Consider the following 42,072-nt stretch of genomic DNA (forward strand, 5'->3'; position numbering starts at 1 on the left):
GCAGGAACAGGGAGAGGTCGTACTTGGCGGCGCCGCTGTGCGAGGGCACGGGCGTGGTCTCGACGCCGGGCAGGGCGAGGGTCGTGGTGGGCCCGCTGTGGAAGGCGTACATCAGCTGGAACAGCGGTGACCGGCCCCCGGAGGCGTGCGCGAGGTCCTCCACGACGAGGTCGAACGGCGTGTCGCGGTGGGCGAGGTCGGCCTTCAGGTCGCGCCGGGTGCGGGCCAGGGCCTCGTCGAAGGTGGGGGTGCCGCTGAGGTCGACGCGATGGGCGATGACGTTCAGCAGCGGACCGACCACCGCGCCGAGGGCGGGCCGGTTACGGGTGGCCACGGGCATGCCGACGACGAGGTCGTCCTGCCCGGTGTAGCGCTGGACCACCGCGCCGTACGCCGTCAGGAGGGTCGCGGGCAGGGTGGCGACGCGGCTGCGGGCGAGGGCGGCGAGGGCGGCGACCAGCTCGGCGGGGATGACGAAGTGGTGGATGCCGCCCGCGATGGCGTCGGCGGGGCTGGCCCCCGCCGTCGCTTCGGTGGGCAGGCTGAGCACGGGCAGGTCGGTGCCGAGGCGTTCTCGCCAGTGGGCGAGGCCCGCGCCGGCGCCGGGGTCGGTGCGCTGCCAGGCCGCGTAGTCGCCGAAGTCGACGTCGGCGGTGGGGAGCGGACCGGCCGTCCCGGCGTACCGCGCCGCGAGTTCCTCCAGGAAGAGGCCGAACGCCCAGGCGTCCACCACGATGTGGTGGGCGACGAAGAACAGCAGGTACCGCTCCTCCCCCAGCCGGAACAGGCAGGTGCGCATGAGCGGCGGCCGGGTCAGGTCGAGGGGCTCGGCGGCCGCGCGGGCGACGAGTTCGAGCAGGCGCGCCTCCCGCCGTTCCTCGGGCAGATCGGTGAGGTCGACGCGTTCGACGGTGGGGCGGACCAGGTCCGCGAACCGCTGGTACGGCTCTCCCGCGTCGTCCGTGGCGATCACGCACCGCATGACCTCGTGCCGGGTGGCCATCTCCGCGAGGGCGCGTTCCAGGGCGTCGGCGTCCACGGGTCCGGTGAGCCGGAAGGCCGCGGTCTCGTTGTGCAGGGCGCTGCCGGGGACGAGCTGTTCGGCACGCCAGATGGCGCGCTGGGCGTAGGACAGCGGGGCGCGGTCCCGGTGCGGACGCGGCGGGAAGGGCGCGGTCATCGGCTGCTCCCGGCGCTCACGGCGGCGGCGAGGCCGGCGACGGTGGGGTTCTCGGCGAAGACGCGCAGGGGGAGGTCCGTGCCGTAGCGCGAGCGGAGCCGGTCCAGGAGCCGGGCGATGGCCAGCGAGTCGCCGCCGAGCAGGGTGAAGCTGTCCTGCCGTCCCACGGCGGGCAGGTGCAGCAACTCGCACCACAGCGAGGCGATCTCGGCCTCGACGCCGTCCCGGGGGCGGTCGTCGGCCTCGACCGTCCGCGCCGCCGAGGGCACGGGAAGGGCGCGCCGGTCGGCCTTGCCGTTGAGGGTGCGCGGAATGGCGGCGAGACGGACGAACACGGCGGGCCGGCTGCCCGGCAGGAGCCCGGCGTCGGTGTGGGCGCGCAACTCCTCGTCGGTGAGTGCGTCCTCGGCGACGACGTAGGCGCACAGCACGGGGTCGGCGTCGCCCTCCGCCACCGCGGCGGCGCAGACGTCGCGCACCCCGGGGTGGCGGCGCAACACGTCCTCCACCTCGCCGAGTTCGACGCGCACGCCGTTGACCTTGACCTGCTGGTCACGGCGGCCCAGCACCTCCAACGCGCCGTCCTCGCGCAGCCGTCCGAGGTCACCGGTGCGGTAGGCGTGGGGCTCGGCGAATCCGCCGGTGCGGCCGTCCAGGTAGCCGCCGAGCGGGAAGGGGGTGCGGATCTCGATCTCGCCGATGGTGCCGGTGACGGGGCGGCCGGCGGCGAGGACGCGTATCTCCACGCCCGGCAGGGGCAGTCCGGCCGGGACGGTGCCGGCGTCGGCGTCCTCGGCGCGCAGCCGCCGGAAGACCTTGGTCATGGTGGTCTCGGAGGGACCGTAGAGGTTCACCAGGTCCTTGCGGTCGCCGAACAGGCCGCGCCACCAGGCGATGTCGGCGGGTCGTACGGCCTCCCCGGCGAGCAGCACGGTGCGCAGCGCGGGCAGCGAGCCCGCGGTGAGACCGGCGGCGCGCAGGGTGCGGAAGACGGTGGGGACGCAGTGCAGGATCTCGATCCGCTCGGCCTCCAGCCAGGCGGCGAGTCCGGCCGCGACGGGCGGGGTGCCGGGCGCGGCGGCGTGCACGCTGCCGCCGGCGCGCAGCGGGAGGAGGGTGTCGCGCAGGAAGGCGTCGAACCCGGGCGAGGTGAGCAGCGAGACACGGGTGCCGTCGGTGACGGCGAACTCGGCGCTCTCCCAGTCGAGGAAGTGCTCGACGGCCGCGAGGCTGCCCCTGATGCCCTTGGGGCGGCCGGTGGTTCCGGAGGTGAAGTACACGTATCCGGCGTCCGGGACGTCGAGGTCGCGCCAGTCGTCGGCGTGCCAGGAGCCGTGCTCGGCCTGCCCGGCGTCGATGGGCCGTACGGCGTGCCCGGCGAGCGCCGCGCGGCCGGTCGCGTCCGCGACGACGGCCGTGGGAGCCAGGTCTTCGAGGAGTGCGGTCCAGCGCGCGGCGGGCTGGCGGGTGTCGACGGGGGCGAAGGTGCGGCCCACGGCGGCGCAGGCGAGGAGGGCGGCGACGACGGGGACGGGGTCGGCGCAGGCGATCAGCACGGGTCCCTCGCCGTCGGCCAGGCGCTCCCTCAACCCGGCGGCGTGCCGGGCGAGTTCACGCCTGGTCCAGGGGCGCTCCGGGGTGGCGATCGCGAGGGCGCCCGGGTCATTCTCGACGTGGTCGGCCCACCGGCGCAGGATCGTGGTGTGGCTCACAGCTCTCCGTTCTTGATCCGCCCGGCCACCACGGCCAGGGGGTCGATGGCCGGGAACTCGGCGGACAGTCCCGCGGCTTCGACGGCCCGGGTGACGAGGTGCAGCTCGGTGCAGGCGGCGACGAACCGCCGTACGCCGTAGCGGGGCAGGACGGTGCGCAGGAAGTCGAGGGTGCCCAGCGGGTCGCCGCCGGTCTTGAGGCGGTAGACCTCGCGGTGCAGGGCCTCCTGGTCGTCCGGGCGCAGGGCGACGAGATGGCGGGCGGCGGTCGGGCGGCCGGCGGTGAGGATGCCGGCCTGGGCGGTGCCCTTGGTGCACAGCAGCAGGTGCGGGCGGCCGTCGCGGGCGAGTTCCTCGTGGACGACGTCGACCAGGGAGACGCAGCGGCTCAGCAGGGCGGGCGGGAGGTCGCCGAGGACCCGGTGGGCGGTGACGCACGCGACGACGACCCGCTCGGCGCCGGCGGTGACCAGTCCCTCGACGGCCTTCTCGACGGCCCGGTACAGGGCCTCCAGGCGGCCCGCGCCGATGGCCTCGGTGCGGTCGACCACGGCGGGATCTGACCACAACAGCACGCGCGGCGCCTGCTGTTCGGGGCGGTCGTCCGCCGGGAGGTAGACACTGCGCAGCAGTTCGGTGGAGGCGAGGGGGCCCATGCCGCCGACGACGCCGACCAGGGGCAGGGCGGGAGGGATGTCGCGGGCGCGGTCCGAGGGTGCGGGCGCGGGGTGGTCCGGTGGTGCGGAGAGGCGGGTCATCCGAGACACGGCAGGCCGAACTCCTCTACGAAGAGCGCGAAGGTGGCGATGACCATCAGGTAGTCGGTGTCGAGGTGCGCGTGCACCTGGTCGCCGCCGGCCCGCTGGTGGCGCACGAGCGCGGAGACCGTGTCCGGGTCGAAGTAGCCCTGCTTCCGCACGACTTCGGGAGAGAGGAGTTCCGCGAACCAGTCGGCGCCGGTGGCCAGCAGATGACTGCTGGTCTGGCCGCGGAAGCCGAACTTGGGCCGGGCGAGCACCTCGCCGGGGACCAGCGGCGCGGCGAGTCTGCGCAGGACGGCCTTCTCGGTGCCGCCGGCCACCATCAGGTCGGGGTGGAGGCGCAGGGCCTGGTCGACCACCGGGCGGGCGAGGAAGGGGAAGCGCGGCTCGACGGCGTTCGCGAGGGCCATGCGGTCGCCGTGGTCGCCGAGGAGGTGGTCGGCCAGCCGCAGATGGAAGTCGAGGTACGACCGCTGGTGCAGGGGGTGGCGGCCGCGCAGCCGGTCGGCGTCCACCAGCCGCTGCCCGGTGACGGTGAACTCCTCGAAGGAGGGCGCCAGTTGGGGGGAGTACAGGTCGCGGCGCAGTTCCTGCGCGGTGATCTGGTCCTGCTCGTAGGCGATGTCGACGCCCCACATGCGCTCGCGTATCTCGTGCTCCAGCAGGGCGTCGAGTCCGTCGAGGCGGCTGCCGCCGAGGCCCGCGGCGTCGTAGCGGTATCCGGGGTAGCCGCCGAAGAGTTCGTCGGCGCCCTCGCCGGTGAGGACGGCGACGGTGCCGTCGGCGCGGACCGCCTCGGACAGCTTGAGCGAGCAGACGTTGTACGACTCGCGGACGGGTGTCTCGGCGTGCCGGACCATCTGCCGGAGCCGGTCGGCGAGGTCGTGGCCGTGCACCGGCACCTCGTGGTGGCGGGTGCCGAGCTTGGCGGCGACCAGCCGTTGGTGGCGGCTCTCGTCGAAGTCGTGGCCGGGGAAGACGACGGAGTAGCTGGGCCAGGCGTGTCCCGGGCGGGCGCCGGCGGCGAGGGCGGCGAGGAGGCTGGAGTCCAGCCCGCCGCTGAGGTAGAGGCCGACCGGGACGTCGGCCATGAGCCGGTCGCGCACCGCGCCGTCGAGGAGCGTGGCCATGTGGTCGGCGGCGCGGTCGAGTTCGGCGTCGGGAGCGGCCGGCGCGGGGTCCAGGTCGGCGGCGGCCGGGTAGTCGAGGTCCCAGTAGCGCTCCACCCGCACCCCGTCGGCGTCGGCCAGCAGCCGCTCGCCCGCGCGCAGGGCGTGGATGCCCTCGAACATGGTGCGGGGGCTGACGAGTCCGGGCAGGGTGAGGACCTGGTCGAGGCCCCGCAGGTCGACTCGGGGACTGACCGCGGGGTGCCGCAGGATCGCCTTGATCTCGGAGGCGAAGAGCAGCAGTCCGTCCACGACGGTGTAGAACAAGGGCACGATGCCGGCGTGGTCGCGGGACAGCACCAGCCGGCGCGCGGCCGTGTCGTACAGGGCGAAGGCGAACTGGCCGTCGAGCCGGTCGGTGAGGCCGACGCCGTGGCGACGGTAGAGGTGGACGAGCACCTCGGTGTCGCACTCGGTGCGGAACCGGTGGCCCGCGCCGCCGAGTTCGGCGCGCAGCCGGCGATGGTTGTAGATCTCGCCGTTGCAGACGGAGACCAGGCCGCCGTCCTCGGACAGATGCGGCTGGTTTCCATGCTCCAGATCGTTGAGCGCGAGTCTGCGGAAACCCAGTGCGATTCCCTCGCCGGTGTAGTGGCCGACATCGTCGGGACCCCGGTGGATCAACTCGGATGTCATTTCACGAATAACATCTGTTTCGCAATGGCGCGCCCTGCCGAGGGAGAACATTCCCGCAATTCCACACACGTTGGAAAATCCCCGTTTCACGTTTGCACGGCATTGCCGGATGCGAGTGTCACCCTAGCCGAGAAGTTTTTCCAGATCAATGAAAAGTTTTCGGACGGCACTACCGCACAACGTTATTGACGACCCGTCGTACTGGCCTGACGGGCGAAAACCCAAATAGGCTCGCGGTGCGGGCCGCGGTACGGCACGCAACTCCACGACAGCGGAAGGGCACAACGCAGTGACACACAACCGATGGACTCCCTGGGACTCGGCCCCCGCGACCGACGACGGCACGGCTCCGGTCCGGGTCTACTGTCTGCCGCACGCCGGCGGCTCGGCGGGTGCCTATCTGGCCTGGGCGCGCTCCCGGCAGGCGCCGGGACTGCACTTCGTGCCGGTGGAACTGCCCGGCCGCGGCACCCGGATGGGAGAGCCGCTGCTGACCTCCATGCGGGACGTGGTCGACGGAGTGCTGTCGGTGCTCGAAACCCGGCCGGCCGACGAGCCGTTCGTCCTCTTCGGGCACAGCATGGGCGCCCAGATCGCGTACGAGACCGCACGCCGCCTGGTGGCCGAGGAGCGGCCGCTGCCGCGGGCCCTGGTGGTCTCCGGATGCCGGCCGCCCGGCTCCCCGGCCGCGCTGCCCCTGCACGACCGCGACGACGAGCAGCTGGTCAAGGACATGGGAGAACTCGGCGGCACCCCGGCCGAGATACTGCGGCACCGCGAGCTGCTGGAGATGCTGCTGCCGGTGCTGCGGGCCGATCTCACCCTGCTCGACGCGTACATGCGCGATGTCCGGCCGACGGTGCTGCCGTGCCCCACGGTCGCGCTCGGCGGGACCGAGGATCTGCTGTCCGGGGCCGAGTGGATCGGCGGCTGGCGCGCGGTGACCGCGGGCGGCTTCCGGCAGCGGATCCTGCCCGGCGACCACTTCTTCCTGCACAGCAGGGTGGACGAGGTGATGGCGGAGATCTCCACCGCCGTGACGGACCACGCCGGCACGGCGGGCCGGGCCGACGCGGTGGGCCGGGCCGACGCGGTGGGCCGGGCCGACGCGGTGGGCTGAGCCGGTGCCCCGCCGCCCGGAGGCCGCGGCGGCCTCCGGGCGGCGGGTACCCGCGGGGCTCACCGCTCCTCCAGCCGGGCGAGTTCGGCGGCCAGGACGCGGCCGATGAAGTCGATGTGGCCGGGCTCGGCCAGCTCCAGGTGCCGGGCCGCCATCGGATGCTCGGTGACCTCGCCGGTCAGGTACGGCGCCCACAGCTCGGCGCTGCTCGCCCCGCCCAGCTCGGCCGCCCGCCTGGCCTCGGCGGTCGCGGTGAAGGCGAGCAGGCCGCCGTCGTAGAGGCGGGGCGTCCAGCGGATCATCAGCTCGCCGTGGTAGCGGCAGGTATCGACCATCGCGGCGAGCCCGGCCGGGTCCTGGGGGGCGGAGGCCCCCATCGCCGGGGCGAGCAGCCGCAGCAGCTCCGCGGGCTCGGGCACCCGGCTGCCGTCCCGCACCGCGGCGATGTCCGCCGCCGGCACGCCCACGCCGTCGAGCAGGCTGAGCACCACGTCCTTCTCGCTCACCGGGTCGTCGGGCGCGCGCCGGTCGTGCTCCTGGGGCGGCACGCTGTCCATCAGCGCCAGCAGCTCGACCCGCTCGCCCGCCTCGCGGAGCTGGACGGCCATCTCGTGCACGAGGACGCCGCCGAAGGACCAGCCGAGGAGCCGGTAGGGGCCCTCGGGCTGGATCCGCCGTATCCGCGCGAGGTACTCGGTGGCGAGCCCGCCGAGTGTCGCGGGGCGGGGGCCGTTGCCGGCCGGGCCCGCGCCCTGGAGGGCGTACACCGGCTGCTCGGGGCCGAGGCCGCGCAGCAGGCCGATGTAGCCGAAGCCGTCGCCGACGACGGGGTGCACGCAGAACAGCGGCCTGCGGCTGCCCTGCGCGCGCAGCGGCAGCACCGGCTCCCAGGTCCGGTCGTCCGCGAACCGGTGGTCCAGCCCCGGGTCCCCGGCGATCCGCTCGGCGAGCCCGGCGGCCGTCGGGTGGTCGAAGAGGGTGCGCACGGCGAGCTGCACGCCGGTCTCGGCGCGGATCCGCTCGACCAGCCGGACCATCATCAGCGAGTGCCCGCCCAGCAGGAAGAAGTCGTCGTCCGGGCCGGCCCCGGGGACCTCCAGGATCTCGGCGACGAGGGCCGTCAGCACCCGTTCCAGCGGGGTGGCGGGCTCCCGTGCGGTCCGCTCCTCGGCGTCCGGGACGGCCGCGGGCTCGGGCAGGGCGGCGCGGTCCAGCTTGCCGTTGGGCGTGACCGGCAGCTCGTCGAGGGTGACGTAGCCGGTCGGCACCATGTGCTCGGGCAGCCGGGCGCGCAGGTGTTCGCGCAGTTCCCCGGCCGTGGGCTCCGGGCCCTGCCCCACGGGCACCACGTAGGCGACGATACGGGGCGCGCCGTGCCGGTCCTCGCGGACCAGGACCACCCCGGCGGCGACCGCCGGGTGGTCGCTCAACGCCGCCTCGATCTCGCCGAGTTCGATACGGAAGCCGCGGACCTTCACCTGGCCGTCGACGCGGCCCAGGTACTCCACCGCCCCGTCGGCGCGCCAGCGGGCGATGTCGCCGGTGCGGTACATGCGGGACCCGGGCGGCCCGTAGGGGTTGGCGACGAACCGCTCGGCGGTCAGCGCCGGGCGGCCCAGGTAGCCGTCGGCCAGCTGGGCGCCGTCGAGGTACAGCTCGCCCGCGACCCCGGGAGGGGCCAACTGGAGTTCGGCGTCGAGGATGTGCACCCGGGTGTTCCACACGGGCCGTCCGATCGGCACCGGGCGGCCGTCGTCGTCCTCCGGCCGGCAGGTCCAGGCGGTCACCTCGATCGCGGCCTCGGTGGGGCCGTACTGGTCCACGAGCCGGATCCCGGGCAGCACCTGGTGGAAGCGGCGGGCGGTCGCCGTGCTCAGCGCCTCACCGCCGACGATGACCAGGCGCAGCGAGTCGCACCGGCCGGCGTCGGGATGCTGGAGGAACGCGTCCAGCATGGACGGCACGAACTGCGCCACCGTGACCCGCTCCTCGCGGATCAGCTCGCACAGGTATCCGGGGTCCCGGTGGCCCTCGGGCCGGGCCACGACGAGGGTGGCGCCGGTGCTGAGCGGCCAGAAGATCTCCCACACGGAGACGTCGAAGCTGGACGGCGTCTTGTGGAGGACCCGGTCCTCGGCCGTGAGCAGGTACTGGTCCTGGCCCCACCGCAGCCGGTTGGTCACGGCGCCGTGCGGCACGACGACGCCCTTGGGGCGGCCGGTGGAACCGGAGGTGTAGATGACGTAGGCCGGGTCGGTCGGGGCGGGGACGGCGGTCGCGGCCCGCTCCACCGGCACCGGGGCACCCGCCGCACCCCGCTCCACCGGCACCGGGGCACCCGCCGCACCCTGCTCCACCGGCACCGGAGCACTCACCGCACCCCGCTCCACCGGCACCGGAGCCTCCGCCCCGTCCCGCTCCCGCGCGCCCTCCCCCACTCCCGGGAAGACCAGCGCCACCCCCTCCGGCACGCTGAGCCGCTCCGCCTCCGCGGGCGTGGCGACGACCGCCGTCGGCCGCGCGTCCCTGAGCATGAACGCCAGCCGGTCGGCCGGGTAGTCCGGATCGAGCGGCACGTACGCGGCCCCGGTCCGGTGCACCGCGCACAGCGCGACGATCAGTTCGACGGAGCGGGGTACGGCGACAGCGACGGTGTCGCCCCGTCCCACGCCGTGCGCCGCGAGCCGTCCGGCGAGGCCGTCGACGAGCGCGTCGAGCCCGCCGAACGTCACCTCCTCGCCCTCGAAGACGACCGCGGTCGCCTCGGGGGTCCGGGCGATCTGCTCGGCCACGGCGGCGGCCAGCGTGCTGGGCTCCAGCTCGTGCCGCGTGTCGTTCCACTTGTCGAGGATGAGGCGCCGCTCGTCGTCGGAGAGCAGGGCGACCCGGCCGATGCGCCGGTCGGGGTCGGCGGCCACGGCGGTGAGCAGCCGGGTGAGCCGGTCGGCGAGCGCGGCCGCGCCCGCCTGGTCGAACAGGTCGGTGCGGTACTCGACGGTGCCGGTCAGCGGCCCCTCGCCGCCGTCCTCGGCGCGCTCGGCCGCCAGGGTCACGGTGAGGTCGAACTTGGCGGGGGCCAGCTGGACGGTGATCCGCTCGGCGGTGACACCCGGGATGTCGAGGCGGACTCCGTCGCCCTGGTCCACCACGAGGGCGACCTGGAACAGCGGGTGCCGGCCCGGCTGCCGCTCGGGGTTGACCAGGTCGACCAGTTGCTCGAAGGGCAGGTCCTGGTGGGCGTAGTCGGCCACGTCCCGCTCCCGCACCCGCTCCAGCAGCTCCCGGAACGTGGGGTCTCCCCCGGTGTCGGTGCGCAGCACCAGCGTGTTGACGAAGAAGCCGACCAGGTCCTCCAGGTGGGCGTCGGTGCGGCCCGCCACCGGGGTGCCGAGCGGGATGTCCGTACCGGCGCCGAGGCGCGTCAGCAGGGCGGCGAGCGCGGCCTGGACGGCCATGAAGAGGCTCGCGCCGCCGGCCCGCGCGAGGTCCGCGAGGGCCTTGTGGGTCGCGGCGTCGATCCGGACGGGCACGGTGCCGCCCTCGTGGCCGGTCTCGGAGGTGCGGCGGCGGTCGACGGGGAGCGGCACCTCGTCCGGCATCCCCGCCAGGGCCGTACGCCAGTACTCCCACTGCCCGGCGGCGAGCGTGCCCGGGGTGCGGACGTCGCCCAGCAGCCGGTGCTGCCACAGGGTGTAGTCGGCGTACTGGACGGGCAGCGGCGACCAGTCGGGGGCGCGCCCCTCGGCGCGGGCCCGGTAGGCGCCGGCGAGGTCGGTGGCGAGCGGCTGGAGGGACCAGCCGTCGCAGGCGATGTGGTGCACGGTCAGCAGCAGGACGTGGCGGCCGGGTCCGAGCAGGTACAGCCGGGCCCGCAGCGGCGGCCGGTTCGCGAGGTCGAACGGCACGGACGCGGCGGCCCGCAGCTCGGCCGCGAGCCCCTCACCCTCGGCTCGGGCGGGGTCGAGCGGGGCGATGTCCAGCAGCGACGGCAGTTCCGCCGGGTCCAGGACCCGCTGGTGGGGTACGCCGTCGCGGTCGGGGAACACCGTGCGCAGCGCCTCGTGGCGGACCACGACGTCGTGCAGCGCGGCTCCGAGCGCCCCGATGTCCAGGGGCCCGTCGAGCCGTAGCGGCAGCGGGATGTGGTAGGCCGGGCTCTCGGTCTCCAGGCGCTGGAGGAACCACAGCCGGCGCTGGGCGTGCGACAGGGGTGTCTCGGCGGGGCGTTCGGCCGGGACGAGCGCCGGCCGCCGATGTGTGCCGCCGAGCAGGCGGGCCAGCCGGGCGGGGGTGCGGCCCTCGAAGACGGCGCGGATGGGGAGTTCGGCGCCGGTGACCGCGCGGACCCGGCTGACCAGGCGCATGGCGAGCAGCGAGTGCCCGCCCAGCCGGAAGAAGTCGTCGTCGGGGCCGACCGCGTCGGCGCGCAGCACCTCGGCGAACAGCGCGCACAAGGTGGCCTCCCGCTCGTCGGCGGGCGGGCGGCCGCCGCCGTCGGTGACGCGCAGGTCGGGTTCCGGCAGGGCGCGCCGGTCCAGCTTGCCGCTGCTGGTGAGCGGCAGCCGGTCGAGGTGGGCGAAGGCCGCGGGCAGCATGTACGCCGGGAGGTGCTCGGCGAGGTGGTCGTGCAGTTCGGCGGCGTCGGGCGGCCGGGTGCCGGCGGCGGGGACGACGTAGGCGGCGAGGTGGAGGTCGCCGGTCTCCTGGCCGCGTACGGCGACGGCGGCCTGGGCGACGCCGGGGTGCCGGGCGAGCACGGCCTCGATCTCGCCGGGTTCGATGCGGAAACCGCGGATCTTGACCTGGTCGTCGGCGCGGCCGAGGTACTCGACCCGGCCGTCGCGCAGCAGCCGGGCCAGATCGCCGGTGCGGTACATGCGGCTGCCGGGCGGCCCGTAGGGGTCGGCGACGAACCGTTCGGCGGTCAGCGCGGGGCTGCCGACGTAGCCGCGGGCGAGCTGGGGTCCGGAGAGGTACAGCTCGCCGGGCACGCCGAGGGGTGCCGGGCGGAGGCGCTCGTCCAGGACGGCGGCGCGGACGTTGTCCAGGGGGCGTCCGATGACCGGGACGGGGCTGTCGCGCAGTTCGCAGGCGAGCGCGTCGACGGTGAACTCGGTGGGCCCGTAGTAGTTGTGCACGTCGGTGCCCTCGACCGCGGCGAGCCTGGTCCACAGCTCGGGTCCGACACCCTCGCCGCCGAGCATGAGGACGCGCGGCCGGTGGTGGCCCGCGTCGAGGAGGCCGGCGGCCAGCAGGGCCTGGGCGTAGGTCGGGGTGAGGTCGAGGAAGTCGAGGCGTTCGCGCCGCACCTCGGCGACGAGGGCCTCGGGGTCGAGGCGCACCTCGTCGGGGAGCAGGTGCAGGCAGTGCCCTTCGAGCAGCCAGAAGAACGGTTCCCAGGCGGTGTCGAAGGTGATCGAGGCGACCAGGCCGAGCCGGAGGCGGGGGGCGCCGTCGGGCGCGTACCGACGCGCCATGCGGATCCGGTGGTGGTGGGCGAGGTGGCTCAGTGCCCCGTGACTCACGGCGACGCCCTTGGGGGTGCCCGTCGAGCCGGAGGTGTGGATGACGTACGCCGTGTCCTCGGGGCCGACCGGGGCCGCGCGGTCCGCGTCGGTGAGGACGGTGTCCGGGCGGGCGGCGACGCGCTCGCGCGTGCCGGGGTCGTCCAGCACCAGGGCGGGCGTGCCCGCGGGCAGCCGGGGCTCGGTGTCCGCGGTGGTGACGGCGCAGACGGGGCGCAGCGTCGAGGCGACGGCGGCCAGCCGTTCGGCGGGGGTGTCCGGCGTGAGCGGGACGAAGGCGGCGCCCGACTTCAGGACGGCGAGCAGCGCCACGACGAGGTCGGCGGTGCGGTCGAGCAGCACGAGGACCGGCGCCTCGGGAGCCGCGCCCCGCTCGACCAGCTCGCGGGCGAGCCGGTTGGCGCGGGCGTCGAGTTCGCCGAAGGTGAGCCGGGTGTCCCCGGCGACGAGCGCGGGCGTGCCGGGGTCGGCCGCGGCACGCTCCTCGAAGGACTGGTGGTAGGCGAGCGCGGGGACGTCGACCGCCGGGCCCTGCCACAGTCCGGTGAGCGTGCGGTGGTCGTGGTCGGTGACGAGGTCGATGTCGCCGAGGCGTTGGTCGGGGTCCTTGACGACCCGCTCCAGGAGCAGGACGAGCCGCCGGGTGAGGTCCTCGGCGCCCGCCCGCTCGAACAGGTCGCTGCTGTACTCGACGAAGCAGGTCAGCCCGGCCGGGGCGCCCTGGGGGTCCTTGCGCTCCATGACGTTGAACGACAGGTCGAACTTGGCGCCGCCGGGGTCGGCCTCGACCACCTCGCACTCGACGCCGGGCAGCCGGAGGGCGGCCTCGGGCAGGTTCTGGAAGGCCAGCATGACCTGGAACAGCGGATGCCAGGCGAGCGAGCGCGGCGGGTTCAGGGCGGTGATCAGCCGCTCGATCGGCATGTCCTGGTGGGTGAAGCCCTGGAGATCGGTATGGCGCACCCGCTTGAGCAGTTCGCGGAAGGTGGGGTCGCCGGAGGTGTCGACGCGCAGCACCAGCGGGTTGACGAAGTAGCCCACCACGTCGTCGTACCGGGAGTCGGCGCGCCCGGCGGTCGGGCTGGCGAGCGGGATGTCGTCGCCGGCGCCGGAGCGGCTGAGCACGGTGGCGAGCGCCGCCTGGACGACCATGAAGAGGCTGACCCGGCAGGTGCGTGCGAGGGCCAGCAGGTCGCGGTGCAGGTCCGCCGGGATCTCCCAGGGGAAGTAGTCGCCCTCGTGGGACACGGCGGCCGGGCGCGGCCGGTCGGTGGGCAGCGGCAGGCAGTCCGGTATTCCGTCGAGCGCCTCTTTCCAGTAGGCCAGTTGGGCGCTGATGCCGCTGTCGGGGTCGTCCAGGCTGCCGAGGGAGCGGTGCTGGGCGACCGCGTACTCGGCGAAGTCGGCCGTCAGGGGCGGCCAGTCGGGTGCCTCGCCGGCGAGGCGGGCGACGTACGCGGTGCTCAGATCGCGGGCCAGGGGGGCCATCGACCAGCCGTCGCCGGCGATGTGGTGCTGCACCAGCAGGACCAGGTGGTCCTGCGGTCCGAGCGCGAACACCCGCAGCCGCAACGGGATTTCGGTGGCCAGGTCGAAGCACTCGCGGCAGGCCGCGGCGATCAGGCCCGGGAGGGCGGCCTCGTCGGCGGGCTCCACCGTCAGGGGCGTCGCGACGTCGGCGGCGTCCAGGATGCGCTGGTAGGGGGTGCCGTCCCGGTCGGGGAACACGGTCCGCAGGGCGGCGTGCCGGCCGATGACGTCGGCGAGCGCGGCGCGCAGCGCCTCGATGCCGAGCGGGCCCCGCAGACGGAGCGCCACCGGCATGTTGTAGGAGGCGTCGCCCTGCTGGAGCCGGTCGTTGAACCACAGCGCGAGCTGCGCGTAGGACAGCGGGATCTCGCCCGCGACGGTGCCTTCTCCCTGCACTAGGGTGTTCCCTCCCCTGGTCACGGCGGCCGGAGAGGTCCTGCCGCGGCCCGCCGTTGTGGTGGATGCACTGCGTGGTGATGCGCGGTCGGGCCGGGCCCCGACGGTGGGTCAGCGAGCCGTCCAGTGGTACGTCACGTCGGGCTCGTTCTCCTCGTTGCGGCTGCCGTCGTTGAACTCCCCGGCGGTGAAGCCGTGCCGCTCGTAGAAGGCGCGGGCGTCGGTGTTGCGCTGGAAGCAGTGCAGCGAGAGTTCCTCGGGTGACGCTTGTTTCACGGTCTGGAGCAGAGCCGTGCCGATGCCGCGGCGCCGCACGTCGGGATGCAGGTACAGGTGGTCGAGGACGGTCTTGTCGAGGGCGGCGAAGCCCACGATCCGCGCGTCCTCGCCCTGTTCGGCCACCCAGACGGTGCTGGAGGGCAGGACGACGTGCTCGAAGAAGCCGAGGGTCTCCTCGTCGCTGTAGAGCCGGGGCAGGTAGGGCAGGGCCGCGGCCCGGGAGGCGAGGAAGACGGCGGTGATCGCCGCCGCGTCGGCCGCGACCGCCGTGCGCAGGCGGACGGGCTCCGGCTCCGCGGTGGTGTCGGCGTGGTGGGGGGTGGACGGCATCAGGGCGCTCTCTTCTGTCGGGGCCAGGGGTCGCCCGGCCTGATGTGGTCCTGGTCGCGTGGTGGCCAGGTGTCCCGGCGTCCGGGTGTCCGGGTGTCCGGGTGTCCGGGTGTCCGGGTGTCCGGGTGTCCGGGTGTCCGGGTCAGATGGTGTACCGGCGGCTGGCGAAGGAGAGTCCCGCCGCGCCCGGTTCCCAGGTGAGGTCGGCGGGCCGCGGTCTGCTCAGGGCCTGGGCGGGCAGCCCGGCGTCCTCCGTCATCGCGAGCACGCGCAACGGCTTGTCGCCGCGCACGACGAGGGTCACTTCCTGGCCGCGCGGGTCGGGAGCCACCATGAGCAGGCCCCACTTCCACGGTGATCCGGCGTACGGGCGGTTCTCCCCGCCGGACAGGTCGGGTGTCCCGGCGGGCGCGCCCTCGACGCGGGCCCGGACGACCCGCGTGGTGGAGGTGTCGACGTACAGGGCGAGCAGGGCGGGTTTTCCGCTCTTGGGCCCGACCTTGAGGCGGACGGTCCGGGTGGCACCGGCGCGGGTGTCGGAGACGGTGGTGACCTCGGGGGTGGCGACCGGGGCGACCGGGGCCGGCCCGGCGAGCAGGCCGCCCGGCGGCGCGGCGAGGGCCGGCGACCAGTCCTCCAGCGTGTCGGTGCGCCGCTGCCCGGTGTATCCGGTGACCCAGGAGGCCGGGTCGGCGTCCTCGGACACCCAGTAGGCGCGCCCGTGGTCCGCGTCGAGGGCGTACATGAGGCTGACCGGCCGCGGATGGTCCGCGTCGGGCCGGTCGGCGGCGACGGCTCCGCCGACGCAGGCGGTGCCGGCCAGCGCGACGACGGCCGCGAGGGCGACCAGCCGCCTGGCCCGCAGACCGCGGAACAGGCGGACCAGGGGCGCCGCCAGGACGGCGAGGGCCAGGGCGGCCAGGACCAGCGGGGCCGCCGCCGTGGCGAGGCCGAGCGTCGGGAAGAGCAGGGTGACGAGCGGCACGAGGACGACCACCGCGGGCAGGGCCGCGCCGAGAAGGGCCGTGGTGCGCCACGGGGACTCCTCGACGGCACGGGCGCCGAGGGCGACACCGGCCGCCACGCCGAGCGCCGTCCACGTGAACACGTACGCCGCGCCGGGCAGCAGCAGGGCGGTGGGTACGGCCAGCAGCGCGGGCCACACCGCGATGCCCGCGGCCGTGTCCAGGGCGCCGGCACGCCGGCCCGTCCAGGCGGCCCACAGCCCGGTGACGGCGGCGGTGAGCAGCAGCAGGCCGATGACGGCGGGGCCGGTGCGATACGGGTCCCCGGTGAGGAACGACGCGTAGTAGGGGCGGATCAGCACCAGAACGCGCCAGGCGGCCCAGCCGAGCGCGGCCGTGGCCAGGAGGACGAGGGGGAAGGTGAGCGCGGGCCTCAGCACCGCCCCGGGCCGCAGCGCCTTGCGGCGGCGGGCGTACCAGCCGGCCAGGAGCAGGGCGAGCGGCGCGGCGACGGCCAGCGGGAGCACGGCGCCCGAGGGGTAACTGACGAGCACCGGGCCGACGTTGAACCAGGTCGCGTCGGAGGACCGGGTGACGTCCCGCAGATCGGTGGCGGACAGCCGGCGCGCGGCGGACAGCACGGTGTCCCCGAGGTCCTGGAGGCTGCCCAGGTGGACGTGGGCGAGGTCGTCGCCGGGGGCGTGGTAGTCGGCGCTGTCGCCGATGACGGCGAAGTTCAGCCCGGTCATGCCGGCCTTGCGCAGCTGGGTGAAGTCGGTGTCGTTCGGCAGGCGCCGGTAGACCTCGGCGGACAGCGAGGTGGCCACGGGCGGGCGGCCGCCCAGCGCCTTCACCAGGGCGGAGCTGTGATCGCCGGTCTCGAACATGACGGCGCGTCCGGAGGTGCCGCGCGCCTCCAGGTTGAGGACGACACGGGGCTTGTCGGTTGCCTTGCCGAGGCTGTGGACATAGGCGCGCACCCCGAGTTGGCCGGTCTCTTCCGAGTCGGTGAACAGCAGCACGACGTCGTTGCGCGGGCGGGGGCCCTTGGTCAGGATGCGCGCGATCTCCAGAAGGGACGACACGCCGAGACCGTCGTCGGAGGCGCCCGGGCCGGTGAGGACGGAGTCCGTGTGGGCGACCAGGAGGACCTGCCCCGTGGGAGAACTGCCCGCGATGGTGGCGGAGATGTTGTGGACCCGGCCGGCCAGATGGGAGGCGGAGTCGCCGGGGACGACCTCGGTCGCCTCGTCCTCCACCGGTTTCAGCCCGAGCCGCGTCAGCTGACCGCTCACGTAAGCACGGGTCTGTTCCGCACGCGCGGTACCCGAAGGATGCGGCGCGTCCGCGAAATGCTCGATATCGGCCTTGGCGCGATAGGCGGAAAATGCCGACGGTGCCGCATCGGCCCGCACGGGATCGGGGACCGCGTGTACGACCAATGCACAGTCGACACCGATGAGCACCAGCAGCAGCCCGGCGACAAGCACGACTATGCGTGCCCTCATCAAACCCCCCGGATTGGAACATGCCCACGTCGGGGCTTGATCATGTCGCACCCTACCAACAACGTCGCGCAGGCAGAAGGGGGTTCACAATCGGGTGCCGGGTGCGCTTGTATGGGCGGATGCGGCGGGCTCGACGCCTTGGGACCTCGTCCGTGCCGCGTATCCAAAGGGGGAATTTACCGGGTGAGCGTCCCCACTGTCCTTTTTCGGGATGTTGTAAAGACCTATGGCTCGACGAACGCCGTGGACGGACTCAGTATCGATATTCCGCCAGGCCGATTCATGGGTCTCCTCGGGCCGAATGGCGCGGGAAAGTCCACCACCATGCGGCTCATCACCGGCCAGAGCCGGGCGACCCGCGGCACGGTGGAGGTGCTGGGGCACGCCATGCCCGCCGGGTCCCGCCGGGTGCGCTCGATGCTCGGTGTCGTACCGCAGGAGGACAACCTCGACATCGAGTTGACGGTACGTCAGAACCTTGATGTCTTCGTCCGCTTCAGTTCCCTTCCGGCCGCCGAGTACGACGGCGCGGTGGACCGCGCCCTGGCCGCCGTGCGGCTGACCGACCGGGCGGACAGCCGGGTGGAGGAGCTGTCCGGCGGAATGCGGCGCAGGCTGCTGCTCGCCCGGGGCATCCTCACCTCACCGCGGCTGCTGCTGCTCGACGAGCCGACGGTCGGCCTCGATCCGCAGATCCGGCAGGGCCTGTGGGACGTGATCGAGGCGCTGCGCGAGTCCGGTACGACGGTGCTGATGTCCACGCACTACATCGAGGAGGCCGAACGCCTCGCGGACGAGGTCGCCGTCGTCTTCGCGGGCCGGCTGATCGCCCAGGGCGCCCCGGACGAGCTGCTGCGCGTCCATGCGGGGGCCCAGGCCGCCGAGTACCGGGGTGACGCGGCCCGCCGCGCGGAGGTGGAGGAGCTGGTACGGCGGGCGGGACTGCCCAGCCGTCGTACCGGTCTGTCGGTGTCGGTGCTGCGCGCCGAGACGATGCCCGAGTCCCTGCGCGAGGCGCTGGGTCCCGCGGACGTGCTGCGTCCGACCACGCTGGAGGACGTGTTCGTCATCCTGACCGGCGAGTTGTTCGTCTGATGCCGGCACCATCTCCCGAAGGGACCCGTTCATGACGAGTGCCGCTCCGGCTCCCCCGGCGAGGACCCTCGCGCCGGCGGACGCCGACGAGGCCCCGACGCCCGCCCTGCTGCCGGCGCTGCGCGCGGTGTGGCGGCGTGAACTCCTGCTGTTCCGGCGCTACTGGCCCGCGATCACGTTCGGTTCGCTGATCGAGCCGCTGGTGTACCTGGCCGGATTCGGCGCCGGTTTCAACCGCCTGGTGGATTCGGCCGAGGGCCGCCCGTACCCGCAGTTCCTCGGGGTCGGCATGGTCGTCACCTCCGTCCTGTTCGCCTCCGCGTTCGCCGGCATGTTCGAGACCTACAACCGGCGCTGCTACCAGCACCTCTACGACGCGGTGCTCAGCCGCCCGGTGGACGTGTGGGAGCTGGTCACGGCCGAGGCGTCGTGGATCGCGGTGAAGTCCGCCGTCTACAGCTCGGTTCCGCTGCTCGTCACGATCGCCATCGGTCTGCCCCTCGGGCCGTCGCTGCTGCTGGTACCGCTGATCACCCTGGTGTCGGGGCTGGCGTTCGCGCTGGGCGGGATGTGGGTCTCCACGCTGGTCCCGGCGATCGACTGGCTGCGACTGGTCGTCTCGGGCGTCCTCACCCCGCTCGTGATGGCCGCCGGTGTCTTCTTCCCGCTGTCGGGGCTGTCCGGCTGGCTGCGGATCGTCGCGGCCGTCAACCCCATCTACCACTGCATGCAGTTGGTGCGGCACGCGGCCTTCGGCACGCTCGGCGCCGTCGACCTGCTGCATCTGGCGGTGCTCGGCTGCTGCACCGCGGCCGCCTGGTTCCTCGCGGTGCGCGGCATGAGCCGTCGCCTGTTCGACTGACCCGACCCCTCGACGGGAGCCCCCGATGACCAACCCCTTCGACCACGAGGACCGTTCCTACGTCGTGCTGCGCAACTCCCCCGGTGACTACTCCCTCTGGCCCGCGGGCATCACCGTCCCGGACGGCTGGGAGGTCGTCCACGCGGAGGACTCCCGGCGGGGCTGCCTGTCCTACATCGAGGACCGGGCCGCCTGACGGGGTCTCCGGCGGCGGGTGGTGTCCGGCGGCATGGAACAGTCGGCAAGGCGTGCCCGGGCCCGTGATCTCGGCATCGTCATCGGGGAGTTCGCCCCCGGGCCGCTCGACGCGATCACCGATGTGCCGGGCGTCCGGGTCGGGCACGCCACCGTCCGCCGGCTCCCCGACGTGCACAGCGGGGTGACCGCCGTCGTGCCCGGCGCCGTGGCCCCCCACGCTCCGCTGCCCGCCGGGGTGTTCACCGGTAACGGCTACGGCAAGCTCATCGGCACGACGCAGCTCGCCGAACTCGGCACGCTGGAGACCCCGGTGCTGCTGACCTCGACCCTGTCGGCCTTCCGGGTCGCCGACGCCCTCGTCGGCTGGATGCTGGAACGGCCCGGCTGCGCCGACGTACGGAGCCTCAACCCGGTCGTGGGCGAGTGCAACGACGGCTTCCTGTCCGACATCCGGGCCCGCCCGGTGCGCGAGGAGCACGTCCGGGCCGCGCTCGACCGGGCGTCCGGCGGCCCGGTGGCCGAGGGCTGCGTCGGCGCGGGCACCGGCACCGGCGCGCTGGGCTTCAAGGCGGGCATCGGGACCTCCTCCCGTACGACGGACCTCGGTGGCCGGCGCTGCACGGCCGGGGCCCTGGTCCAGGCGAACTTCGGCGGCACGCTGCGGGTCCTCGGCCGCACGGTCACACCGCGCTCCCTCGGCCTGGCCGGTGCCCCGGGCCCGGCCGCGGAGACCGGCTCCTGCATGATCGTGGTCGCCACGGACGCCCCGCTCGACGCCCGGCAGCTCACCCGCCTCGCCCGCCGCGCCGTGTTCGCCCTGGCCCGCACGGGCGCCGCCTACAGCCACGGCAGCGGCGACTACGCCCTCGCCCTCACCACCCGCCCGGAGCCCGGCGCCCCCGTGGCGGACACCGAGCTGAGCCCCCTGTTCGAGGCCGTCCTGGACGCGGTCGAGGAGGCGGTCCTCAACTCCTTGCTCGCCGCGACGACGACCACGGGCCGCGGCGGCCACACCCTGCCGGCCCTGCCCGCGGACCGGCTGCTGGACGTGCTGGCGGGACGGGACCCGTGCTGAGCTTCCGGCCGGTTCCGGCGTCAGCGGCGGATGAGCCCGAGCCCGGTGGCCGTGGCGACAGCGGCGGTACGGGAGTCGGCGTCGAGCTTGGCGTAGATGCGGACCAGGTGGGACTTGACGGTGCCCTCGGTGAGGTGGAGACGTGAGCCGATGGCCTGGTTGGACAGGCCCTCGGCGACCAGGGACAGGACCTCGGTCTCGCGGCGGGTCAGGGCGGTGCCGGGCGCGCGCAGCCGGTTCATGAGACGGTCGGCGACGGTGGGCGCGAGGGTGGTGCGGCCGGTGGCGGCGGTGCGCACGGCGGCGGCCAGTTCCTCGGGCAGGGCGTCCTTGAGCACGTAGCCGGTGGCGCCGGCCTCGATGGCGGGCAGGATGTCGGCGTCGGAGTCGTACGTCGTGACGATCAGGACCCGGGGCGCGCCGGGGCGCGCGGTGACGGCGGCGGTGGCCTCGGCGCCGTTCATGCCGCCTCGGAACTGCAGGTCCATCAGGACGACGTCGATGTCGCCCTCGCCCACCCGGGCGACGGCCTCCTCTGCCGTGGCGGCCTCGGCCACGACCACGAGCCCGGGTTCGGTCTCCAGTACGGCGCGCAGCCCGGCCCGGACCACGGGGTGGTCGTCGGCGAGGAGCAGACGGATCGGCGTGTCGGTCACGGGCGGGCCTCCGCATCGGTGTCGGCGGGCTCGGCGGGCTCGGCGAAGGGGAGCCTGGCGGCCACGGTGGCGCCCTTGCCCGGGGCGGATTCGATGGTGAGCGTGCCGCCGAGGGCGTCCATCCGGGCGCGCATGGCGGCGAGTCCGAACCCGCCGTCGGCCGGGTCGGGGGCGGGCAGCGTGTCGGGGTCGAAGCCGGTGCCGTCGTCCACGACGTCCACGGCGACGTGGTCGCCGAGGTAGCCGAGGGTGACCTCGGCGGTGGCGGCGCCCGCGTGGCGGACGGTGTTGGCGAGGGCGGACTGGGCGATGCGCAGCAGGGCGACCTCGTGTGCCGTGGGCAGCCGTACCAGCTCGCCGGTGAGGCGGAAGCGCGCGTCGAGCGGGTGGCGCGCGGAGGTGGTGGCGCACAGCCGTTCCAGGGCACCGGCCAGGGTGGTTCCGTCCAGGGCGGGCGGGGTGAGGGCGGCGACGAAGCGGCGGGCCTCGGCGATGTTGTCCACGGCGGTGTGCCGGGCCTGCTCCACGTGGCGGGCGGCGGCCTCGGGCCTGCCCGGCAGGGCGCGTTCGGCGGCGTGCAGCAGCAACTGGATGCTGGACAGGCCCTGGGCGAGGGTGTCGTGGATCTCACGGGCCAGGCGCTCGCGTTCGGCCAGCACGCCCGCGGTGTGCTGGGCGGCGGCGAGATCGGCGCGGGTGGCGGTGAGTTCCTCGATCAGCCGGCGGCGCTGTTCGCTCTCCCGGTACAGGGCCTGGTAGCCGCGGACCACCGCGACCGCCACGGCGGCGCCGAGGGCCGGACCGATCGCGGTGGCCAGGGTGAAGGAGCCCTGGTGGGCGGCGAAGGCCACGATGGCCGCGGTCGCCGTGGCGGCGACGGCGGCCGGGCCGGCGCGGCGCGGCAGGAGGTGGAGCTGGAGGAAGTACAGCGGGAAGGCGATCCACACGCCGTCGGCGGACAGGCCCAGCAGCACCAGCCATACCGCCCCCACGGCGGCCAGCCACCAGGTTGCGGCCCGGTGGGAGGCGGCGACGCGGGGCAGCAGCGGCCCCGCCGCGTACACCAGGCCCAGGACGGCGGTCACGGCGACGACGGCCACGGCGTGCGGCGCGCCGTCGGTCACGGCGCGGCCCGCGGCCAGGGCAAGCAGGCCGGCGGTGAGCAGGTGCAGGCACCAGGCGAGCGCCCGGGTGGTGGGGGTCAGGGTGTTCACGATCGTCCAAGCGTACGATCCCGCGGCCGCTCGGACATCCATCGAAAGACAGAACCCGGCCGCCGCCCTTCGATCCGCCAGGTCCCCTCCCAGGCCAGATGCCCGGAGCGGGTGCGGGCGGCGAGAGTCGGGGTGCACCGCTTCCACCACATGAAAGGCAGGGACGTGTTCGTCGCCTGGAGGGACCTGAGATTCGCCAAGGGGCGGTTCGCCCTGATGGGAATCGTCATCGTGCTGATCACTCTGCTGGTCGGCCTGCTGTCCGGGCTGACCGCCGGGCTCGGCCGGCAGAACATCTCCGGGATCGACGGCCTGCCCGCGGACCGGATCGCGTTCGGCGCGCCCGGCGGCGGACAGAAGCTGTCGTACGCCGACTCGACCGTGACCGAGCGGCAGTGGCAGCGGTGGTCCGAGGCCCCCGGCGTCACCCGTGCCGAGCCGCTGGGCATCAGCACCACCAAGGCCACCGCGGGCGGCGGCGGGAGCACCGGGGTCTCCGTCTTCGGCGTCCGGCCCGGCTCCGCGCTGGCCCCGGACGGCGACAGGATCGACGACGGCTCGGTGGTGTTGTCCACCTCCGCCGCCGACGCCCTCGCGGTCAAACCCGGCGACGAGGTCACCCTCGCCGGCCGGCACCGCCTGACCGTCGCGGCCGTGCGCGGCGACGCGTCGTTCAGCCACACCCCGGTGATCTGGACCAGCCTGGACACCTGGCGGCGGACCGCGCCCCCCACCGACGGCCCCACCGCCACCGTCATCGCCCTGAGCACCGTCTCCGGCGCCGATGTGCGGGCGACCGACCGGGCCGTGGGCACCAGGACGGTCTCCAAGCAGGACTCGTTGTCCGCGATCGGCTCCTACAGCTCCGAGAACGGCTCCCTCCAGCTGATGCGCGGCTTCCTGTTCGCCATCTCGGCCCTGGTCATCGGCGCGTTCTTCACCGTGTGGACCATCCAGCGCGGCGCGGACGTCGCCGTCCTGAAGGCCCTGGGCGCCTCCACCGCGGGCCTGCTGCGCGACGCCCTCGGCCAGGCCCTGGTCCTGCTCACCGGCGGCACCCTCCTCGGCACCGCCCTCGCCGCCGCGCTCGGCGCCCTGGTCGCCGGCACGGCCGTACCGTTCCTGCTCACCCCCGCCACCGTCCTGGTGCCCGCCGCCGTGATGATCGTCCTCGGCGCGCTCGGGGCCGCCCTGTCGGTCCGCCGCATCACCTCCGTCGACCCGCTGACCGCCCTGGGGAGCACCCGATGAGCCTGAGCCTCACCGACATCACCCTCACCTACGCCGACGGCGACGACCGCCTGACCGCCCTCGACCGGGTCACCCTCGACGTGCCGGGGGGCAGCCTCACGGCCGTCGTCGGCCCCTCCGGTTCCGGGAAGTCGAGCCTGCTGGCCGTCGCCGCGACCCTCGTCACCCCCGACTCCGGCACGGTCACCATCGACGGCACCAGCACCTCGGGCATGACCCGCGGCGAACTCACCGAGCTGCGCCGCCGCACGATCGGCATCGTCTTTCAGCAGCCCAACCTGCTGCCCTCCCTGACGGCCGCCGAACAACTCCAGGTCATGGCCCACCTCGACGGCCGCTCCCCCGCCAAGGCCCGGCCCAGGGCGATGCGGCTGCTCGACGCCGTCGGTCTGGCCGAGCAGGCGGACCGGCGCCCCCACCAGCTCTCCGGCGGCCAGCGCCAGCGCGTCAACATCGCCCGCGCGCTGATGAACGACCCCGCCGTCCTCCTGGTCGACGAGCCGACCAGCGCTCTCGACCACGAACGCGGCGCCGCCGTCATCGACCTGCTCACCCGCCTCACCCACGAACAGCGCACCGCCACGATCCTGGTCACCCACGACCGCGCCCACCTCACCGCCGCCGACCGGATCGCCGAGGTCCACGACGGACGCCTGAGCCTTCCGTCACCGATGCGCTGACGCACGGCCGGCCCGTGTCGTGGAACCGTGCACCATGCGGTCCCTGCCGCCGTGGACGACCACGGTGGGCGCGGTGACGCGGCGCGGTTCGACCGCGCGGTCGCCCGGCGCCCGGCCGCACCACTCCGACAGGCGGCGCTTCATGGGCCCGCGTGTCCCGGCCGTGTTCCGACGCCGCGGTGGCCCGCTCCCGCTGCCGCGCCTCGTCGGGCGGGACGACGCGGGAGCCGACGCGGTCGAGGTGCCGGGTCACCGGTTCCCCGGCGGGCCCGGCGGGGCGTCCGGCCGGGCGTCCGGCCGGGCGCACGGGGACGGAGAGCGCCGGTTGCCCGGCCTTCTGGTCGAGGGGCAGCGCGCTCGCGCCGCCCCTCGGCGTGCCGGCCGGGCGGACGCGTTCGGTGCCGAGGGCGGGCCGCGCGTCCCCGGCCGAGCGGTGCAACGCCTCCCGGGCCGTCACACGACATCCGAGGGGACGTCAACTCGTCGCGTGACACCGGAACTTCGTCTGCTCACGCTGTGAGAACCTTGTGTGAATGACATGCTCTCGTCATCATGACCAAGGGAATCATCTACCCGCATAGACCCACTGGGGCCCGGTTCCCGCGTCACCCACCCCCTGACCACGTGTCACCGACCACTCCACCTCCGGAGGATCGATCCTCGTGAGATCTCGCCACACCCGCAGACGCGGCACCCTCACCGCCGCCGCGGCCACCCTGGTCACCTTCTGCGCGGCCCAGACCCTGACCGCCGCACCCTCGGCCTTCGCGGCCCCGGTGCCCGGCCCGGCGGCCGCCCGTGCGGCGCACGCCCACTCCGCCACCGCGTCCGCCGTCACCTCCGCCCAGGACCGGGCGGCCCGTGCCATCGCGCGCTCGCTCGGCGACGCCTCCTGGAACACGCGGCTGCGCGCGGCCGCCCTGAAGTCGCGCGAGGTGCCCGTCACCGAGCGGGCGAGCGGCTCGCTGAAGTCCCAACTCTCGGCCGCCGACCGGCAGATCGCCGCGGCCAAGGGCCTGGACGCGAAGACCGGCTCGCTGCTCCAGCTGCGCCTCGGGGACCCCTCGATGCGCGCCTCTCTGGCGGCAGGCACGGCCCCCTGGGTCGCCGCCGCCGTCTCGGACGACGACGCCACCAGCGTCACCGCCTACGACAGCCGGGGCCGCGCCCACCGCGTGGACGCCCGCAAGGCCCCCGCGCACCCGGTGTACGTCGTCGACGTCGACAGCTCCAAGGCGCTGGCGGCCGGTCTGGACGTCCTGAGCAAGGAACTGGTCAAGGACGGCGTGCGGTCCGCGGCGCCCGCGGCGGCGGTGAACACCACGGCCACGCCGCGGGCGGCGGCCACCACCGCGGGCTACTGGACCACGAAGATCACGGCCGTCGAACTCTCCGACGACGAGGAGCCCTGGATCAAGGGTGCCGCCGAGATCTACACCCTGGTCAGCGGCTTCGGCCAGGACGGCAAGGTCCGCGTCGACCCCGTGGACATGCCGTACCTCGACTACGACGGCACCGTCTACAAGCCCAACCAGATCCTCGTGAACTGGTCGAACTACAAGTACAACCTGGCCGACGCCGTGATGATGGAGGACGACGGCAGCACCAACTACCGCGACCTCGCCAAGGCGATCGCCACGGCGTTGCTGACCATCACCGACCAGGGCACCTACATCCCGCTGGTCAACGCGATCCTGGACGCCATCCCGAACGACTGGTGGACCGACGACCCCGACTACGTGGACTCCTGGTACACCCTGGCCCAGAACAACCAGGGCACGTACTACGGCGCCCGGGGCAACGGCTGGATGACCGTGGAGCCGTACTTCGTCGAGCAGTTCTGACGGACGGCACCGAACGGGGCCTGCGGGGAGCGGAGTTCCCGGCAGGCCCCTCCGTGTGTCATGCCGTGACCATCATTCCACCACGGATGGCCGGTTTCCGCACACGGAGCGGCATTTCACCAAAAACCGTGCTGGGCGCGCCTTCCGGTCGGCAGGATAGAGGTCATGGACCTTGGGAATGTCAGGCCGGACGGGGTTCGTCCGATCGTCGTGCGCGTTCCGGTGGAGCCGGTCGAGGCAGCCATGGAGGCCGACGCCCTCGACGCCGTGGTGAGCGCCGGCGAAGTGGCCGTGCGCGGGCCGCTGTTCGGGGTGGTCGCGCAGAGCGAGCAGGACGGGCAGCGCTGGCGGGCGGTGACCTCGATCACGGCCCCCTTCCCGCAGATGTCACGCGACAGCCTGAACTCCCTTCTCTGGTTCCGCGCGAAGGACGGGGTCGAGGACAGGGCCGAGCGCCGAGCCCTGCTCGCGGCGGTCACCCGGCTGGAGACCGAGCCCGTCGACGAACTCACCGTGCTCGGCACGCGCTACCGGATCGTCCGCGCCGAGGAGTACGCCGGCACGGGCGCGGGCGGCATCGAACTGCCGCGCCCGACCGACCCTGAGCCCCTCTCCGCTGACTGGAGCCTCGGCAGCCGGGAGCCGGAGGTCGACGCGGATCTGGTCCTGGACCCGGACGCGCCGCTCACCCCGGCCCTGGCCACCGAGCGGCTGGCGCTGCGCGACTTCGTCTACGCCGGCTCCCGCTTCCCCGACTTCGTGCTCCGCGAGTCCCGCCGGGCCCGGCGGACCCACCCGGACGTCGTGCTGCTGCCGGCCACGTTCACGGTGGTGGAACGCGACGGCAAGGGCTGGGGGCCGGTGAGCCGCCCGCACACCACCGCGCTCGGCGCCCGCAAGGCCCTGGACTTCCTCCTCACCTGGCTCGAACCGCGTACCCGCGGCCTGATCCCCGTGGACGCCGACCGGCTCGTCGACGCCCGCACCATGGCGGCCGAGGACCCGGGCGCCGACCCCGAACTGGTCGCGTACGCCGATGCCTCCGAACGGCTCCGCTCCGGCCGCGTCAACCAGCTGGAGGTCTTCGACACCACGTACCGGATCATCCGCACGCGCCGCATGCTGCGCTGGGGCTGCGACGGACCCGAGAAACCGCGTCCCTCCGACACCAGCGAGCACGGCCCCGAGCGCATCCACCCCGTGCTCGACGAGGACGGCGTCGTCCATCACGACCACGCCGAGGAGGAGGACGACTGACCGCTGCGGGGCTGCGCGAGGACCACCGCTGCGACGACCCCGGCGGCGCCGAGGAGTTGGAGCGGACGCCGCGTCCGGCCGGGCAAGAGGCGACCGGGGACCGTCGCGCACAGCGGTGAGGCGAAGGAGAGGAACGGGCGGCGAGCGCGGGCAGTCGGACCAGCCCGCGGAACCACACCGCGTACGCCACGGGCGCGCCGACGAGCCGGGGCAGGCGAAGCCGCCGATGCGCCCCGGCCGAGGTGGTCCGGCAGCGACTCGCCGGCCACCGTCCCCGGCACCAACACCAGTCTTCCGAGGGAGAGTTGCCACCCGGTGAAGGCCGGCAGTCCGACCCTCGGGCCGTCCCCGCCGTTTCGTCGGCACGCTGCCGGACACCACGCACAGCGCGCCGAGCAGTCCGGCCACGACGCCGGTGGTGTCCGGTCCGGCGCCCGGCTGGGGCACCAGCGGGGCGATCCCGGCGGCACCGCGCGCGCAGGAGGCGAGGTGGGGCGGCCGGACGGTCGTCCACTGGCGGCGAGACCGTGCCGACTCAGACGGAGCGGGAGAGCCGTGCGCACGACCCGGGCCGGATCGGGGTTGACGTACGATCGGCCCGCCACGGGCCCCGCGCCCCTCCGCGCACCTCGGTGCGTACGCCCCGCGCCATCGCCCCCGCCGGGCCGCGCCGGCTTCCCGTCGGCCGCCCTCACTCCTCCTCGTGCCCCCTGAGGACGAGAACCGGGCAGGCGGCGTGCTGGACGCAGTGCTGGGCGACCGAGCCGAGGAGCAGGCCGCGGAAGCCGCCGAGACCCCGGCTGCCGACCACGAGCAGCACGGCGTCGCGCGAGGCCTCGATGAGGACGCCGGCGGGGGCGCCGTAGCGCACCACGGTGCTGACCTGAACGGTGGGGTGTGCCGCGACGGCCTCCTCGACCGCGTTCGTGAGTTCGCTCTGCGCCCGACCCTCCAGGGCGGCCTCGTCGGAGGCGGACGGCAGCAGCCAGCCGAGGGCACCGTGGAACTGCGGGACGTCCCAGGCGATCACCGCCTCCACCCGGCCGCCGGTGAGCACCGCCTGGCGCACCGCCCAGTCCAGGGCCTGCTTGGAGCCCTCCGAGCCGTCCACCCCGACCACGATGCGTTCTGTCTCGCTCTGTCGCTCGGCCATCCTCTTCCCTCGTCCTGTCCCTCGCCCTGTCCCCCGTCCTCGTGCCGAGTGCCCTCATCCGAAGGCGACACTGCTGGCGGCGTGCACGGGCAGCGATCCGGCGGGCCGGGGGACGCCCGTCGCGGGGTCGACGTCGAGCCACGTCACCTCGCCCGAGCGCTCATTGGCCGCGTACAGACGTCGGCCCGACGGATCGAGCACCAGGTCACGCGGCCGGCGGCCACCGCAGGGTACGGCCGTGACCAGCTCCGCCCGCTCCCCCGAGGCGTCGAGCGCGAGGACGGCCACGGTGTCGGTGCCGCGCACCGCCGCCCACAGATACCGACCGTCGGACGCGACCACAGGGGCCGAGGGCTGCGCCGGGATGTCCGAGCCGTCCGGGAACAGCGGCGTCTCACCGACCGCGCCGAGGACCCCGGCGGCCGCGTCCCAGCGGCACACGGTCACCGTCGGCCGGAGTTCCCCGAGGACGTAGGCATGGTCCCCCGAGGGGTGGAAGGCGAGGTGCCGGGGCCCGGTGCCCGGGGGCAGCGCGGTCGTGCCGTGCGGACGCAGTTCGCCCGTGCGCTCGTCCAGTGAGCAGACCCGCACCGAGTCGGTGCCGAGATCGACGACGAGGACCCAGCGCCCGGTCGGATCGGGGACGACCTGGTGGGCGTGCGGGGACCGCTGGCGTTCGGGGTGCGGTCCGGAGCCCTCGTGGTGCAGCACGCTGCTCGGGCGCTGAGGCAGGCCCTCGGCGGTCAGCGGCAGCACGCTGACGCTGCCCGAGCCGTAGTTGGCGGTCAGCAGATGTCCCTGCGCCAGGGTGAGATGGGTCGGTTCGTCGCCGCCGACCGGCACGGGCTGCCCGAGCGGGCGGGGCACCGCCTCGGTGGCGTCGTACGCGGCCACCGCTCCCGCCACCGTCTCCGAGACGGCGTAGAGGACGGGGCCCGCCTCCCCGTGCCCGACGGCGAGGTACGACGGGTCGGCGACGGTCTTCATGACGCCCGTCCAGGTCAGCGCCCCGGTGCTCGGGTCGAGGTCGGCCACGACGATCCCCGGCCCGCCCGCCGATGTGAACGACCCGATGAAGGCGCGCCCCGCGGCACCGCCGGCCATGAACCCTCCGCCCTCCGCCCCGCGCACAGCACGACGGAGTCACCACGATGCGGGCGGGCCGCCGGGGCGAAGCGGATTCGCCGTGCGACATGGCCCGGGTTTCACCGGAACGCATCAACGGCGCTTCCGGTCGCCGCGCGGTCCGCGGAGCCCCGTGAGACGGTGATCACGGTGTGCGAGGTCGCCGCAGGCCGCCGGGGACGCGGTGGGAGGACCGTACGGCCGCCGGGCGCGAGGCCGTGATCCGATCAGGAGGGCGCAAGCCGGTGAAGGCATTCGTGATGAAGGAGATCGGGAGCGTCGGCTTCATGGACAAGCCCGTTCCCGAGCCGGGGCCGACCGACGCCGTGGTGCGCACCACCAAAGCGCTGATCTGCACGTCCGACTCGCACACCGTGCAAGGCGGCATCGGGCCCCGGGAGAACCTGACCCTCGGTCACGAGGGTGTCGGTGTCGTGCACGCGGTGGGGGGCGAGGTCAAGGACTTCCGGCCCGGCGACCGGGTGCTGGTCGGGGCCATCACCCCCGACTGGGGCGACCTCGCCTCGCAGAACGGCTACCCCTCGCAGTCGGGGGGTCCGCTGGGCGGATTCAAGTTCGCCAACCTCAAGGACGGGGTGTTCGCGGAGTATTTCCACGTGAGCGGCGCGGACGCGAACCTGGCGAGGATTCCCGAGGGCATCTCCGACGAAGTGGCGGTCTACTGCGCCGACATGCTGTCCACCGGCTTCATGGGCGCCGAGCACGGAAACATCCCGATCGGCGGCACCGTGGCGGTGCTGGCGCAGGGCCCGGTCGGGCTGATGGCCACGGCCGGGGCACGGCTGCGGGGCGCGGGCCTGGTCATCGGTGTGGAGTCGGTGCCCAGCCGGCAGAAGCTCGCGCGGTTCTACGGCGCGGACGTGATCGTGGACTTCGGCAAGGAGGACGTGGTCGAGCGGATCCACGAACTCACCGGCGGGCAGGGCGTGGACACCGCCATCGAGGCGCTCGGCGCGGACGTGACCTTCCAGACCGCGGTCAAGGTGACCAAGCCGGGCGGCACGATCTCCGTCATCGGCTATTTCGGGCAGGGCGAGTTCGTGCACATCCCGCGCGTCGAGTGGGGTGTCGGCATGGCCGACAAGACGATCGCGACCGGCCTGTGCCCCGGCGGGCGGCTCCGTATGGAGCGGCTGCTGCGGGTGCTGGAGAACGAGCGCGTCGACCCGACCCGGATGACCACCCACCGGTTCCCCTTCAGCCGGATGGAGCGGGCCTTCGAGGTGTCGGACAAGAAGCTGGAGGACACCGTGAAGGTGCTGGTCAGCTTCGACGAGTGACGCGTCGCCCGGGGGATCGCTTCGGCGTCCGCAGGGCCCGGCGTCACAGAAGGACCGAGAGGCGAGGCCGTATGTACGATCCCGATCCGCCCTTCCGGCCGATCCGCAGTCAGGACGGCCATCTCCCGCTGGAGGACCTCGGCCTGATCGGGGACGGCACCACGGCGGCCCTGGTCGGCCTGGACGGCTCCATCCCGTGGATGTGCGTGCCCCGCTTCGACTCGGACGCCGTCTTCTGCGGCCTCCTCGACCACACGCGCGGCGGCCACTTCACCGTGGCGCCCGAGGACCTGGTGGAGGCCCGGCAGCACTACCAGCCCGACACCGGTGTACTGGTCACCGAACTGCGCTCCGCCACCGGTCTGGTGCGCCTCACCGACGCGCTCGCCCTCAGGTCCGGCGCGGACCTCACCGAGGACATGCCGGCCGGGCGGGCGGAGCTCGTGCGCTCGGCGGTCGTCCTGGACGGGCACGTACGGCTGCGGGCCGACCTGGAGCCGCGCGGCGGCGGACAGGCGCATGCGCTGTTCAGCGGGCTGGAGGTACGACCCCACCGGGGGCCCGGCCTCCGCCTCCACCTGCGCTCCAACCGGCCGTTGGCCGGGCTGCGCACCACCCACGACCTCCAGCAGGGCGACCGCCTCGACCTGGTGCTGTCCTGGGGGCGCTTCCACCGGCACCACCGTTTCGACACCGACGCCATGCTCAAGGGCACCGCCGACGCCTGGCGCCGCTGGATGCGGCACTGCGACTACGCCGGACCCCAGGCGGCCCTGGTCAGACGGGCCGCGCTCACCCTGAAGATGTGCGACGACTGGGCCAGCGGCTCGCTGGTGGCCGCGCCCACCTCCTCCCTGCCCGCGCCGATCGGCGGCATCCGCAACTGGGACTACCGCTACACCTGGATCCGGGACGCGGCGTACGCGGTGTTCGCGCTGCGCCGCATCGGGTTCGGCGGCGAGGCGGACTCCTTCCTCGGCTGGGTCCTCGACGCCTTCGAGCACAGCCGGCACCCCCGCATCATGTACACCCTCCAGGGCGACACGGTGCCCGACGAGGTGGAGGACGGCGAGCTGGCGGGCTATCGCGGCTCCGTCCCGGTGCGCTGGGGCAACGGCGCGACCGACCAGCGCCAGCACGACGTGTACGGCGAGATCCTCGACTGCGCGGACAAGTGGCTGCTGGCGGGCGGGGAGATCCAGGCCGCGCTGTGGACGGGCCTGGCCGGGCTCGCGGACGCGGCGGAGGGCGCCTGGCGCCAGCCAGACCAGGGGATCTGGGAAGTGCGCAGCGAGGGGCGGGCGTTCACCTACTCGGCCGGGATGTGCCAGGTGGCCCTGGACCGGGCCGTGCGCATCGGGGAGCGGCACGGACTGCCCGGCCGGATCGACCAGTGGCGGGCGGCGGCCGAGAACGTGCGCCGCGCCATCCTGGAGGAGTCCTGGGACGAGAGGTCGCGCACCCTCAGCGCCCATCTGTCCGGCGGCGGCGTCCTCGACGCGAGCCTGCTGGCGCTGCCGCTGCGTGAGGTCGTACCGGCCGATCATCCACGGATGGTGGCCACGACGGCGGCCGTTGCCGAGCGGCTGTCGGCCGGCGGCGGGCTGCTCTACCGCTATCTGCACGACGAGGCCCCCGACGGTCTCGCCGGTGACGAGGGCGCGTTCGTGCTGTGCAGTTTCTGGCTGGTCGACAACCTGGTCGGGCAGGGCCGCGTCGAGGAGGCCGGGGAGCTGTACGCGTCCCTGTGCGCGCGGACCAGCACGCTCGGGCTGCTGTCCGAGCAGATCCACCCCACCACAGGAGAGTTCATGGGCAACTTCCCCCAGGCGTTCAGCCATATCGGCATCATCGCGAGCGGTGTGAACCTCCAGCGGGCGAGGGCGGCGAGCCCGCGGTGATCGGGCACCTCGTCGTCCTCGGTGCGACGGGCGACCTCAGCGGGCGCTTCCTCATGCCGGCCCTCGCCGCGCTGCGCGCCGCGGGGCACCTCGGCGACGGGTTCCGGGTGACCGGGGCGAGCCGCGAGGAGTGGACCACGGAGCGGTTCCGGGAGTGGACCGGCGAGTGGCTCGACCGGCAGGCCGGTGACATCCCGGCCGACGCCCGGCGAGCGGTCGTGGAGTGCGCCCACTACCGGCGGGCCGATGTCACCGACCCGGAGGACGTCCGTGCGGTCGTCGCCGGTGACGAACCCGTCGCGCTGTACCTCGCGCTGCCGCCCTCGCTGTTCCCCGGGGTGGTCTCCGCGCTGCACTCGGCGGGACTGCCGCCGGGGAGCAGGATCGTGCTGGAGAAGCCGTTCGGCGAGGACCTCGCAAGCGCGCGGGAGTTGAACGCCCTTCTCGCCGAACTGGTGCCGGAGCAGGCGGTGTTCCGGGTGGACCACTTCCTCGCCATGACGACGGTGCAGAACGTGCTGGGCAGCAGGCTCGCCAACCGGGTGCTCGAACCCCTGTGGAACAGCACCCACATCGCCGAGGTGGAGATCATTTGGGAGGAGAGCCTCGCGCTGGAGGGCAGGGCCGGCTACTACGACCATGTGGGCGCCCTGAAGGACATGGTGCAGAACCATCTGCTCCAGGTGCTCTGCCTCGTCGCCATGGAACCGCCGGTCACCCTCGGTGAGCGCGATCTGCGGGACCGCAAGGTCGACGTGCTGCGCTCCGTGCGGATGCTGACCGAGTACGACGTGGTGCACCGCACGCGCCGGGCCCGCTACTCCGCGGGCGCGATCGACGGGCGCGACGTGCCGTCCTACGCCGACGAGGAGGGCGTGGACCCCGGCCGCGGCACCGAGACGTTCGCCGAGGTGGAGCTGGAACTGGACAGCTGGCGCTGGGCGGGTACGACGTTCCGGCTGCGCAGCGGCAAGGGGCTGCGGGCGGACCGCAAGGAGGTCGCGGTGCGGTTCCGGCCCGTGCCCCATCTGCCGTTCGGGCACACCGGGGAGGTGGTGCCCAACGTGCTGCGCTTCGGGCTGGAGCCGGAGGGCCTGACCCTGGATCTGATGGGCACGGGCTCCCGGTCCGGCCATCTCACCGAGCTGGAACTGTCCGCCGAGCTGGAACCCGCCGAACTGCCCGCCTACGGACGACTGTTGCTTGACGTCCTGCGCGGCGACCCCGCTCTGTCGATCCGCGGCGACGAGGCCGAGGAGGCCTGGCGGGTGCTCACCCCGGTCCTCACCGCGTGGGAGCGGGATCTGGTCCCCCTGGAGGAGTACCCGGCGGGCTCCCACGGGCCGGCGTCCGCGCACCCTTACGGGCCCGGCCCGGTGACCAGGGAGGCGCTGCTGCACGAGGAGACGGTCCTGGGTACGGCGTCCGGCGACGGCCGGCCGTGAGGAGAGGAACAGTCCGATGCGTCGTGACCCTGGACAGCGCCCTCCGTGCGTCGTCGTGATCGGGGTGTCCGGGGTGGGCAAGACGACGGTGGCCCGGCTGCTCGCCCGGCGGCTGGACGTCCCCTTCGCGGAGGCGGACGACTTCCACTCCCGCGAGAACATCGCCAAGATGGTGTCGGGCGTGCCGCTCACGGACGCGGACCGGCAGACCTGGCTGGAGTCGATCGGCCGCTGGCTGCGCGCCCGCGACCGGGCGGCGACGGGCGGCGTGGTGCCCTGCTCCGCGCTGCGCCGCCGCTACCGCGACACCCTGCGGAAGGCCTGCCCGGACGCCTTCTTCGTGCACCTGACGGCTCGGCACGAGGAAGTGGGGCGGCGGATGAGCGAGCGCTCCGGACACTTCATGCCGCGCGCTCTGCTGGAATCGCAGGAGGCGACGCTGGAACCGCTGGGGCCCGACGAACGGGGCGGTGCCGTGGACGCGGGTCCGGCTCCGGGGGTCGTCGTCGAGTCGGTTCTGGGGCTCATGGCCGAGAGGGACGGCACGGCCCGCAGCGCCGACGAGGACGACCGGGCCGACGACGGCGCCTGACCGGCGCGCGCTCGCGGGGGCGGGCCGACCCGGGCGACGGCGGTCGCCCGGATGCCCGCCCTGGCGGTGTCAGCAGCCGCAGCTGTAGTAGAGGGCGTCCCAGTGGGTGCCCTCGTCGGCGTAGACGTTTCCGGAGGCCGCGGTCCACATCGGGTAACCGTCGCCGCGCAGGCCGGAGTAGGTGAAGCTGTTCTTGATGTAGTTGGTGATGCAGGTGTTCTTGCCGTAGTCGAGCTTGTAGCCGTTCCAGTGCGAGTACGTGCCGGAGGCGTGCCCGGTCTCGGTGCCGCCGGTGATGTTCAGGGCGCAGCCGCTGGCCTGCTTGAGGGTCACGGCGCCCTGGGCGGTGGCCAGGTTGAGCTGCTCGAACGACGTACAGGTCGAATTGTTGCGGTCGGAGCAGTTGCCGGACGACGACCAGGTGATCCCGGCGTCGCGGAACATCTGGGTCGCGGTGGCATTGCTGATCTTGGTGACCGCGAAGGCGTCCGTCGCGGTGCCGAGGACGGCGACACCGGGGGCGACGACGAGCGCGAGTGCGGTCAGCGCGGAGCGGACCTTCATGAGGGGGCCTCCTGCGTATGGCCGGGCATCTTGTGGGGCGACTGTGCAGGTGGTGCCTGGGGATGATGCCAGAGATCCACACGCGTCCGCCAGAGACGGCGGACACCGGCCACCCTTCCCCGCGCCGACGGGACGACTTGCCCTCCCATACCCCCGTGGGTATACGCTGAACCGCAGCCAATACCCCCCTGGGTATAAAATCATCGTGGAGATACCCCCCGGGGTATAAGAGAGGTCCGGGCGACCGGCCCCCTCCGTACCACCCGCACCAGGAGGCACCCATGCACTTCGCCCAGCACTACCTCGACTGCCTGTCCCAGGCCGCCTACGTCATCGGCGATCCCACCAGCGGCAAGGCCGTCGTGGTCGACCCCCGCCGGGACGTGGACGAGTACGTCGCGGACGCCGAGGCCCACGGATTCACCGTGGAAGCGGTCATCAACACCCACTTCCACGCCGACTTCCTCGCCGGCCACCTGGAACTCGCCCAGCGCACCGGCGCATGGATCGGCTACGGACAGCGCGCCGTCACCGAGTACCCCATCCGCAAACTCTCCGACGGCGAGCGGATCTCCCTGGGCGAGGTCACCCTCCAGATCATGGAGACCCCCGGCCACACCCCCGAATCGATCAGCATCCTCGTCTTCGAGAAGCCCGACGACACCGTCCCCTACGGCGTCCTCACCGGCGACGCCCTCTTCATCGGCGACGTCGGACGCCCCGACCTCCTCGCCTCCGCCGGCGTCACCGCCGAGGAACTGGGCGCCATGCTCTACGACAGCGTCCACCACAAGCTGATGACCCTGCCCGACGAGGTCCGCGTCTTCCCCGCCCACGGCGCCGGCTCCGCCTGCGGCAAGAACCTCTCCACCGAACTCCAGTCGACCATCGGCATGCAGCGCCTGACCAACTACGCCTGCCAGCCCATGGACCAGGACACCTTCGTCCGCCTCGTCACCGCCGGCCAGCCCGCCGCCCCCGGCTACTTCTCCTACGACGCCGACCTCAACCGCCGCAACCGCGACCTCTACCGGACCACCGAAGACGCCCCCGCCCTCGACCTCGCCGAGTTCACCCGCCTGCACACCACCGGCGCCGTCGTCCTCGACACCCGCGACCAGTTCGAATTCGCCGCCGGCCACCTCGCCGGCTCCGTCAACGTCCCCCTCGACGGCCGCTTCGCCGAACAGGCCGGCAGCGTCCTCACCCCCCAGGACGAAATCCTCATCATCGCCCCCGAAGGCCGCGCCGAGGAAACCGTCACCCGCCTCGCCCGCATCGGCTTCGACCACGTCCACGGCTACGCCGCCGACCCCCAGCAGCTCTTCCACACCCACCCCGACCAGATCCGCCAGGCCGACCGGCTGACCGCCCAGACCCTGCGCGAACAGCTCACCTCCCCCCAGCCCCCGCTCGTCCTCGACGTCCGCAACTGCGGCGAACGCGACGAAGGCCGCTCCATCGAGGGCGCCCTGCACATCCCCCTCGCCGAACTCGCCAAGCGCCTCGACGAGGTCCCCGCCGAAGGCCCCCTCGTGGTCCACTGCGCCGGCGGCCACCGCTCCTCCATCGCCGCCAGCCTCATCCGCCACCACGGCCGCACCGACGTCTACGACCTCCTCGGCGGATACGGCGCCTGGGAAACCGCCGCCTGAACCGCCGGGTCCCCGGCGAGAAACCTCACGACCGAGAAAGGAGTCACCCATGTGCCGACGCGTCACCTGCTCGACCTGCGGCAAGGCCACGTACGCGGGCTGCGGTAACCACGTGGAACAGGTCCTCGCGGGCGTACCGCGATCCCGGCGGTGCGACTGCCCGCCCGCGCCCAAGCGCTCGTGGTGGCCCTTCGGCCGCCGCTGAGCACCGGCCGGCCGAACCAAGGGGCCCGGTACTCACCGGCCCCTTCTCACTCTCCCCGCTCCTGGAGGACCTCCGTGGGCTTCGCCGACGACCCCCTCATACCCTCCGACGCCGAGGGCGCGGGCCGGGGCGACGGTGTCCGCCTCCTCGGCGACGGCCGCGTCCCGGCCACGGACACCGTCCGAGGCCCGCGCACGGGCCGGCCCGGCGCAGGCGCGCCCGTGCGGCTCGGGCTGCGCGCCAACTGGCCGCAGTTCACGCTGCTCGTCGTCGTCAACGTCTGCGTGGGCGGCCTGGTCGGTCTGGAACGCACCACCGTCCCGCTCATCGGCACCCGGACCTTCGGTCTCGTCGACGACCTGGCCGTCTTCTCCTTCATCATCGCCTTCGGTCTCACCAAGGCCCTCACCAACCTCGCGGCCGGTGCGCTCACGGCCCGCTTCCGCCGCAAGCAGCTCCTCCTGGCCGGCTGGCTCCTCGGCGTCCCGGTCCCGTTCGTCCTCGCCTGGGCGCCGTCCTGGGGCTGGATCGTCGCGGCGAACGTGCTGCTCGGGCTCAATCAGGGCCTGGCCTGGTCCATGACCGTCAATATGAAGATCGACCTGGTCGGCCCGGCCCGCCGGGGCCTCGCCACCGGTCTGAACGAGGCGGCCGGCTACACGGCCGTCGGCGTCACGGCCCTGCTCACCGGCTACCTCGCCACGCACTACGGGCTGCGCCCCGTGCCCGAGCTGATCGGCGTGGTCTTCGTCGTCGCGGGCCTCGCCCTCGCCCTGGTCGTGCGCGACACCGCCGCCCATGTCGCCCTCGAACTGGCCCGGCACCCCGAGCCGCTGCCCGGCGACGAGAGCACCGGCCTGGCCGCGACCTTCGCCCGGGTCTCCTGGCGCCACCGCTCCCTGCGCGGAGCGAGCCAGGCCGGGCTGGTGAACAACCTCAACGACGGCCTGACCTGGGGCGTGTTCCCCCTGCTCTTCACCGACCACGGCCTCGGCCTCGCCGCCGTGGGGCTCATCAAGGGCCTCTACCCGATCCTGTGGGGCCTCGGGCAGATCCCCACCGGCCAGCTCAGCGACCGCATCGGCCGCAAACCCCTCATCGTCACCGGGATGCTCGTCCAGGCCGCCGGCTTCGTCCTCGCCCTCGCCCTGCTGGACACCCCGCTGCTGGCGGGCGTCCTGTCCGCCGTGGCGCTCGGCATCGGCACCGCCATGGTCTACCCGGCCCTCATCGCCTCCGTCTCCGACCACGCCCACCCCGCGTGGCGGGCCAACGCGCTCGGCACCTACCGCTTCTGGCGCGACATCGGCTACGCCGCCGGCGCCCTGGTGGCCGGAGTCCTCGCCGACGCCTTCGGCCTGCGGACGACCGTGGTCGCGGCCGCCGCCCTCACCGCGGCCTCCGGACTGCTCGCGGCCCGGTGGATCACGGAACGGCACGCCCCTCGCCGACCGCCCGGTACGGCGGTACGGCGGCCCCCTTCGCGACGGCGCGACGCGCCGCGACCTTCTGCACCAGCCCGTACACCAGCGCGACCAGCAGGGCGTGCGGCTGCCCCGGCAGCGCCTGTACGACGACGACCGCGCTGACGCTGACATTGCTCATCCCGCACGCCAGGGTGACCGAGGCCCCGGCGGCGGGCGGCAGCCGCAGCGCACGGGCGGTGAGCGAACCGGCGAGGAAGGCCAGCCGGCACACGGCCCACCCCACGGCGGCGCAGAGCACCACGACCGACCAGGGCTGCTCGTGCAGTACGGGAACGGCGGCGGTCGCGTTGACGTAGGTCAGCGCGAGCATCGCCGCCATCGCCACCAGCGGCGCCCGGGTCAGCAGGCGGCCGCCGATGCCGCGGGGAAGGAACCTCCGGGCGAGCAGCCCGACCGCGCAGGGCAGGGCGACGGCGCCGGTCAGCAGCGCCCGCGCCTGGCCGGCCGCGCTGTCGACCAGCGTCTGCGTCCGAACCGCCGACGGCAGGACATGGCCCAGCAGACCCAGCGTCGCGGGCATGGTCAGCGGACTGAGCAGCGCGGACAGGAGTACGACGGCCAGCAGGGCGGTGACGTCGCCGTCCCGGCCGATCCAGACCGTCGCGGCGGCGGCCACGGGGGCCGCCGCGATCAGCGCGACGGCCGTGGACAGACCCCCGGCCGGCCCGCGCAACCCCGCGGCGGACAGCACCAGGGCGGTGGCGGGCGCCAGGACGAAAGCGGTCAGCAGATGCGCGGCCAGTCCCGCGAGCACGACCTTCGGTCGCCGGACGGCGGCCAGGGCCCGCTCCGGCGGCACCTGGAAGGCGGCGGCGAAGAGGATGACGAACAGCGCGACGACGGACACGTCGAGGCGCAGCCCGAAGAGGCCGACCGCGGCTTTGCGCAGCCGGGCCCCGGGCTCGGGCACGAGCAGGGCGAGCAGGTAGCAGACGAGGACGGCAGGGCCCAGAGGCCGGTGGATCCCACCGGAGGGCCGGCTGCCGCGGGCAGGGCGAGCGGGCATGCGGAGTTCCTTGGTGTGCCGCAGGGGTTTCAGGGACGCGAAGAGGCGACGCGGGCGCGCCCGGTACGGGCTCGAACCGCGCCACCGGGCACTCCCTAGACCCTGAGCAGCACTTCCGGACGGCCGCCGGGCACCCGGCGGGGCGCGGGCGGCTGCGGGGACGGCGGCGGCGCGCTCGCCGGCACCGTCCGGTGCGCCCCGTCCGAGACGCACGCCTGGGCGCGCGGGGCCGGGTCGGGAGCCACCGCGGCGACCGGCTTGGCGCCATGGCACCGGCTGCCCGCGGTCCTGTGCGCGTCGGGGGCCGCGGCCCGGGGCGCGGACGCGACCGGCTGCCGGTGCGAGAAGCCGGGCGCGGACGCGACGAGCTGCCGGTGCGAGAAGCCGGACGCGGATCCGGCCAGGGTGCGCATGCGCGGGCAGCCGCCGAGCGCGGCGGCGAGGACGGCGCCGACGAGCACGGCGACGAGGAGGGCCGCCCAGGCAGGGCGCGCGCTCGCCGCCGGCCTCGTCCCCTCGTCCCACAGACGCACGCCTCGGACGCTACGACGCCCGCGCGGCAGCGGACGTTCGCCTCGCGAGGACGCGGCGCAGCGTCCCCCGCACGGGTCTGCGGCAGGCGCGCACGGCCGCGGATCCACTCGCCGCTGATCCACTCGCCCCGGATCCACTCGCCGCTGATCCACTCGTCGCGGCTCCACTGGCGCGGCATGCTCACCGGCCGCCTCTGACACCTCGGCCGGGCCGGTCCGACGACGGCCGGCCCGCCCTTCCGGAACGGGCACGAGCAAGGAATACCCCCTGGGGTACTCGTGTTAGGGTCTTACACATACCCCGGGGGGTACATACCGAAGGGAACGTCCCCGTGTTCTTCATCGACACCATCGAGATCGAGGGCCTCGGTAACCGCAGCTACCTCGCCGGCGGCCGGCAAGCCGCCGTGGCGGTGGACCCGCCGCGCGACTTCGACCAGGTCCTCGCGGCGGCGGTGCGACACGGCGTACGGATCACCCACGTGGTGGAGACCCACATCCACAACGACTACGTCACCGGCGGCCTGGAGCTGGCCCGGGTGACCGGCGCCGCCTATCTGGTACCGGCCGACGCGCGGGTGTCGTTCGCGCGGGTGCCGGTGGCCGACGGCGACACCGTCGCCCTCGACGACGGGCTGGAACTGCGGGCGGTCGCCACCCCCGGCCACACTCCCCACCACACCTCCTACGTCCTGCGCGAGCAGGGACGGCCGGTGGCCGCGTTCACCGGCGGCTCCCTGCTGATCGGCACGGTGGGCCGGCCCGACCTGGTCGAGCCCCGCCTGACCGAGCGGCTGGCCCGCGCCCAGCACGCCTCCGCCCACCGGCTGGCCGCCGAACTGCCGGACGAGACGTCCGTGCTGCCCACGCACGGCTTCGGCAGCTTCTGCTCCTCCGCGCAGGCCGAGGGCGACACCACCACCATCGGCAAGGAGAAGTCGGCCAATGCCGCGCTCACCACGGACGTCGACTCCTTCGTCGCCCGGCTGCTCGCCGAGCTCGACGACATTCCCGCCTACTACGCGCACATGGGCCCGGCCAACGCCGCGGGTCCCGCGCCGGTGGACCTCACCCCGCCGGCCGTCGCCGACGGCCGGGAGATCGCGGCCCGGCTCGCGGCCGGCGAGTGGGTCGTGGACCTGCGCAACCGTGTCGCGTTCGCCGAGGGCCATGTCGCCGGTTCCTTCAACTTCGAGGCCGACGGCAAGATCGCCACGTACCTTGCCTGGATGATCCCGTGGGGCAAGCCGGTCACCCTGCTCGCCGAATCCCCCGAGCAGCTGGCCGCCGCCCAGCGCGAGCTGGTCCGGGTCGGCATCGACCGGCCCGCCGCCGCGGCGACCGGCGCGCCCCAGGAGTGGGTGGCCGAGGGCGACAGCCTCGTCTCCTTCCCCCGCTCCACCTTCGCCGGCCTGGCCGAGCGCGGCACGGACGGCGTCGTCGTCCTCGACGTGCGCCGCGACTCCGAGCGCGCCGACGGCCACATCGAGGACTCCGTCCACATCCCGATCCACCAGCTGCCCAAGCGGCTGGGCGAGATACCGGCGGGCACCGTCTGGGTGCACTGCGCCGGGGGCATGCGGGCCGGCATCGCCGCCTCCCTGCTGCACGCCGCCGGCCGGGACGTGGTGGCCGTGGACGACGGCTTCGACTCCGCCACCGCCGCAGGCCTGGCCGTGGTGACCGGCTGACCGGCACCGCCCACCGCCTGCTCCGATCCATCCGTTTTCCCGAGAGGCCGAGCGATGTCCCTCCTCCCCCACGACCAGGACCGTGTCACCGTCGACGAGGCTGTCCGGTACACCCGGGGCGCCGATGCCGCGGCCGTTCTGCTCGACGTGCGTGAGCAGCGTGAGTGGGAC

The 42,072-nt window shown here is 73.9% G+C and carries 30 protein-coding genes and 2 pseudogenes (1 of these 32 cut by a window edge); 17 read left to right on the top strand and 15 right to left on the bottom strand.

Annotated elements, in window-relative coordinates:
• The 4 genes in view from ACWDD7_RS29065 to asnB are tightly spaced (each overlapping or abutting the next) and all read right to left on the bottom strand, a layout consistent with a single transcriptional unit that may run on beyond the window.
• Positions 1-1,180 carry the 5' end (the start) of an amino acid adenylation domain-containing protein gene (locus ACWDD7_RS29065; RefSeq protein WP_450459573.1) on the bottom strand. 5,372 nt of this gene lie to the left of the window's left edge, so 1,180 of the gene's 6,552 nt are visible here — the first part of the coding sequence; the start codon lies at positions 1,178-1,180; its stop codon lies beyond the left edge, outside the window.
• Entirely contained in the window at positions 1,177-2,892 is a 1,716-nt protein-coding gene (locus ACWDD7_RS29070) for a non-ribosomal peptide synthetase (protein WP_450459574.1), read from the bottom strand. The genes ACWDD7_RS29065 and ACWDD7_RS29070 overlap by 4 nt, the downstream gene beginning before the upstream one ends.
• Complete coding sequence (locus ACWDD7_RS29075; protein ID WP_450459575.1) at positions 2,889-3,650, bottom strand: aspartate/glutamate racemase family protein; 762 nt, start codon at positions 3,648-3,650, stop codon at positions 2,889-2,891. The genes ACWDD7_RS29070 and ACWDD7_RS29075 overlap by 4 nt, the downstream gene beginning before the upstream one ends.
• A complete protein-coding gene (gene asnB / locus ACWDD7_RS29080) occupies positions 3,647-5,548 on the bottom strand; it encodes an asparagine synthase (glutamine-hydrolyzing) (RefSeq protein WP_450459576.1) in 1,902 nt (633 codons plus the stop codon). The genes ACWDD7_RS29075 and asnB overlap by 4 nt, the downstream gene beginning before the upstream one ends.
• 199 nt (positions 5,549-5,747) lie before the next feature.
• Here asnB and ACWDD7_RS29085 point away from each other — a divergent pair, with 199 nt between their 5' ends.
• Positions 5,748-6,578, top strand: coding sequence for a thioesterase II family protein (locus ACWDD7_RS29085; protein ID WP_450459577.1), 831 nt, complete (start codon positions 5,748-5,750; stop codon positions 6,576-6,578).
• Positions 6,579-6,637: 59 nt separating this feature from the next.
• Here ACWDD7_RS29085 and ACWDD7_RS29090 read toward each other — a convergent pair whose 3' ends face one another.
• The 4 genes and pseudogenes from ACWDD7_RS29090 to ACWDD7_RS29105 form a co-directional block, all read right to left on the bottom strand.
• A complete protein-coding gene (locus tag ACWDD7_RS29090) occupies positions 6,638-12,685 on the bottom strand; it encodes an amino acid adenylation domain-containing protein (RefSeq protein ID WP_450459596.1) in 6,048 nt (2,015 codons plus the stop codon).
• Positions 12,662-14,053 (bottom strand): annotated as a pseudogene (locus ACWDD7_RS29095) (condensation domain-containing protein); the annotation flags it as partial. The pseudogene ACWDD7_RS29095 and the gene ACWDD7_RS29090, both read right to left, overlap by 24 nt.
• Before the next feature lie 87 nt (positions 14,054-14,140).
• Entirely contained in the window at positions 14,141-14,638 is a 498-nt protein-coding gene (locus tag ACWDD7_RS29100) for a GNAT family N-acetyltransferase (RefSeq protein ID WP_351876238.1), read from the bottom strand.
• A 142-nt stretch (positions 14,639-14,780) separates the two neighbouring features.
• The gene (locus tag ACWDD7_RS29105) at positions 14,781-16,898 is read right to left on the bottom strand and encodes a M20/M25/M40 family metallo-hydrolase (RefSeq protein WP_450459578.1); all 2,118 of its coding nucleotides are present in this window, start codon (positions 16,896-16,898) and stop codon (positions 14,781-14,783) included.
• A gap of 324 nt (positions 16,899-17,222) precedes the next feature.
• Here ACWDD7_RS29105 and ACWDD7_RS29110 point away from each other — a divergent pair, with 324 nt between their 5' ends.
• From ACWDD7_RS29110 to ACWDD7_RS29125, 4 genes are read left to right on the top strand one after another with little or no spacing between them, the layout of a single operon-like run.
• A complete protein-coding gene (locus tag ACWDD7_RS29110; RefSeq protein ID WP_450459579.1) occupies positions 17,223-18,206 on the top strand; it encodes an ABC transporter ATP-binding protein in 984 nt (327 codons plus the stop codon).
• Between the two features lie 31 nt (positions 18,207-18,237).
• Positions 18,238-19,068: an ABC transporter permease gene (locus tag ACWDD7_RS29115; protein ID WP_351876247.1), complete on the top strand. Its 831-nt coding sequence runs from the start codon at positions 18,238-18,240 to the stop codon at positions 19,066-19,068.
• A gap of 25 nt (positions 19,069-19,093) precedes the next feature.
• Positions 19,094-19,264 (top strand): MbtH family protein, encoded by a 171-nt coding sequence (locus ACWDD7_RS29120; RefSeq protein WP_450459580.1) that lies wholly within the window; start codon positions 19,094-19,096, stop codon positions 19,262-19,264.
• A gap of 33 nt (positions 19,265-19,297) precedes the next feature.
• The gene (locus ACWDD7_RS29125; protein ID WP_450459581.1) at positions 19,298-20,341 is read left to right on the top strand and encodes a P1 family peptidase; all 1,044 of its coding nucleotides are present in this window, start codon (positions 19,298-19,300) and stop codon (positions 20,339-20,341) included.
• Positions 20,342-20,361: 20 nt separating this feature from the next.
• Here ACWDD7_RS29125 and ACWDD7_RS29130 read toward each other — a convergent pair whose 3' ends face one another.
• Together ACWDD7_RS29130 and ACWDD7_RS29135 are read right to left on the bottom strand one after the other, a co-directional pair.
• Positions 20,362-20,997 (bottom strand): response regulator transcription factor, encoded by a 636-nt coding sequence (locus ACWDD7_RS29130; protein ID WP_351876256.1) that lies wholly within the window; start codon positions 20,995-20,997, stop codon positions 20,362-20,364.
• The gene (locus ACWDD7_RS29135; RefSeq protein WP_450459582.1) at positions 20,994-22,253 is read right to left on the bottom strand and encodes a sensor histidine kinase; all 1,260 of its coding nucleotides are present in this window, start codon (positions 22,251-22,253) and stop codon (positions 20,994-20,996) included. The genes ACWDD7_RS29130 and ACWDD7_RS29135 overlap by 4 nt, the downstream gene beginning before the upstream one ends.
• 123 nt (positions 22,254-22,376) lie before the next feature.
• Here ACWDD7_RS29135 and ACWDD7_RS29140 point away from each other — a divergent pair, with 123 nt between their 5' ends.
• The 4 genes from ACWDD7_RS29140 to ACWDD7_RS29155 all read left to right on the top strand — a co-directional run bounded on the left by ACWDD7_RS29140 (position 22,377) and on the right by ACWDD7_RS29155 (position 27,243).
• Positions 22,377-23,462: an ABC transporter permease gene (locus ACWDD7_RS29140; RefSeq protein WP_450459597.1), complete on the top strand. Its 1,086-nt coding sequence runs from the start codon at positions 22,377-22,379 to the stop codon at positions 23,460-23,462.
• Positions 23,459-24,142, top strand: coding sequence for an ABC transporter ATP-binding protein (locus ACWDD7_RS29145; protein WP_450459583.1), 684 nt, complete (start codon positions 23,459-23,461; stop codon positions 24,140-24,142). Before ACWDD7_RS29140 ends, ACWDD7_RS29145 begins: the two co-directional genes overlap by 4 nt.
• 662 nt (positions 24,143-24,804) lie before the next feature.
• Positions 24,805-25,986 carry a DUF3103 family protein gene (locus ACWDD7_RS29150; RefSeq protein ID WP_450459584.1) on the top strand — a complete coding sequence of 394 codons (1,182 nt, stop codon included), beginning with the start codon at positions 24,805-24,807 and terminating at the stop codon, positions 25,984-25,986.
• 165 nt (positions 25,987-26,151) lie between these two features.
• The gene (locus tag ACWDD7_RS29155; protein ID WP_450459585.1) at positions 26,152-27,243 is read left to right on the top strand and encodes a DUF5954 family protein; all 1,092 of its coding nucleotides are present in this window, start codon (positions 26,152-26,154) and stop codon (positions 27,241-27,243) included.
• Between the two features lie 691 nt (positions 27,244-27,934).
• On the opposite strand, the gene ACWDD7_RS29160 is transcribed toward ACWDD7_RS29155, so the two are convergent.
• Together ACWDD7_RS29160 and ACWDD7_RS29165 are read right to left on the bottom strand one after the other, a co-directional pair.
• Entirely contained in the window at positions 27,935-28,396 is a 462-nt protein-coding gene (locus tag ACWDD7_RS29160) for a universal stress protein (protein WP_450459586.1), read from the bottom strand.
• A 54-nt stretch (positions 28,397-28,450) separates the two neighbouring features.
• Entirely contained in the window at positions 28,451-29,500 is a 1,050-nt protein-coding gene (locus ACWDD7_RS29165; RefSeq protein ID WP_450459587.1) for a lactonase family protein, read from the bottom strand.
• Between the two features lie 266 nt (positions 29,501-29,766).
• Here ACWDD7_RS29165 and ACWDD7_RS29170 point away from each other — a divergent pair, with 266 nt between their 5' ends.
• The 4 genes from ACWDD7_RS29170 to ACWDD7_RS29185 all read left to right on the top strand — a co-directional run bounded on the left by ACWDD7_RS29170 (position 29,767) and on the right by ACWDD7_RS29185 (position 34,760).
• Positions 29,767-30,822 (top strand): NAD(P)-dependent alcohol dehydrogenase, encoded by a 1,056-nt coding sequence (locus ACWDD7_RS29170; RefSeq protein ID WP_392216274.1) that lies wholly within the window; start codon positions 29,767-29,769, stop codon positions 30,820-30,822.
• A 71-nt stretch (positions 30,823-30,893) separates the two neighbouring features.
• Positions 30,894-32,723 carry a glycoside hydrolase family 15 protein gene (locus ACWDD7_RS29175; RefSeq protein WP_450459588.1) on the top strand — a complete coding sequence of 610 codons (1,830 nt, stop codon included), beginning with the start codon at positions 30,894-30,896 and terminating at the stop codon, positions 32,721-32,723.
• Positions 32,720-34,168: a glucose-6-phosphate dehydrogenase gene (locus ACWDD7_RS29180; protein ID WP_450459589.1), complete on the top strand. Its 1,449-nt coding sequence runs from the start codon at positions 32,720-32,722 to the stop codon at positions 34,166-34,168. The genes ACWDD7_RS29175 and ACWDD7_RS29180 overlap by 4 nt, the downstream gene beginning before the upstream one ends.
• A 16-nt stretch (positions 34,169-34,184) precedes the next feature.
• Complete coding sequence (locus ACWDD7_RS29185; protein WP_450459590.1) at positions 34,185-34,760, top strand: gluconokinase; 576 nt, start codon at positions 34,185-34,187, stop codon at positions 34,758-34,760.
• 69 nt (positions 34,761-34,829) lie between these two features.
• Here the strand turns inward: ACWDD7_RS29185 and ACWDD7_RS29190 are convergent, their stop codons facing one another.
• Entirely contained in the window at positions 34,830-35,324 is a 495-nt protein-coding gene (locus tag ACWDD7_RS29190; RefSeq protein ID WP_351876290.1) for a hypothetical protein, read from the bottom strand.
• Positions 35,325-35,605: 281 nt separating this feature from the next.
• Between ACWDD7_RS29190 and ACWDD7_RS29195 the strand changes: the two genes are divergently transcribed.
• The 3 genes from ACWDD7_RS29195 (at position 35,606) to ACWDD7_RS29205 (ending at position 38,773) form a co-directional block, all read left to right on the top strand.
• The gene (locus ACWDD7_RS29195; protein WP_450459591.1) at positions 35,606-36,979 is read left to right on the top strand and encodes an MBL fold metallo-hydrolase; all 1,374 of its coding nucleotides are present in this window, start codon (positions 35,606-35,608) and stop codon (positions 36,977-36,979) included.
• 49 nt (positions 36,980-37,028) lie between these two features.
• Positions 37,029-37,184 (top strand): hypothetical protein, encoded by a 156-nt coding sequence (locus tag ACWDD7_RS29200; protein WP_285563494.1) that lies wholly within the window; start codon positions 37,029-37,031, stop codon positions 37,182-37,184.
• 74 nt (positions 37,185-37,258) lie between these two features.
• The gene (locus ACWDD7_RS29205) at positions 37,259-38,773 is read left to right on the top strand and encodes an MFS transporter (protein ID WP_450459592.1); all 1,515 of its coding nucleotides are present in this window, start codon (positions 37,259-37,261) and stop codon (positions 38,771-38,773) included.
• A 178-nt stretch (positions 38,774-38,951) separates the two neighbouring features.
• Here ACWDD7_RS29205 and ACWDD7_RS29210 read toward each other — a convergent pair.
• A pseudogene (locus ACWDD7_RS29210) lies at positions 38,952-39,677 on the bottom strand (sodium-dependent transporter); the annotation flags it as partial.
• Positions 39,678-39,772: 95 nt separating this feature from the next.
• On the bottom strand, positions 39,773-40,210 hold the full coding sequence (locus ACWDD7_RS29215) for a hypothetical protein (RefSeq protein ID WP_450459593.1): 438 nt from the start codon (positions 40,208-40,210) through the stop codon (positions 39,773-39,775).
• A 332-nt stretch (positions 40,211-40,542) separates the two neighbouring features.
• On the opposite strand from ACWDD7_RS29215, the gene ACWDD7_RS29220 reads away from it, so the two are divergent.
• Positions 40,543-41,901, top strand: coding sequence for an MBL fold metallo-hydrolase (locus tag ACWDD7_RS29220; RefSeq protein WP_450459594.1), 1,359 nt, complete (start codon positions 40,543-40,545; stop codon positions 41,899-41,901).
• Positions 41,902-42,072: the final 171 nt, after the last annotated feature.

The sequence above is a fragment of the Streptomyces sp. NPDC001056 genome, assembly GCF_053598955.1.

Excerpts from the sequence above, each read along its gene's own strand:
- ACWDD7_RS29075 (WP_450459575.1), bottom strand. The coding sequence starts at position 3,650 with ATGACCCGCCTCTCCGCACCACCGGACCACCCCGCGCCCGCACCCTCG.
- ACWDD7_RS29100 (WP_351876238.1), bottom strand. The coding sequence starts at position 14,638 with ATGCCGTCCACCCCCCACCACGCCGACACCACCGCGGAGCCGGAGCCC.
- ACWDD7_RS29110 (WP_450459579.1), top strand. The coding sequence starts at position 17,223 with ATGGGCGGATGCGGCGGGCTCGACGCCTTGGGACCTCGTCCGTGCCGC.
- ACWDD7_RS29115 (WP_351876247.1), top strand. The coding sequence starts at position 18,238 with ATGACGAGTGCCGCTCCGGCTCCCCCGGCGAGGACCCTCGCGCCGGCG.
- ACWDD7_RS29120 (WP_450459580.1), top strand. The coding sequence starts at position 19,094 with ATGACCAACCCCTTCGACCACGAGGACCGTTCCTACGTCGTGCTGCGC.
- ACWDD7_RS29125 (WP_450459581.1), top strand. The coding sequence starts at position 19,298 with ATGGAACAGTCGGCAAGGCGTGCCCGGGCCCGTGATCTCGGCATCGTC.
- ACWDD7_RS29135 (WP_450459582.1), bottom strand. The coding sequence starts at position 22,253 with ATGGATGTCCGAGCGGCCGCGGGATCGTACGCTTGGACGATCGTGAAC.
- ACWDD7_RS29145 (WP_450459583.1), top strand. The coding sequence starts at position 23,459 with ATGAGCCTGAGCCTCACCGACATCACCCTCACCTACGCCGACGGCGAC.
- ACWDD7_RS29155 (WP_450459585.1), top strand. The coding sequence starts at position 26,152 with ATGGACCTTGGGAATGTCAGGCCGGACGGGGTTCGTCCGATCGTCGTG.
- ACWDD7_RS29160 (WP_450459586.1), bottom strand. The coding sequence starts at position 28,396 with ATGGCCGAGCGACAGAGCGAGACAGAACGCATCGTGGTCGGGGTGGAC.
- ACWDD7_RS29165 (WP_450459587.1), bottom strand. The coding sequence starts at position 29,500 with ATGGCCGGCGGTGCCGCGGGGCGCGCCTTCATCGGGTCGTTCACATCG.
- ACWDD7_RS29175 (WP_450459588.1), top strand. The coding sequence starts at position 30,894 with ATGTACGATCCCGATCCGCCCTTCCGGCCGATCCGCAGTCAGGACGGC.
- ACWDD7_RS29185 (WP_450459590.1), top strand. The coding sequence starts at position 34,185 with ATGCGTCGTGACCCTGGACAGCGCCCTCCGTGCGTCGTCGTGATCGGG.
- ACWDD7_RS29190 (WP_351876290.1), bottom strand. The coding sequence starts at position 35,324 with ATGAAGGTCCGCTCCGCGCTGACCGCACTCGCGCTCGTCGTCGCCCCC.
- ACWDD7_RS29195 (WP_450459591.1), top strand. The coding sequence starts at position 35,606 with ATGCACTTCGCCCAGCACTACCTCGACTGCCTGTCCCAGGCCGCCTAC.
- ACWDD7_RS29200 (WP_285563494.1), top strand. The coding sequence starts at position 37,029 with ATGTGCCGACGCGTCACCTGCTCGACCTGCGGCAAGGCCACGTACGCG.